Below are 57095 nucleotides of genomic sequence, written 5' to 3'. Positions count from 1 at the left end.
GCATTCTGCGTCAGACCTATGAGGCCACATGGAAGCCCGAGCTGACGCCAGATGCCATCGCCCGATTCGAGCGCTCGGGCCATACCCGGCGCTATGTGGACGAGCGCCTCTGCGCCATGTACGTCGCCGAATCAGGCGAGGAAGTCGCGGGCCTGATCGACTGGGACAAGGATTTCATCGATGCCCTGCATGTCTCTCCGGACCATCAGCGGCACGGCATCGGCAGCAAGCTGCTGCTGCAGGCCGAGGCCGCCATCGCAGCGGCCGGCCATGCGCAGGTGCGGCTGGAGACGGACACCTTCAACCATGCGGCACGCAGCTTCTATCTGCGCCACGGGTATGCCGAAACAGGCTTTTATCCCGACGAGGAATGGCATAGCGGCTTCACCACCGTGCAGATGACCAAGAAGCTCTGATCCGAGCATTGCCCGACCTGCAGGCAAGCTTCCTGAATGCGGCGGGCCGCCCTTCGGCTATTCGAGATATTCGGCAACGCCCGCCGCCACATGCACGCCCGAAGACAGGCAGGCCGTGAGCAGGTAGCCGCCTGTGGGCGCCTCCCAGTCCAGCATTTCGCCCGCGCAGAATACGCCGGGCAGGGCCTTGCACATGCCGCGCGCATCCAGCGCCTCCAGGCGCACACCGCCGGCCGTGCTGATGGCCTCGTCCATGGGCCGAGGCGCCACCACGGTCACCGGCAGGGCCTTGATGCCGGCAGCCAGTCGCTCGGCGTCATCCATTCCCTGCCTGCCCAGCACTTCATAGAGCAGGCCGGCCTTGATGCCGTCGATGCCCAGGCGCCCCTTGAGATGGCTGCTGAGGCTGCGCGAGCCCCTGGGGCGCAGCACCTCTGCGCACACACGCTCGGCGCTCCATTGGGGCAGCAGATCCAGCTCGACGCGGGCCTGTCCCTGGCGCGCGATGCAGTCGCGCAGCAAGGATGAGACCGCGTAGATGAGGCTGCCTTCCACACCGGTTTGCGTTGCCACGAACTCGCCCTGGCGGAAGAACTCCTGCCCCCTATCGTCCACAAACCGCAGGGCTACCGACTTGAAGGGCTGGCCGGCAAAGCGCTGCACAAACACGGGGCTCCAGCCGCCGCGCACATCGAAGCCGCAGTTGGCCGCCTGCAAGGGTGCGACATCCACCCCCCTGCCCTGCAGCAAGCCCACCCAGGCGCCATCGGAGCCCAGCCGGGCCCAGCTGCCGCCTCCGGTCGCCAGCACTAGGGCCCGGCACCGGACCCGCACCTCGCCGGTCTCGCTGCGCAGCAAGGGCAGGCCGTCGGCCGACCAGCCCAGCCAGCGATGGCGCATATGGAAATGCACGCCCAGCGCCTTCAGGCGTAGCAGCCAGGCACGCAGCAGCGGCGCGGCTTTCATGTCCGACGGGAAGACCCGGCCGGACGTGCCCACAAAGGTATCGAAACCCAGGCCCCGCACCCAGTCGCACAGTTGCTGCGCCCCCCAGCGCTCCAGCCAGGGCTGCAGGTCGGCGCTGCGCTGGCCGTACCGGCCGACGAAGGCCTCGAAGGCTTCGGAGTGCGTGAGGTTCAGCCCTCCCTTGCCGGCCATCAGGAACTTGCGCGCCGCCGACGGCTTGGCCTCGAACACGCGCACCGACAGCCCGGTTTGCGCCAGGCGCTCGGCCGCCATCAATCCCGCAGGCCCGGCACCGACGACCGCGACATCACACGCCAACAACGACCCAGCCGCAGCCCCATCCAACTCCATAACCCACCTGTATTGCATGCATTGCGCTGTTCAGGGCAGGCCGAGCCCCCCTCTTCAGCAAGGCTGCGCAGAATACCACCGCCCACCGGGCTGCACCGCCATGCGGACTTGGGGAATGCAAGTGCTCATGGCGCCGAAGGCGGCGGCGTCCGCATGGCATTCGCTATGGGCGCCATAGCAGCAAACAACCGGCCACACTCAAGGCCTGGAGATGAGTTTCTGTCACAATGAAGTCATCCGGCGAGCTTCTCGCCGCTTTCTTTCGACCGAGAAAACCAGGACTCAAAATGGCCAGCGAATTGATCAAGCACATCACCGATGCAAGCTTTGAATCCGACGTACTGCAACCCGGCACCACGGTTCTCGTGGACTACTGGGCCGAGTGGTGCGGCCCCTGCAAGATGATTGCCCCCATCCTGGACGAAGCCGCAGGCACCTACAAGGACAAGCTGCAGATCGCCAAGATGAACGTGGACGAGAACCGCGAGATCCCCGCCAAGTTCGGCATCCGCGGCATTCCCACGCTGATGCTGTTCAAGGACGGCCAGCTGGCTGCCACCAAGGTGGGCGCGCTGAACAAAACCCAGCTGTCGGCCTTCCTGGACCAGCATCTGGCCTGAGTTGCTCCCATCGGCCAGGCGCGCGTCCTGGCCGATTCCATTTCCTCTTTCTCCAGGCCTACAAGGCCGCATCCAGGTCTGCGCAACCCTTGCGGGAGCACAAAATCTCGCAAAAATGCTTGCATTCCGCGCATTGTTTCCTGTCATAATGTGCCAATCACCGGTCGCCGCATGGGACCGCGCTGAGAATCTTCAGGCAAGCCAGCCCACTACCACAGTGTCTCGTTAGGCCTCTACCGCCTCCCCCCTGGTTATCTTTACTCCACGCTTGGAGTCATTTCATGCACCTTAATGAACTCAAGGCACTGCACGTGTCTGAAGTCTTGAAGCAGGCCGAAGCGCTTGAGATCGAAAACGTCGGTCGCATGCGCAAGCAAGAGCTGATGTTCGCCATCATCAAAAAGCGCGCCAAGGCTGGCGAGCAAGTGTTTGCCGACGGTGTGCTCGAAATCCTGCCCGACGGTTTCGGCTTTCTGCGCAGCCCCGATACCAGCTACACCGCCAGCACGGACGATATCTACATCTCCCCCAGCCAGGTGCGCCGCTTCAATCTGCATACTGGCGACATGATCGAAGGCGAAGTGCGCATCCCCAAGGATGGGGAACGCTACTTTGCGCTGACCAAGCTCGACAAGGTCAACGGCAACCCGCCTGAGCAGAACAAGCACAAGGTGCTGTTCGAGAACCTCACACCGCTGTTCCCCACCCAGCAACTGCGCCTGGAACGCGACATCAAGGGCGAGGAGAACATCACCGGCCGCATCATCGACATCATCGCGCCCATCGGCCGCGGCCAGCGCTCGCTGATCGTCGCCCCGCCCAAGAGCGGCAAGACGATGATGATGCAGAGCATCGCCCACGCCATCACGGCCAACCATCCCGACGTGCACCTGATGGTGCTGCTGGTGGACGAGCGCCCCGAGGAAGTGACGGAAATGCAGCGCTCGGTCAAGGGCGAGATCATTGCCTCGACCTTCGACGAGCCAGCCACGCGCCACGTGCATGTGGCCGAGATGGTCATCGAGCGCGCCAAGCGACTGGTGGAGCTGGGCAAGGACGTGGTCATCCTGCTGGACTCCATCACCCGCCTGGCCCGCGCCTACAACAATGTCGTGCCCTCCTCGGGCAAGGTGCTGTCGGGCGGCGTGGACTCCAATGCGCTGCAGCGCCCCAAGCGCTTCTTCGGCGCGGCGCGCAACGTGGAGGAAGGCGGCTCGCTGACCATCATCGCCACGGCCCTGGTGGACACCGGCAGCCGCATGGACGAAGTGATCTTCGAAGAGTTCAAGGGCACGGGCAACAGCGAGCTGCACCTGAACCGCCGCCTCTATGAAAAGCGCGTGTTCCCGGCCATCGAGCTCAACAAGAGCGGCACCCGTCGCGAGGAATTGCTGCTGGCGCCCGAGATCCTGCAGAAGACCCGCATTCTGCGCCAGTTCATGTACAACATGGACGAGATCGAATCCATGGAACTCATGATCAAGAACATGAAGGCCACGAAGAACAACGTGGAATTCTTTGACATGATGCGCCGCGGCGGCTGAAACCGCCGGCTTTCACACGCCAAGCCCTCCATTGCTATAATGGGGGGCTTTTGCGCGACACGTTTGTCGCTTTGCTGTGACGGTTGAGCCTCTGAAAACCGTACAACCAGACCTCCCAAGGGGTCTGGTACGAGGCACATTCTTCCCATCAGGCTGTACCCCACTGGGGGCAGTCCAGTCTCTGGCTCCGAACTTCGGCAGCCTCATCCGCTTGGCTATTCCTGCAATAGTCCGGCGTAGCCGTGGTCACGTGCAATGCACGCCCCGGCCGTATCACACTGACCGCCACAAGCGGACATTTCAAACAGAAATCCTTCATTGGAGGACTTCTTGCGTGCATACGATTTGACTGACGGAAGAACCGCAGAGTGCAACTCTGACCTGCCTTGTCATGCTTTCCAGCAATGGGATGCCATGACCTTGTGTGCGACCACAAGTAGCCTACGGTGACGTGCAAGACCAGTAATGGCCTTGTGCGAAGCTCACCCGACAACGCGACCCCACTTAGGTGGTGGATTTCAACCGCAAGGTGAACTCCAGACTCTGCCAGCAGAAAGGTGGATGAGGCGCCAGGCTAGTTCCGCATGGGCAACAGAAGGTGAATCATCGTTTGAACCTGGGTAACCATTGAATGGCCAAATCTGCTGATAAGCCATAACCAAAAGGTACGTTGTAGGCATCATTTGTAGAAGCTAAATGATCGTCGCCATCCATACAACTCCAGGAAAGATGAGTCCTAACCGGATAGACATGCAGCGATGCGAATCGCCCATGTCGGCAAGTCAGGGAACGTGGTAAGCCCCACTGTCCGCCAGCACGCGCAAGCGTGCTGGCAGGGAAGCCGCAAGGCGACCTGTTGGATGAGGGGGTATGGGATGGTGGAAAAAGCGAATGGCTGCCTGTAATGGGTGGCATAGGGCACTTGTCCTGACGCGAAAGCGTGCCCACTTCCACTTGGTGCAACCGTCGCTCGCGACTGCATTTGTTTAAACCTAGCCCGAAGGGATTGTGCGTATCCCTTCGGGGAGACGTGCGTCCTTCTGAGGGGTCAACTCGGTAGGAGGAAAGCATGAGAAAACTCACCGGCGACGGCGAATCTGCGTCCTCACGCGAACCGCAAGACTGGCATGCCATCGATTGGCATCGTGTCGAGCAGTTTGTGAGAACGACGCAGCAACGCATAGCGAAGGCAACGCTGGACAAGGATTGGCGCAGGGTGAAAGCTTTGCAACGGTCTTTAAACCACTCGTTTTCCGCCAGGGCTCTGGCGGTAAGACGTGTAACTGAAAACCAAGGCAAGCGAACGGCGGGAGTCGATCGCCAGCTTTGGGATTCTCCTGCCCTGAAACGGGCGGCGATTGATCGGTTGAAGCAGCAACGGGGATACAGGCCCAAGCCCTTGCGGCGGGTCTATATCCCCAAATCCAACGGAAAGGAGCGCCCTCTGGGTATTCCTACGATGCTGGATCGGGCCATGCAGGCGCTACACCTGCTTGGACTGGAGCCGGTGGCGGAAACCACGAGCGATCCAAATAGCTACGGCTTCAGGAGAAATCGCTCTACGGCAGATGCCATGGGCCAGATATTTGTTTGCACATCCCAGAAAGCTTCGGCTCCATGGGTGTTGGAGGCAGATATTCGAGGCTGTTTCGACCATATCAACCATGAGTGGCTGGTGCGTCACGTTCCTATGAACAAGACAATCCTGCGCAAATGGCTAAAAGCCGGGGTGGTCCACCAGGGCCGCCTCTCGCCAACCGAGGAAGGGACGCCGCAAGGCGGCATCATCTCGCCAACCTTGGCGAATATGTGTTTGAACGGGCTGGAGTCCAACCTGACGGCGCACTTAGTTGCGCAACACGGGAAGACGAAGGCAGCGAAGCTAAAAGTCAATGTGATCCGGTACGCCGACGACTTCGTGATCACCGGCAACTCGCAAGAGTTGCTGGAAACCGAAATCAGGCCGTGGACAGAAGCCTTCCTCGCACAACGAGGACTGCAACTGTCGCCGGAAAAGACCAAGGTCGTACACGTGGACGAAGGCTTTGATTTCCTGGGATGGAACTTCCGCAAATACAAAGGGAAGCTCTTGATCAAACCGAGCAAGAAGAACGTGAAAGCGTTCTATCGCAAGGTCAGTGAAATCGTGAAAACGCATCTATCGGTGAAGCAGGAGATTCTCATTGCCAAACTGAATCCAGTTCTTCGGGGCTGGGCGCAGTACCACCAGCCGGTGGTGGCCAAAGAGACTTTCAGTCGGATGGACAGCCTGATCTACTGGCGCCTCGTGCGCTGGACGAGACGGCGGCATCCGAATAAGTCCCGGCCCTGGTGCAAAAGCCGTTACTGGCAGCGCATCAAGGACAGGGACGAGTTTGCTGCAACCGTGAAAACGGCAGACGGCCCGCTCACGACCAGACTGTTGAAGCTTGTGGATACAGAGATCGTGAGGCACGAAAAGATCAAGGGGGACTACAACCCCTTTGACCCGGCCTGGGAGGTGTATGGCGAGACGTTGCGGACGAAACGCATGTTGAAAAACATGGCGTACCAGTACGAAACGTCGATGTTGTACATCAGCCAGAACGGGCGTTGCGCACTTTGTGCAGAGCCATTGGAAGAAGGCGAGCGCTGGCACGACCACCACATTGTTTACAAAGTGGCGGGCGGGTCGGACAGCCTCTCGAATCGGGTGCTGCTGCATCCGGTCTGTCACAGACGACTGCACGCCTTGAGTTTGCAGGTAGCGAAACCGGCCTCTCAAAGGCTTCGAGTACAGCAAAAAAAGACGCTATAAGGTAGAATGCGCGTTTGCTGGAAATGTTGTGCTTGAGCCGGATGCGGTGAAAGTCGCAAGTCCGGTTCTTAGGGGGGGATGGTTCAGCAATGAACTGTCTCTACCCGCCTCTATTGCGGAAAGTACGCCTGATTCATGACTGCTACAAGGGTTGTAGCAGGTTGGGCACGGCTACCGCACTTGACCAAAGGAAGATCATGAAAGAAGGCATTCACCCCAACTACCGCGAAGTTCTGTTCGTGGACCTGTCCAACGGCTTCAAGTTCGTGACACGCTCGTGCGTGAACACCAAGGAAACCGAGACCTTCGAAGGCAAGGAATACCCTCTGTTCAAGCTGGATACCTCCTCTGAATCGCACCCCTTCTACACCGGCACGCAAAAGTCGGTGGACAACATGGGCGGCCGCGTGGAAAGGTTCCGCAACCGTTTCGGCAAGAAGTAATCCCCGCTTTCTTGCAAGGTCAGGGCAGCCCGGGCAACCGTGCTGCCCTTTCTTTTGCCTCGCCAGCGACGGCCTCACGGCCTTTGGAATGCATTTAGATGAGCAGGCCGCGCTTGCCCGCAGGGCTTTCCAGGCCGGTTTGCTGGTAAAAAGCAGCACTGCCCCCAACGCCCATTGAACAGGAATTTTTCGTGAACCAGCCTACGCCAGCCATCGTTGCCCAAAGCGCCGTACGGCGTCTGCCGCGCTGGTCGCTGCTGCTGCTGTGCCTGGCCTATGTGGTGCCCGGCTTCGTGATGCGCGGCCCCTGGCGCTCGGCCGACATGGAAGCCTTCGGCTACATGCGCGAGCTGGCGCAGCACCACACCTCCTGGTTCAAGCCCGCCATCTCCGGCCTGCTGCCGACATCCGATGGCCTGCTCCCCTACTGGCTGGGTGCGGTCGCGCTGCAGTGGCTCGAATCGCTGCTGGGGCCCGAGCTGGCGGCACGCCTGCCTTTCATGGGGCTGCTGGTCGTCACGCTGGCCGCCACCTGGTGGGGCGCCTACTATCTGGCGCGCACGCCCGGCGCGCAGCCCGTGGCATTCGCCTTCGGCGGGGAGGCGCAGCTGACGGACTATGCGCGCGCCATGGCCGATGCGGCACTGCTGGCGCTGGTGGCCTGCCTGGGGCTGGCCCAGCTTTCGCATGAAACCACCAGCTATGTGACCCAGCTGGGCTGCACCGCGCTGCTGTTCTTTGCCGCGGCAGCCATGCCCTATCACCGCTTCAAATCGGGCCTGGCCATGGTGCTGGGCATGCTGGGCCTGGCGCTGAGCGGCGCGCCCACGCTGGCCATGCTGTTCGGCCTGGGCGGCGCGGGCATGGCGCTGAGCCAGCAAAGCTGGGGGGACTCCAGCGGGCGCAACATGCGCCAGGCCCGCCTGTGGAGCCTGGCATGGCTGGTCATGACGGCCATCTGCGCCCTTCTGATCACCCGGTGGAATCTCTGGGCCTCGCATCTGGCCAACAATGTCAAGGACTGGGACAGCCTGCTGCAGTTGCTGCTGTGGTTCTGCTGGCCCGCCTGGCCCCTGGCGCTGTGGACCCTGTGGGTCTGGCGCAGGCAGATTGCCCGGCCGCAATACAACCCCCACCTGGCGGTGTCATTGTGGTTTGCAGGCGTGCCACTGGCCGCCTGCCTGATCAGCCAGCCTGCGGATCGTGCGCTGCTGCTGGGACTGCCGGCCATTGCCACCCTGGCGGCCTTTGCGCTGCCCACCCTGCGCCGCAGCATCAGTGCACTGATCGACTGGTTCACGCTGCTGTTCTTCAGCATTTCGGCCATCGCCATCTGGGTGGTCTGGCTGGCCGTGCAGACAGGCACGCCGGCCAAGATCGCGGCCAACATCACCCGTCTGGCGCCGCAGTTCAGCGCCAGCATTTCCTGGCCGACCGTCCTGGTGGCACTGGCCGCCTCGGCCGGCTGGGTGGTGCTGGTGATCTGGCGCACCTCTCGCAACCGCGCCGCCATCTGGAAAAGCCTGGTGCTGCCCGCAGGTGGCGCCACGCTGGGCTGGCTGCTGATATCCACCCTGTGGATGCCGTTGCTGGACCATGCACGCAGCTATGCGCCGCAGATGGAACAGATCGCCACCCGTCTCGGTTCGGCCTCCGAAAGAGCCGACTGCGCACTGACATACGGCCTGGGCCGTGCGCAGATCGCGGCGCTGCGCTACTACACCCGGCTGGACACCCAGCTGCTGCGCCAGTCCCGCCCCGGCCAGTGCCAGTGGCTGGTGGTGGATGCCGACCGCTGGGCCGATCCGCACAGCCAGCCGCTGCGCACGCAATGGACCGAAGTGGCTCGCGTGGCCCGACCGACCGAGCGCAAGGAAGCCCTGGTCCTGCTGCGCCGCGCCAGCGCCCCCGCGGCGCAATGAGCCGCCCCACGACGCGCCACGAGCTGGGCCATATCGGCCGCCATGCCCTGACCGTGCTGGCCGGCCAGTTGGCCGTGATGGCTTTCGGCACCACGGACACCATTGTGGCCGGCCGCTATTCCGACGATGCCGTGGCGGCCCTGTCCGTGGGCGCCGCCATTTTCGTGAGCGTCTATGCCTCGCTCATGGGCATCTTCCAGGCCCTGCTGCCGCTGTGGGCCGAGCAGCGTGGCGCCGGCCAGCCCCTGGCCATAGGCCGGTCGCTGCGCCAGTCCATGTACCTGTGCCTGGCCGCCTGCATCCTGGGCATGGCTGTCCTGCTGCAGCCCGATCCCCTGCTGCGCTGGACCCATGTGCCGCCCACTCTGCAGCAGGAGGTCAAGCGCTATCTGGCGATACTGGCCCTGGGCCTGCCGCCGGCCCTGCTGTTTCGCATCTACGGCGCCCTCAACCAGGCGCTGGGCCGGCCGCAGTTGGTCACGGCACTGCAGCTGGCTTCGCTGCTGCTGAAGATTCCGCTGTCCATCTGGCTCACCTTCGGCGGCCTGGGCATGCCGGCCATGGGCGCCGCAGGCTGCGCCTGGGCCACGCTGGCGGTGAACTACACCATGTTCGGCATCGCGCTGCGGCTGACGCGCCGGCAGGCTTTCTATGCGCCGCTGGCGCTCTGGCAGCGCATGGAACGGCCCGACTGGCCGCTGCTGGCCCGCTTTACACGCCTGGGCATTCCTGCGGGGCTGGCCATTCTGGTGGAGGTGACGTCGTTCACGCTCATGGCCTTGTTCGTTTCGCGCCAGGGCACGCTGGCTTCGGCCAGCCACCAGATCGCGGCCAATCTGGCAGCCATCTGCTACATGGTGCCGCTGTCCCTGGCCATTGCCGCCAGCGCGCGCGTGAGCTTCTGGCGCGGCGCTGCCAACGAAGTGCTGGCGCGCAAGCTGATTGCACAGTGCTTCTGGCTTGCAGCACTTATGGGTATTGCGTTATCAGCTACGCTCTTCATAGCACGCGAACTGATTGCCGGCCTTTATACCAGCTCTCCCCAGGTGATTGCCCTCACGGCCAGCCTGCTGGGCTGGGTGGCCATCTACCATGTGGCCGATGCCGTGCAGACCTTCTCCATCTTCGTGCTGCGCTGCTATCGCATCACCGTGCTGCCGCTGGTCATCTATTGCGTGCTTCTCTGGGGCGGCGGGCTGGCCGGCGGCTACTGGCTGGCCTATGCGGCGCAGGCCAGCCTGCACTGGAGCCTGGCGCAGGGCACGCCCATGCCGTTCTGGGCGGCCAGCGCGGGTGCGCTGATCGTGACGGCCATGGCCTTCAGCAGCATTCTGTACCGCGTGGTCAGAGCCGAGCCCTGACCACGCGGGCATGCTTCACTGCAGCTGCGGCGGGCGCAGGCGGGCGGCGGGAAACGTCACCGCAAACTCGGACCCCTGGCCCAGCGTGCTGCTGATGCTGAGCTTGGCGCCATGGCGCTGCAGCACATGCTTGACGATGGCCAGGCCCAGGCCGGTGCCGCCGGTATCGCGGGAGCGGCTGCGGTCCACGCGGTAGAAGCGCTCGGTGAGCCGGGACAGGTGCTTGGGATCGATGCCTGCGCCGGTGTCCTTGACGGCAAAGCGGGCCGAGCCGTCCTCCAGCCTTTCCCAGCGCACCTCGATCTGCCCGCCTGCGGGCGTGTAGCGCATGGCATTGGCCACCAGGTTGGAAAAGGCGCTGTGCAGCTCGGCACTGGCGCCGGCGATCTCGCCGGCTTCCTGCAGCGCCTGCGCATCGGGAAAGTTCAGCACATGGGGCTTGGCCTGCTTGCGCGTCAAGGCCGCAGACAGGCCGCGCGCTTCGTTCTCGCAGCGCTGCAGCAGCTGCGAGACAGGTATCCAGTCGCCCGTGCCCGGCAGCGGGCTCCCCTCGAGACGCGACAGCGTCAGCAGATCTTCCACCAGATGCTGCATGCGCTCGGCCTGCTGGGCCATCATGCCCAGGTAGCGGTTGCGCTCGTCTTCGGCCAGCGGCAGGTTCTGCAGCGTCTCGACAAAGCCCGCAAGCACGGTCAGCGGCGTGCGGATCTCGTGCGAGACGTTGGCAACGAAGTCGCGGCGCATGGCCTCGGCCTGTTCCAGCGCCGTCACATCGCGCGACAGCAGCAGCTTGCGGCCCTCGCCATAGCCATAGAGCTGCACCGACAGCTTGACCGGGCGCGAAGGCGTGTTCTCGCGCCCCTGCATGACCAGGTCCTGCGAAAAATCCTGCGCCGCGTAATAGGCGCTGAACTGCGGATCGCGCACCAGATTGCCGATGCTCTGCATCAGGTCGCGCTGGGCATCGATGCCGAACTGGCGCTCTGCGATCTGGTTGCACCATTCGATGCGCCCCTGGTCGTCCAGCAGCACCACGCCATTGGGGCTGGCCTGCAGGGCCGACAGAATGTCGTTGAGCCGCTGGTCGCCCTGCTGTACCTGCTGCACGCTCTGGCGTATCCAGCGCCGCATGCGCGTGCCGGCCTCGCCCCAGATACCCGAGAGATTGGGTACGGCACCCAGCTCGGACTGGCGCAGCCAGTGCAGCAGACGGGCAGCGTTCCAGCTGTCGACCAGCCACCAGATCCAGCCGCCGGCAAGCGCCCCGGCCAGTGCGGCCGCGCATTGGGAGGCCACCGTGGCGGGAGCACCCGAACCGGGTGCCATCAGCCGGGTCCAGGCAAACCATCCCAGCACCGCCGCTGCGATCTGGGATGCCAATAAGCGAAATCCGCGCCAGCCCATAGTTGCTTTCTCGATTTTTTTGGCTTGCCGGCGCGCCCGGCCCGGGCGTGTGCCGCCGGGCGGGATGCGCCGCTGCGATTCACACCAGAGCCTGGCCGCTGAAGCGGTAGCCGGCGCCGCGCACGGTCTCGATCAGCGAGCCGGCCACACCCAGGGATTCGCGCAGGCGCTTGACATGCACGTCCACCGTGCGCTCCTCGATGAACACATGGTCGCCCCAGACCTTGTCCAGCAGCTGCGCGCGGCTGTGCACGCGCTCGGGATGCTTCATCAGGTAGTTGAGCAGCTTGAATTCGGTGGGGCCGATCTTCAGCAGCTCGCCCTGCCAGCTCACGCGGTGGGCCGCGGCGTCCAGTACCAGATCGCCGATGCTGACCTTGTCCTGCACCTGCTCGGGGGCGCGGCGGCGCAGCACGGCACGGATGCGCGCCAGCAGTTCCTGGGTGGAAAACGGCTTGGTGATGTAGTCGTCGGCGCCCGCGTCCAGCCCGGCCACCTTGTCGGGCTCGTCGCCGCGCGCGGTCAGCATCAGAATGGGCACGGCCTTGGTGCGGGCATCGGCGCGCCACTTGCGCGCCAGCGCAAGGCCGCTGGCGCCGGGCAGCATCCAGTCGAGCAGGATGACATCCGGCAGCACGGCATCGAGTTCGCGCTGCGCCGAAACACCGTCCTCCGCCCAGACGGGCTGGAAGCCGTTATGCCTCAAATTGACCGCGATCAGTTCCGCAATCGCGGGCTCGTCCTCGACGATGAGGACCATGGGCATCTTCTTCATCCCTGGGTTGCCTCCTGTTTACAGCACTGCGGATTCGATATCCGCCATGGTCTGGTGCCGCACGTCCTTGCCTTCGACCAGATAGATGATGAGTTCGGCCACATTCTTGGAATGGTCGCCGATGCGCTCGATGGCCTTGGCCAGGAACAGCAGGTCCAGGCTCGCCGAGATCGTGCGGGGGTCTTCCATCATGTAGGTGATGAGCTTGCGCACGAAGCCGTCGAACTCCTCGTCGATCAGGTCGTCCTCCTTGAGGATGGCCACGGCCGCCTTGGTGTCCAGGCGCGCGAACGCATCCAGCGTCTTGCGCAACAGCTCCGAGGCCATTTCGGCCGCGACGCGCAGATCGCTGGTGGGCAGCGAGCGGGCCGCCCCGCTTTCGATGATGGACTTGACCATGCGCGCCATCTTGCAGGCCTCGTCGCCCATGCGCTCGAGATTCGCCGTGGCCTTGGAGAACGCGATCAGCAGGCGCAGGTCGCGTGCCGTGGGCTGGCGCCGCGCAATGATGGACGACAGGTCGTGGTCGATCTCCACTTCCATCGCGTTCACGCGCTTTTCGGTGGCAATCACCTGGTCCACGGCATCGGTGCTGAAGCTGGTCAGCGCATAGACCGCCTGGCGGATCTGGGACTCCACCAGACCGCCCAGTTCCATGACGCGGGCGGAGACGCGGTTGAGTTCGCTGTCGAACTGACTGGAGAGATGTTTTTCTGTCATTGCGGTATGTCTTTCTCAATGATCCAAAGCACGGTACGCGGTGCATGAACCGGCCTGGCCCTGTCCAGAGACAGCGGCAAGGTTCGCCCCGCTGCGAGGCTGTCGCCCCCTTCAGGAGGCAGCCGCACAGCGGCTCGGGGAGTCATCCGAATCTGCCTGTGATGTAGTCCTCGGTTTCCTTGCGCTGGGGCTTGAAGAACATCTGCTCGGTATCGCCGAACTCCACCAGATCGCCCAGGTACATATAGGCCGTGTAATCGCTGCAGCGCGCTGCCTGCTGCATGTTGTGGGTCACTATGACCACGGTGTAGTCGTTCTTGAGCTCGGCGATCAGCTCTTCGATCTTGGCCGTGGAGATGGGGTCCAGCGCCGAGCAGGGTTCGTCCAGCAGCAGCACTTCGGGCTTGATGGCAATGCCGCGCGCAATGCACAGGCGCTGCTGCTGCCCGCCCGACAGGCCGGAGCCGCTTTGCTGCAGCTTGTCCTTGACCTCGTTCCACAGCGCCGCCTTGCGCAGAGCCCATTCCACGCGATCGTCCATGTCCGAGGCGTTGAGGTTCTCGAACAGCTTCACGCCGAAGGCGATGTTGTCGTAGATGGACATGGGAAACGGCGTCGGCTTCTGGAACACCATGCCCACCTTGGCGCGGATCAGCGCCACGTCCTGCTTGGAGGTCAGCAGGTTCTCGCCGTCCAGCAGGATCTGGCCTTCGGCGCGCTGCTCGGGATACAGCTCGAACATGCGGTTGAAGGTGCGCAGCAGCGTGGACTTGCCGCAGCCCGAGGGGCCGATGAAGGCCGTGACCTTTTTCTCGGGAATGTCGAGATTAATGTTCTTGAGCGCGTGGAACTTGCCGTAGTAGAAGTTCAGGTCGCGCACCGCCAGCTTGGAGGTGCTGGGAACGTTTTGGATGGTTGCAGTCATGGCTCTCTCGGATTACTTTTGGCGGGTGATGAAACGCGCCAGGATGTTCAGGCCCAGCACAGCCACCGTGATCAGGAACACGCCGGCCCAGGCCAGCTGTTGCCAGTTCTCATAGGGGCTCATGGCAAATTTGAAGATCGTTACCGGCAGGCTGGCCATGGGCTTGGACAGATCGCCATTCCAGAACTGGTTGTTCAGCGCGGTGAACAGCAGCGGCGCCGTTTCGCCGGCGATGCGCGCCACGGCCAGCAGCACGCCGGTGATCACGCCGGCGCGAGCTGCGCGCAATGTCACCATGGTGATGACCTTCCACTTGGGCGTGCCCAGCGCATAGGCTGCCTCGCGCAGGCTGGCCGGCACCAGGGCCAGCATGTTCTCGGTGGTGCGGATCACCACGGGAACGACGATCAGCGCCAGCGCCACGATGCCCGCATAGGCCGAGAAGCTGCGGAACTGGGCCACGACCATGGTGTAGACGAACAGGCCGATCACGATGGAGGGCGCCGACAGCAGGATGTCGTTGACGAAGCGCGTCGTGCCGGCCAGCCAGCTCTTCTTGTCGTATTCGGCCAGGTACACGCCGGCCATGATGCCGACGGGCGTGCCCACGAAAGTGGCCAGCGCCACCATGACCAGCGAGCCGAAGATGGCATTGGCAATGCCGCCGGCCTCGTTGGGCGGCGGCGTCATCTCGGTGAACAGGGACAGGCTCATGCCGCCCAGCCCCAGGCGGACGGTTTCCCACAGGATCCAGATCAGCCAGAACACGCCGAAGACCATGGCTATCATGGACAGGGTCAGCGCCACCTGGTTCAGGCGCTTGCGCCTGGCGTACTTGGCCGCGCGCACGCCGGCCAGCTCGGCCGCGTTGATCATTTTTGCGGAGGTCGTGTTCACGAGCGGGCTCCTTCATTCTTCTGCAGGCGGTTGAGCAGCACCTTGGACAGCGCCAGCACCACGAAGGTGATGAAAAACAGCACCAGGCCCAGGTAGATCAGCGATGCCTGGTGCAGGCCTTCGCCGGCCTCGGCGAATTCGTTGGCCAGGGCCGAGGTGATGCTGTTGGCGGCCTCGAACACCGACAGCGAGTTGAGCTGGTTCATGTTGCCGATCACGAAGGTCACGGCCATGGTCTCGCCCAAAGCGCGGCCCAGGCCCAGCATGACGCCGCCGAGCACGCCGGTCTTGGTATAGGGCAGCACGACCTTCCAGACCACTTCCCAGGTCGTCGAGCCCAGGCCGTAGGCGGATTCCTTGAGCAGTGCCGGCGTGACCTCAAACACGTCGCGCATTACCGAGGAGATGAAGGGAATGATCATGATGGCCAGGATGATGCCGGCCGACAGGATGCCGATGCCCACGGGAGGACCCGACACGAAGGCGCCCAGGTAAGGCACGCCGTTGAAAAGCGATTGCAGCGGCTGCTGCACATAGGTGGCGAGCACGGGGCCGAACACCATCAGGCCCCACATGCCGTAGACGATGGACGGCACGGCGGCCAGCAGCTCCACGGCTGTGCCCAGCGGGCGCTTGAGCCAGGCCGGCGACAGCTCGGTCAGGAACAGCGCGATGCCGAAGCTCACGGGCACTGCGATCACCAGCGCGATCAGCGACGTGGCCAGCGTGCCGTAGATCATCACCAGGCCGCCGTATTCGTTTTGGACGGGGTCCCAGACGCTGCGCCCCAGGAATGCCAGCCCGTATTCATGGATCGCCGGCCATGCGCCGAAGACCAGGGAGATCATGATGGCCAGCAGCAGGCCCAGTGTCAGCAGCGCCGCGCCGCGCGCCAGCGCGCCAAACAAACGATCCGCCATGCGGCCCGATAACAGGGGCCGGCGTGGCGGAGAAGGTATGCGCTGTGCGGTGGGTGGGGCGGACATGGCAGCCAGCGAGTGATCGGTAGGGCGAGGGGGCGACGTAGTGGACACGTTCAGCGCCTTTTTCACAACAGTTGAAGGCTTGGCAAGCTTTTTAACAGGTGCGCCGGCTGGCGGCGCACCTGTTTCAAAGATTACTGCAGGGCGATGGTCTTGCCCGAGCTGTCCTTGATTTCGTTCCAGGACTTGTAGATCACGTTCTTGACGGCTTCAGGCATGGGCACGTAGTCCAGGTCTGCAGCGGTCTTGTCGCCGGACTTGTAGGCCCATTCAAAGAACTTCAGCGAAGCCGCGGCCTGGGCGGGCTTTTCCTGATTCTTGTGCATCAGGATGAAGGTGGCGCTGGTGATGGGCCAGGAAGCCTTGCCGGGCTGGTTGGTCAGGATCTGGTAGAAGCTCTTGTTCCAGTCGGCGCCGGCGGCGGCGGCCTTGAAGGCATCGTCGTCGGGAGAAACGAAGTTGCCGTCCTTGTTCTGCAACTGGGTGTAGGTCAGCTTGTTCTGCTTCACATAGGCGTATTCCACATAGCCGATGGAGTTAGGCAGGCGGCCCACGAAGGCGGCCACGCCCTCGTTGCCCTTGCCGCCCGCGCCGGTGGGCCAGTTCACGGCCGTGCCTTCGCCGACCTTGTCCTTCCATTCGGCATTGACCTTGGACAGGTAGTTGGTGAAGCCGAAGGTGGTGCCCGAGCCGTCGGCGCGGCGCACGGGAGCAATGGGGGCGTCAGGCAGGTTCACGCCGGGGTTGAGCGCGGTGATGGCGGGATCGTTCCACTTGGTGATCTTGCCCAGGTAGATGTCGCCCAGCACATGGCCGCTGAGCTTGAGCTGGCCGGGAGCGATGCCCTTGATGTTGACCACGGGCACGATGCCGCCGATCACGGTGGGGAACTGCACCAGACCCTTCTTCTGCAGTTCGTCATCCTTCAGCGGCGCATCGGAAGCACCGAAGTCCACGGTCTTGGCATCGATCTGCTTGATGCCGGCGCTGGAACCCACGGACTGGTAATTGATCTTGACGCCGGTGGCCTTGTGATAATCGGCAGCCCACTTGGAGTACAGCGGAGCCGGGAAGCTCGCGCCGGCGCCCGTGGCCTCCTGCTGGGCCCATGCCTGGCTCAGGCCTCCAGCAGACAATGCACCAGCCACCAGAACATGAATCAAGGACAACTTCATGATGAACAGACCTCTTAGGGTTGAAAGATTCGATGGCTGGACTGTAAAAATGATTTATGACAGCGTTGTGACATGAAAATGGCAGCTGTCATTTTTTGCTGTTTGCGCTGGCCGTGCGGTTCCACGGCCGTGCCGGACGCCGCTTGCATGCGTCGCCAGGCCTATACAAGCCGCCTTTTTGACATCGACAGGACGCGCCGTCACACGGCTGTCACATCCGCTTCTCAGACTGGCTTGCCTCGTGGGCGCGCCCGGGTGGTACGCTGGCCGGGTACCCAAATGCCCTGGGCGGCCAGGGTTGTTTCAGAAGGCCCGCACATGCCACAGCCCCCATGCCGCATATTTGCCAGCCCATGCAAGCCGCCACCGCAGCAGCCGTCTGCCCGGATCACCCTGGATGGCCTGACGAACGGCTTGCACATACACAACAATAGAAAACCTGCTTTGATTGGCTTGGACCATGGTTCCTGAATCCCTGCTCGCCGCCGTAGATCTGGGCTCCAACAGCTTTCGCCTGGAAATCGGCCGCATCGGCTCCCACCAGCGCATCGAGCGCGTGGAATATCTCAAAGAAACCGTCCGCCAGGGCAACGGCCTCAATGCCAGGCAGGAGCTGACCCGCGAGGCCATGGAGCGCGGCTGGGCCTGCCTGGCGCGCTTCGGCGAGCGCCTGACGGGCTTCGCCGGCAGCCAGGTGCGCGCCGTGGCCACGCAGACGCTGCGCGAAGCCCGCAACCGCGCGGAGTTCGTGGAGCGCGGCAGCAAGCTGCTGGGCTTTCCCATCGAAGTCATCTCCGGCGAGGAGGAAGCGCGCCTGATCTACCGCGGGGTGTCCAGCTCCCTCACGCCCAGCCAGCAGCGCCGCCTGGTCGTGGACATCGGCGGCCGCTCCACCGAAGTCATCATCGGCCAACAGTCGCAGGCGCTGCAGGTAGCCTCGTTCCCCCTGGGCAGCGTCTCGTGGAGCGCCCAGTTCTTCGGCGACGGCGTGCTCGGCAAATCGGGCTTCGCGGCAGCCATCAGCGCCGCCAAGCAGCGGCTGGCCCCGGCCCGTGAAGCCTATCCCGGCACGGCCTGGGATTGCGCCTATGCCTCCTCGGGCACGGCCAATGCCGTGGCCGACGCACTGACGGCACAGGGCCTGGACGGCCGCATCATCACCCCGGCCAAGCTGCGCCGGCTGTACGAGCAGCTGCTGGACGCCGGCCATGTCGACAGGCTGCGCCTGCCCGGCCTCAAGGAGGACCGCCGCCCCGTGGTGGCCGGCGGCATCAGCGTGATGCTGGCGGTGATGGAGCTGCTGGAAATCGCGGAGCTGGAAGTGGCCCAGGGCGCGCTGCGCCAGGGCGCTTTGTACGATCTGCTCGACCATGAGCCGCCCGCCGACAAGGAAGCCGCCGAAGTGCTGGCCCTGCAGCAGGACTTCGGCGTGGACCGCGCCCAGGCCGAGCGCGTGAGCCGCATTGCCGGCGAACTGTGGCGCGGCATCCGCCCCGCCGAGGTGGGCGACGACGCCGCCCGCGCACTGCATACGGCCGCGCTGCTGCACGAGGTAGGCATGCGCATCGCGCTGGGCGACTACCACCGCCATGGCGCCTATATCACCGAGCATTGCAGCCTCGCCACCTGGGAGCCCACGCTGCGCCAGCGCATCAGCCAGCTGGTGCTGGGCCATCAGGGCAAGCTGCGCAAGCTGGAGGCTTTCATCGAGGAGCCGGGGCTGGCCCTGCCGCTGATGGCCCTGCGCCTGGCCGTGCAGCTGTGCCATGCGCGGCGCGATCCGCAGCTGCAAGGCATTGCGCTGGAGCGCAGCGGCGCCGAATGCCGCCTGAGCACGCCGGAAGGCTGGTCCCGCGCCTACCCGCAGTCGGCGCGCCTGCTGGAACTGGAAGCCGCCGCCTGGAGCAAGACACCCTGGAGCCTCAGGCTGCAGCTGCGCTGAGAATGGGCAGACGAAGAAAAAGGGGCACAAGCCCCTTTTTCCCATCGAAAGAGCTATCAAAAATGATAGCTGTGTGCGCCACTCAGACAATGTTTTACCAATGAATTCTTTGTAAATTCTCCATACGACAAGCGCCAGCCGCCTCTTTTTCAATAGCACCAGCGCCAGTTTCAGGCTGCGGCACCGTAGCGCTCCATCAGGGCCATCTGTGCGCCCTGCCCTTCGGTCGGGCGCGCGGGCTTCTGGTAGGTGCCGGCGGCGGTCAGCGTCCAGGCATCGCGGTCGTCATGCAGATAGGCCACCAGGCATTCATCGATGACACGCTGGCGCAGCACCTTGTCCTGCACCGGCCAGGCCAGCTCCACGCGGCGCAGCATGTTGCGGTTCATCCAGTCCGCGCTGGACAGGAACAGCTCCTCGTGCTCGCCCCAGGAGAAATAGAACACGCGCGAATGCTCGAGAAAGCGCCCGATGATGGAGCGCACGCGGATGTTGTCCGTCCAGCCCGGGCGCTGCGCCGGCAGCATGCAGGCGCCGCGCACGATGAGGTCGATGCGCACGCCCTTGCGCCCGGCCTCCATCAGCGCCGTGATCAGCAATTCGTCGGTCAGCGCGTTCATCTTGAGCACGATGCGCGCATGCTCGCCACGTGCCGCGGCCTCGGCGACCTTGGCAATCAGCTGCAGCATGCGGCTTTGCAGATGGAACGGCGCCATGACCAGGCGCTGCAGTTCGGGCATCTTGTTGTGGCTGGAGAGATGGCGGAACACCGCATCCATGTCCGCCGTGATCTGCGCATCGCAGGTCAGCTGGCTGATGTCCGTGTACAGCCGCGCGCTGCGCAGGTTGTAATTGCCCGTGGACAGGTGCGCATAGCGCTTGAGGTGGCCGGTGCGCTTTTCGCGCCGCGTGATCAGCAGCATCTTGGCATGGGTCTTCAAGCCCACCACGCCGTACACCACCTGCACACCCAGAGATTCCAGCTGCTCGGCCCAGTTGATGTTGGCTTCCTCGTCGAAGCGCGCCTTGAGTTCCAGCACGGCCAGCACTTCCTTGCCGCGGCTCACGGCCTCGGCCAGCAGGCGCATGATCTCGGAGTCCGAGCCGGTGCGGTAAATGGTCTGCTTGATGGCCAGCACCTCGGGATCGTTGACCGCCTCGCGCAGCAGCTCCAGCACGCTGTCGAAGCTCTCGAAGGGCTGGTGGATCAGGATGTCGTTCTTGCGCATCTGCGCCATGATCGAGCGCCCCGGATACAGCTGCTTGGGCCAGGCGGGCTTCCACTTGGGAAACAGCAGGGCCGGATCGTCGACCAGATCCACCAGCTGCATCTGGCGCACCAGATTGACCGGCCCCTTGACGCGGAACAGCGCCTGCTCGGGCAGCCCGTACTGCTCCAGCAGCAGGCTGGAGAGCATGGGCGAGCAGGACGAGGACACCTCGAGCCGCACCGCCTGGCCATAGTGGCGGTGGTGCAGCCCCTGGCGCAGAGCCATGCGCAGATCGCTGACATCCTCCTCGTCCACGGCCAGGTCGGAATGGCGCGTCACGCGGAACTGCGAGAACTCGGCCACTTCGCGGCCCGGAAACAGTTCGGCCAGATGTGCCCGCACCACGCTGGAGATGCTGACGAACAGGCGCTGCCTGCCCGAAATCTTTTCCGGCAGCCGGATCAGCCGTGGCAATGCGCGCGGCACCTTGACGATGGCCACCTCGTTGGAGCGTCCGAAGGCATCGACGCCATTGAGGCGCACGATGAAGTTGAGCGCCTTGTTGGCCACCTGCGGAAACGGGTGGGAAGGATCCAGGCCCACCGGCACCAGCAACGGCTGGACTTCGCGCAGAAAGTAATCGCGCACCCATTTGCGCTGCACCGCACTGCGTTCGCCATGCGAGACCAGCCGGATGGAATGGCCGGCAAACGCCGGGATGATGGACTGGTTGTAGAGCTGGTACTGGCGCGCCACCAGCTCATGCGCCCTGGCCATCAGCCGCTCGAAGCTGGTGCGCGTATACGGCCCGGTTTCGTCGCCTGCCTTGGCGGCGGATACATGGGCCGCGCAACGCACCTCGAACCACTCGTCCAGGTTCGAAGAGACGATGCACAGATAGCGCAGGCGCTCCAGCAAGGGCACGTCTTCCCGCTCCGCCCAGTTCAGCACACGCTCGTTGAAGGCCAGGATGCTCTGGTCCCGGTCCAGGAACTGCGGCAGCGCCTGGAGCGCCGCCACCGGCTCCGCGGCCACGGTTTGGACAGAAGGTTTGGGCAAGAAGGCTTCCCTCGGTGCAGACTCTTGCATTTCCACGGCCGTCGCCGGCAGCGGGCCCTGCAGCAGGCCATCCTGCTGCAGGGCAGAGATTACCGGGATTTCAGCGCTCGGACCGAGCCCGGATGCGGAAAAGGGAACAGACAGGACAAGAGAATTCTGGTTATTCGGCAGCGACGCGGTCACTGCTTCCTCCGGCAGGGATTGAGGCATGTCAGCAAAGGGCCTGCAGAGCCCGAAGAGCACTCCATGGAGCTTTATGACAGTCTGCCCGCGATTTGTGACATTTATATGACTTTCATATGACGAAAAGCAAATGCAGGACGACATCCCACAAGAAGACTCCAAGGCATGCCAGCCGTTCTGGCAGCTTTTCTGACATAAACAAAAAGGGGCGCGAAAGCCAAGCTTTCACGCCCCTTGCAACCGGAGTTCCGTCAAGCCGCCTTGGCCGCCTGCACCAGCCGCTGCACGCATTCGCTGGCCAGGCGCTCGTCGCGCGCTTCGACCATGACGCGCAGCAAGGGCTCCGTGCCGCTGGGCCGGATCAGCAGGCGACCCGCACTGCCCAATTGCTTCTGCACGGTTTCCTGCTCGGCCGCCAGCAGGCGGTTGCTCTTCCAGTCCTGCCCCGGCTGCAGGCGCACGTTGACCATGACCTGCGGAAACAGCGTGACCTCCGACAGCCACTGGGCCACTGTCTTGCCCGAGCGCACGCAGGCCTGCAGCACCTGCAGGGCGCTGACCAGGCCGTCGCCCGTGGTGTGCTTGTCCAGGGCCAGCAAATGGCCCGAGCTTTCGCCGCCGAGCTGCCATCCGTTGCGCTGCAGCTCTTCCAGCACATAGCGGTCGCCCACCTTGGCGCGCACAAAGCCCACGCCCTGGGCTTTCAGTGCCTGTTCCACGGCCATGTTGGTCATCAGCGTGCCGGCCACGCCCGGTACCGCCTCGCCACGCGCCAGGCGGTCTGCAGCCATCAGGTACAGCAGCTCGTCGCCGTTGAACAGGCGCCCCTGCTCGTCGACCAGCTGCAGCCGGTCGGCATCGCCGTCGAGCGCGACGCCGAAATGGGCCTTGTTGGCACGCACTGCCATGACCAGGGCCTCGGGATGGGTGGCCCCCACGCCCTCGTTGATGTTGAGACCGTCGGGCGAGCAACCGATCGCGATCACCTCGGCGCCCAGCTCATGGAATACCTTGGGCGCAATCTGATAGGCAGCGCCGTGCGCAGCGTCCACCACAATGCGCAGGCCGCGCAGCGACAGCGAATGGTCGAACGTGCTCTTGCAGAATTCGATATAGCGGCCTGCTGCATCGGTGAGCCGGCGCGCCTTGCCCAGCGCCGCGGAATCCACCCACTCGGGAGCCTCCAGCAGAACCTGCTCGACCTCTTCCTCCCAGGCATCGGGCAGCTTGCTGCCGTTGGCGCTGAAGAACTTGATGCCGTTGTCATAAAACGGGTTGTGGCTGGCGCTGATCACCACGCCCAGGCTCGCCCTTTGCGCACGTGTCAGGTAGGCCACGCCGGGCGTGGGCAGCGGCCCCAGCAGCATGACATCCACGCCTGCGGAGTTGAAGCCCGACTCCAGCGCGCTCTCCAGCATGTAGCCCGAGATGCGGGTGTCCTTGCCGATCAGCACCAGAGGACGTTCCCCTTGCTGTCCCTGGCGCCGCAGCACCCTGCCCACGGCATGCGCCAGGCGCAAGGCGAAATCCGGCGTGATGGGCGACTTGCCCACAGTGCCTCGAATACCGTCGGTTCCGAAATATTGACGCGCCATGTTGTTATCCCTGCTTCTGTTTATGGTTGGACGCTGCCCGGCCAGTTCAGACAGCGCGATGGCCCGAGCTTTCCTGCATGGCCTTCCACACGGAAAGCGCTGCAACAGTTTGCGCCACATCGTGCACGCGCACCACTCTGGCCCCTCTTTCCACGGCCAGCAAGGCCGCTGCCACGCTGGGTACCATGCGCTCATCCACCGGAAGGCCGCTGACCTGGCCCAGGGATCCCTTGCGGGACCAGCCGGCCAGCAGCGGAAAGTCTAGTGCCAACAACTCTTGCTGGCCGGCAAGCAACGCAAAATTTTGTGCCAGGCTTTTGCCGAAACCGATGCCGTAATCCCAGACGATGCGCCGGCGATCCACCCCGGCGGCCAGCAGCTTGTGGCTTTCGGCCTGCAGAAAATCCCGGACTTCGGACAGCACATCTCCTTGCATGTGTTCCAGATGCATGTCCTGGGGCGTACGGTGCATGTGCATGAGGCAGATGCCGCAGCGGCCGTGGGCCTGCACCACCTCGCGCGCACCGGGCTGGCGCAGCGCCCAGATGTCGTTGATGATGTCGGCGCCCAGGTCCAGAACGGCCCGCATGACCTCGGGCTTGTAGGTGTCGATGGAAACCGGCACATCGAGCTTGACCGCCTCCCGGACCACCGGCAGCACGCGCTGCAGCTCCTCCTCCAGCGGTACGGCCGGCGAGCCGGGCCGGGTCGACTCGCCGCCGATGTCGAGGATATCGGCACCCTCGCCGAGCAGCCGTTCGGCATGCGCCATGGCGCCCGAGACCCCGGCATGCCTGCCGCCGTCCGAAAAAGAGTCGGGCGTCACGTTGACGATGCCCATGACCAGAGGCTGGTCCAGATTCAATACAAAGCGTGATGTTTGCCACTGTGGCGACATAGGAAACTCCTTGGGACTTGCCGGCCAGGGGAGAAGAACCGCTGCGCAGGTCTGCTCCAGCAAGCCATGCCCATGCTTTCATGGGCCAAAAACAAAAGGTCCCGCAGGACCTTTTGTGACTCTGGATGGAGGCGTCAGGCAGTGCGGGGCGCAGGCTCCGCGCCGGCTGCGGGCGTGCCACCCGAAGAATTGCCGCCTCCCGACGAAGGAGGATTGCGAGGCACCCAGTCCTTGGGCGGACGAGGCTCCTTGCCGGCCATGATGTCGTCGAGCTGCTCGGCGTCGATGGTTTCCCATTCGAGCATGGCCTTGGCCATGGCGTGCATCTTGTCCGAGTTGTCCTCGATCAGCTTGCGTGCCAGATGGTATTGCTCGTCGATGATGCGGCGTACCTCCGCATCGACCTTCTGCATGGTCTCTTCGCTGATGTTGCTGGACTTGCTCATGGAACGGCCCAGGAACGGCTCCCCCTCCTGCTCCGCATAGACCATGGGGCCCAGCGCATCGGTCATGCCGTAGCGCGTCACCATGTCGCGCGCGATCTGCGTTGCGCGTTCGAAGTCGTTGCTCGCCCCAGTGGTCATCTGGTTCATGAACACTTCCTCGGCGATGCGGCCGCCAAAGAGCATGGCGATCTGGTTGAGCATGTATTCCTTGTCGTAGGAATAGCGGTCCTTCTCGGGCAGGCTCATGGTCACGCCCAGCGCGCGGCCGCGCGGGATGATGGTGACCTTGTGCACCGGATCGCACTTGGGCAGCAGCTTGCCGATCAGCGCATGGCCGGCCTCGTGGTAGGCCGTGTTGCGGCGCTCCTCCTCGGGCATGACCATGGTCTTGCGCTCGGGGCCCATGATGATCTTGTCCTTGGCCTTCTCGAAGTCCTGCATCTCGACGGTGCGGGCATTGCGGCGTGCAGCCATCAGCGCGGCCTCGTTGCAGAGATTGGCCAGATCGGCACCCGACATGCCGGGTGTGCCGCGTGCAATCACGGCAGGGTTCACGTCCTGGCCTACGGGAATCTTGCGCATGTGCACGTTCAGGATCTGCTCGCGGCCGCGGATGTCGGGCAGCGTCACATAGACCTGGCGGTCGAAGCGGCCCGGGCGCAGCAAAGCCGCGTCCAGGATGTCGGGGCGGTTGGTCGCGGCCACCACGATCACGCCGAGGTTGGTCTCGAAGCCGTCCATCTCGACCAGCATCTGGTTCAAGGTCTGCTCGCGCTCGTCGTTGCCGCCGCCCAGGCCCGCGCCGCGCTGGCGGCCCACGGCGTCGATTTCATCGATGAAGATGATGCAGGGCGCGTTCTTCTTGGCGTTCTCGAACATGTCGCGCACGCGGGCCGCGCCCACGCCGACGAACATTTCCACGAAATCGGAACCCGAGATCGAGAAGAACGGCACCTTGGCCTCGCCCGCGATGGACTTGGCCAGCAGCGTCTTGCCGGTGCCCGGAGGGCCGACCAGCAGCAGGCCGCGCGGAATGCGGCCGCCGAGCTTCTGGAACTTGTTGGGGTCCTTCAGGAAGTCCACGACTTCCTTGACCTCTTCCTTGGCCTCGTCGCAGCCGGCCACGTCGGCGAACGTGACGGTGTTGTTGTTCTCGTCGAGCATGCGCGCCTTGGACTTGCCGAAGCTGAAGGCGCCGCCCTTGCCGCCACCTTGCATCTGTCGCATGAAATAGATCCACACGCCGATCAGCAGCAGCATGGGACCCCAGCTCACGAGCAACGTCATGAGCAGGGAACCTTCCTCGCGAGGCTTGACGTCGAACTTGACGTTGTAGCTGATCAGGTCGCCCACCAGGCCCCGGTCCAGATAGGTGGCCGTGGTGCGCACCTTGCGGTCGTCACTGGTCGTGGCAACGATTTCCGTGCCGCCAGGACTTTCCTGGATCGTGGCGCTCTTGATACGGTTGTTGCGCACCTGTTCCAGGAATTCTGAGTAGCCGACATGGGACGCGCCAGCCGTGCCGCGGGTGTCAAACTGTTTGAACACCGTAAACAGCACCATGGCGATGACCAGCCAGACGGCGATTTTTGAAAACCACTGATTGTTCAAGCGGGGCTCCAATGGAATGCAGATGAAAAGGCCCGAAGAGGGCTTCGAGACTTATTTACGGCCCATTTTAGGTGTTTCAAGCCAGTTGGCGGCTTATTTCCCCCTATAGCGGCCATAGACGGAATGCGGTCTTGCCGCGTTTTTGCCGGCCAGCCCGCGCCCGGCATGGATTTCATGCTCCGGACAGGCCATCGGCCGGCGCAGCCAAGGCCCGGTGTCCTGCTCGCCTTTTGCAGGCAGGCTGAGGGCATTCATGCCGCCGACTTCAGCCCCATTCCCACCAGAAAGGTTTCTGCGGACTTGTCGCGCGACGCCTTGGGCTTGATCGGCTTGACCACCTTGAAGGTCTGCTTGAACAGGTCGACCAGTTCGTTGTAGCCGCTGCCATGGAACAGCTTGACCACGAGCGCCCCATCGGGCTTCATGTTGTGCTGCGCGAAGTCCACGGCCATCTCGATCAGCAGGGCCACGCGCGCGGCGTCGGTGGAGGCATTGCCCGACAGGTTGGGCGCCATGTCGGAGATCACCACATCGGCCTTTCCTCCGTTCATGGCCTGCTCGAGCTGGGTCAGCACGGACTCCTCCCGGAAGTCGCCCTGGATATAGTGCACGCCTTCGATGGGCTCCATGGGCAGCAGATCCAGCGAAATGATGCGGCCGTTGAGCTGGCCCACCGCCGCGCCGCCGGGCGAGAGGCGCCGGCGCACATACTGGCTCCAGGCGCCGGGCGCGCAGCCCAGGTCCACCACCGTGTGGCCGGGCTGGATGAGCCTGAGCTGCTCGTCGATCTCCTTGAGCTTGTAGGCCGCTCGCGCGCGATAGCCGTCCTTCTGGGCCGCCTTGACGTACGGATCATTGATGTGATCGTGCAGCCAATTCTTATTGACCTTCTTACTTTTGGTTTTCGTTTTCATGCTGGATTCTCTCAGCCTCGATAATACGGGCATGCCCCAAATTCAATTAACTCCCGCAGAGCGCCGGGAACACCGCGCCGAAGCCCACCATCTGGACCCCGTCGTCCTGATCGGCGGTGATGGCCTGACGGCCGCTGTCCAGAAGGAAGTGGACGCTGCCCTGAACGCGCACGGCCTGATCAAGGTGCGCGTCTTCAACGACGATCGCGCCGCCCGCGACCAGATGTACCAGCAGCTGTGCGACGCGCTCAACGCGGCGCCCATCCAGCATATCGGCAAGCTGCTCGTGCTGTGGCGCCCCATTCCCGAGAAGGAAAAGGTCCACGACGAGGACCGCAAGCCCGGTCCGCGCGACGTCAAGGTGCTCAAGTTCGGCCGTGCCGGGCAAAAGCCCGAGGTCAAGCAGCTGCGCGTGCTTGGCAACCAGCGCCTGACCGCCGGCGGCCAGATCAAGCGCGCCAAGCCCAAGCAGAAGTCCGTCAAAAAAGGCCGCCTGGGCTGATGCCAGGCTACTACCTGCCGCTCCGCAGTCGTCCGCGCCCTTCCACTTTCCGCTGAAACCGCCCGTCCATGGTCCAGACCACACCGCTGCCCAACCAGCAACGCCACATTCTTTGCATGAAATGGGGCACCAAATACGGCCCGGAGTATGTCAACCGGCTCTACGCCATGGTGCGCCGCCATCTCAGCGGAGATTTTCGCTTTGTCTGCCTGACCGACAACACTGAAGGGATTCGCGAGGAAGTCGAGTGCTTTCCCATTCCGGATCTGAACATCCACCTGGCGCCCGGCCAGCGCGACGGCGCCTGGAAGAAGCTGACCACCTTCGAGGCCGACCTGTACGGCCTCAAGGGCGTGGCGCTGTTCCTGGATCTGGACGTGGTCATCGTCGGCGGCCTGGACGAGTTCTTCACCCAGAACGGCGAATTCCTCATCATCCACGACTACCCGCGCTTCTGGCGTTTTGGCGAGCGCATCGTCGGCAACTCCTCGGTCTACCGCTTCCAGCTGGGGGCGCATGCGGATGTGCTGGAGCACTTTCGCGCGAATACCGACGCCCTGCGCGCCCGGTACCGCAACGAGCAGGAATACCTGTCGCACTTTCTGCACAAGCAGGGCAAGCTGTCCTACTGGCCTGCGGCCTGGTGCCCTAGCTTCAAGTACTACTGCATTCCCGCCTGGCCGACCAATTACTGGAAGGAGCCCCTGCCGCCCCGGGATGCACGCATCGTGATCTTCCATGGCGAGGTCAATCCGCCCGACGCCCTGGCCGGCCGGCGCAACAGGCGCTTTCGCCACATCGAGCCGGCCCGCTGGATTGCCAGGGCCTGGGGTTGATCCCTCTCTTCGCAAACAAAAGGCGTTGACCGCAAGGTTCAACGCCTTTTGTTTTCCGGACCGGATTTCAGACCAGGGGATGGCCCTTGAGGCGCGTGAGTATGGCCAGCGGGCTGGCCGCCGTGTCGTACTCGCTACCGGGGGGCAGGAACAGGGTCTGCTCCAGCATGTACTGGCCGGCCATCACCGCATGCACGGCCTGGTCGGAAAAGCATACCCAGGTGGAGCCCGCGGCAAACGGCACGGTCTCCTGCGGCGCATTCTTCTGGTAGTCCGGATCGCCCTTCATGCCGTCGTGCAGCTGCAGCATGAGGTGATCGTATTCGCTGCGCAAGGACTTGGTCACATGCAGCATCTGCAGCGCCTTGGCCTGCCAGCGCACATAGGGCTTGGCACGCGGCAGGAATTTCCTGGCCACATCCTCGAAGGGCTCGCCCACGCGCCACACGCGCGGCTGGCCGTCGGGGTTCACATTGGTGAACACGCGCAGGATGCGCTCGCCGTAATTGGGCCGCGAAGGGAAGGCATCCACATGCATGCGCTTGTCGTCGGCGCGCCAGGACTGGGCCCGGGTTTCCACCTGCGAGGGCCGGTAGCTGGTCGGCGCCATGCGCACCACCGGCATGTACTGCGGAAACAGGCCCGCGATCAGCGCCGTGGCCTGCTCGCGAAAGCGTCCCACCATGGCGGCCACCTGCTGGCGCGTGGCCTCGTCGCCCGCCACGCCCTTGATGCTGCCGTCGACATTCAGGCTGATGTTGCGCGTCTTGGGGTCGCGTATGTCGGGGCGCAGCAGGCTTTTTTCCTGCTCGGAGAGCTGGAACGCAAGCTGCGGGAAATACAGGACCTTGCCCGCTTCCACGGCGGCCGTCCACTCGGGGCGGCCCGAAGTCTGGCGCCAGTCGGTGGCGTCGATTTTTACGATTTGAGATTCCATGGCTTCGGCAGTTTACTCTCCGCCTTGACGCCGGGCTTGGCCTGGATCAAGCCGGTTTGCGGCTTGCGGCAAGGCGCCACAGCACGAGCGCAGCGCAGATCCATTGCAGCGCATACATGGCCGTGCCCACGCCGTGCCACAGCCTGAGGTTCTCGCGCGCCACGATCCTGGGCGAGACGCCATACTGCACCAGCAGCGCCAGCAGCAGGCCGGCGATCACAAAACCGATAGCAGCTTGCGCCCATTCCCGCATCTTTTCAGCCTTCTTCTGCTTGGAAAACACCAGTAGAAGCGCGCAGCACGCTATGGAAATCCAGGTCTGCGCCGCAAACAGCCGGGCTGCCATATAGCCGGCCATGGCCGGCGTGGGCAGATGGACGAACAGCAAGGGAACGGCCACAAAGCCTATGGCCGACAGGCTGCCCCACCACAGTGCGGCAAAAAAGAAAGGCAGGCGATCGAACATGCTGATCCATCCGCAAACCCCGCCAGGGCCGCGGCGCGGCACCTGGCGGCTGGCCAAAACCGTCGCCGCTTACGCAAAGCAGGCGACCCGGGGACGCTCAGATGTAGCGCACGCCCACCACTTCATAGCGGCGCTCGCCGCCCGGGGCCTGAACCACGGCCGTGTCGCCCTCTTCCTTGCCGATCAGCGCGCGGGCAATCGGGCTGGAGATGTTGATCAGGCCCTGCTTGAGGTCGGCTTCGTCCTCGCCCACGATCTGGTAGGTCACGGCGGCGCCGCTGTCCTCGTCTTCCAGGTCCACGGTGGCGCCGAACACCACGCGGCCGCCGGCATCCAGATCCGAGGGATCGATGATCTGCGCGGCCGACAGCTTGCCTTCGATCTCGGCGATGCGGCCTTCCACAAAGCCCTGGTGTTCCTTGGCGGATTCGTACTCGGCGTTTTCGCTCAGATCGCCCTGCGCACGGGCTTCGGCGATGGCCTGGATCACGGCCGGGCGCTCCACGGTCTTGAGGCGCTGCAGTTCAACCTTGAGCTTCTCTGCTCCACGCTTGGTGATTGGGATGGTGGCCATAGTCAAGTCTCCATATTCAGCAAACGCCGCGCCATGCGCGGCACCCGGCGCAGGCTCCCGGACAAAGCCGAGAAGGGGCCTGCGCCCCAAAAGCAAACCGCCGCACGTTGCCGCGCGGCGGTTGAAGTTCATTTGCGTTCATTATGCCGCGTTTGCCGCGGCACAAATCCGGTAAAACCCGGTCGCCGCCCGGGGCTGTCCCCGGGCAGACAGGCTGCGTGTGTTAGAGCTGCGCGTGCAGCTCCTGCACCGAGTACACGTCCAGGTTGTCGCGCATGGCCTTCATGCCGTCCACGGCGGCTTCCGCGCCGAAGATGGTGGTGAAGGTGGTCACGCGCGCCAGCAGGGCGCTGGTGCGGATGGCGCGGGAGTCGGCGATCGCGTTGCGGCGCTCTTCCACCGTGTTGATGACCATGGCAATTTCATTGTTCTTGATCATGTCCACGATGTGAGGGCGGCCTTCGGTGACCTTGTTCACCGTCTGCACCTCGATGCCGGCTTCGGCGATCGCCGCGGCCGTGCCGCGCGTGGCGCACAGGGTGAAGCCCATGCCCACCAGCTCCTTGGCAATGGCCACGGCGCGGGGCTTGTCGGCATTCTTCACGGTCAGGAAGATCTTGCCTTCGGTCGGCAGCTTGACGCCGGCGCCCAGCTGGCTCTTCACGAAGGCTTCGCCGAAGGTCTTGCCCACGCCCATGACTTCGCCGGTGGACTTCATCTCGGGGCCGAGAATGGTGTCCACGCCGGGGAACTTCACGAACGGGAACACGGCTTCCTTGACGCTGAAGTAAGGCGGGGTCACTTCCTTGGTGATGCCCTGGCCGGCCAGGGTTTCGCCCACCATGCAGCGCGCGGCCACCTTGGCCAGCTGGATGCCCGTGGCCTTGGAGACGAACGGCACCGTGCGCGAGGCGCGAGGGTTCACTTCCAGCACGTAGATCACGTCCTTGCCGTCCACTTCCTTGATCGCGAACTGCACGTTCATCAGGCCCACCACGTTCAGGCCTTCGGCCATGGCTGCGGTCTGACGCTTGATCTCGGCCACGGTCTCGGGCTTGAGGTAGTAAGGGGGCAGCGAGCAGGCCGAGTCGCCGGAGTGGACGCCGGCCTGCTCGATGTGCTCCATCACGCCGCCGATGAACACGGCGCCGGTGCGGTCACGCACGCAGTCCACGTCGCACTCGATGGCGTTGGACAGGAAGTGGTCCAGCAGCACGGGCGAGTCGTTGGAGACCTTGACGGCCTCGCGCATGTAGCGCTCCAGGTCGCGCTGCTCGTGCACGATTTCCATGGCGCGGCCGCCCAGCACGTAGCTGGGGCGCACGACCAGCGGGTAGCCCAGGGACGCGGCCTTTTCCAGCGCTTCCTCGTCGGTGCGCGCCGTGGCGTTGGGCGGCTGGCGCAGGCTTAAGGTCTGCAGCAGCTTCTGGAAGCGCTCGCGGTCCTCGGCGGCGTCGATCATGTCGGGCGAAGTGCCGATGATGGGCACGCCTTCCTTTTCCAGGCCCAGGGCCAGCTTCAGAGGCGTCTGGCCGCCGTACTGCACGATCACGCCGGCGGGCTTCTCGACAGCCACGATCTCCAGCACGTCTTCCAGCGTCAGCGGCTCGAAGTACAGCCGGTCCGAGGTGTCGTAGTCGGTGGACACGGTCTCGGGGTTGCAGTTGACCATGATGGTCTCGTAGCCGTCCTCGCGCATGGCCATGGCGGCATGCACGCAGCAGTAGTCGAACTCGATGCCCTGGCCGATGCGGTTGGGGCCGCCGCCGAGCACCATGATCTTCTTCTTGTCCGAAGGCTGGGCCTCGCACTCCTCGTCATACGTGGAGTACATGTAGGCCGTGTTGGACGCGAACTCGGCCGCGCAGGTGTCCACGCGCTTGTACACGGGGCGCACGTTCAGGGCCTTGCGCGCCTCGCGCACGGCCTTGTCCGTGGTCTTGAGCAGCTTGGCCAGGCGGCGGTCGGAAAAGCCCTTTTGCTTGAGCACGCGCAGCGTGGCGGCATCCAGGGATGCCAGCGCCTGCTCGCCCTTTTCTTCCACCAGCTTGTCCAGGTCGAGTTCGATCTTCACGATCTCCTCGATCTGCACCAGGAACCACTTGTCGATCTTGGTGATGTTGTGGACTTCGTCCAGCGTCCAGCCGGCGGCGAAGGCATCGCCCACGTACCAGATGCGGTCGGGACCGGGCTCGCCCAGCTCCTTTTCCAGGATTTCGCGGTCCTGGGTCTTCTCGTTCATGCCGTCCACGCCCACTTCCAGGCCGCGCAGGGCCTTCTGGAAGGACTCCTGGAAGGTACGGCCGATGGCCATGACTTCGCCCACGGACTTCATCTGCGTGGTCAGGCGGTTGTCGGCAGCGGGGAATTTCTCGAACGCGAAACGCGGGATCTTGGTGACCACGTAGTCGATGGTGGGCTCGAACGAGGCCGGGGTCTTGCCGCCGGTGATGTCGTTCTTGAGCTCGTCCAGCGTGAAGCCCACGGCCAGCTTGGCCGCGATCTTGGCGATCGGGAACCCCGTGGCCTTGGACGCCAGGGCCGAGGAACGCGACACGCGGGGATTCATCTCGATGACGATCATGCGACCGTCCTTGGGATTCACCGAGAACTGCACGTTGGAGCCGCCGGTGTCCACGCCGATCTCGCGCAGCACTGCCAGCGAGGCATTGCGCATGATCTGGTATTCCTTGTCGGTCAGCGTCTGCGCCGGGGCCACGGTGATGGAGTCGCCGGTGTGCACGCCCATGGGGTCCAGGTTCTCGATGGAGCAGACGATGATGCAGTTGTCCGCCTTGTCGCGCACCACTTCCATCTCGTACTCCTTCCAGCCGAGCAGCGACTCCTCGATCAGCAGCTCGTTGGTGGGAGAGGCTTCCAGGCCGCGCTTGCAGATGGTCTCGAACTCTTCCGAGTTGTAGGCAATGCCGCCGCCCGTGCCGCCCAGCGTGAAGCTGGGGCGGATCACGGTGGGGAAGCCCACGTGCTTTTGCACTTCCCAGGCTTCTTCCATGGAGTGGGCAATGCCCGAGCGCGCCGAGCCCAGACCGATCTTGGTCATGGCGTCCTTGAACTTCAGGCGGTCCTCGGCCTTGTCGATGGCCTCGGGCTTGGCGCCGATCAGCTCGACGGAGTACTTGTCCAGCACACCGTGCTTCCACAGGTCCAGCGCGCAGTTCAGCGCGGTCTGGCCGCCCATGGTCGGCAGGATGGCGTCGGGACGCTCCTTGGCAATGATCTTCTCGACCGTCTGCCAGGTGATGGGCTCGATGTAGGTGACGTCGGCCGTGGCCGGGTCGGTCATGATCGTCGCGGGGTTGCTGTTGATCAGGATGACCTTGTAACCCTCTTCGCGCAGCGCCTTGCAGGCCTGCACGCCGGAGTAGTCGAACTCGCAGGCCTGGCCGATGACGATGGGGCCGGCGCCAATGATCAGAATGCTTTTGAGGTCGGTGCGCTTAGGCATTTTTGTGTTTCTCCATCAGCGCTGTGAAGCGGTCGAACAGATAGCCGATATCGTGCGGGCCGGGCGATGCCTCGGGGTGGCCCTGGAAGCAGAACGCAGGCGCATCGGTGCGCTCCATGCCCTGCAGCGTGCCGTCGAACAGGCTGATGTGCGTGGCACGGGCATTGGCGGGCAGCGTCTCTAGGTCCACGGCAAAGCCGTGGTTCTGGCTGGTGATGCTCACGCGGCCGTTGTCCAGGTCCTTGACCGGGTGGTTGGCGCCGTGGTGGCTGTTTTGCATCTTGAAGGTCTTGGCGCCCGAGGCCAGGGCCATGATCTGGTGGCCCAGGCAGATGCCGAACAGGGGCTTGCCGGAGGCCATGAAGGCCTGGGCCGCCTCGATGGCGTAGTCGCAGGGCTCCGGATCGCCAGGGCCGTTGGACAGGAAGACGCCATCGGGATTCATGGCCAGCACGTCCTTGGCAGGCGTCTGGGCCGGCACCACGGTCACGTGGCAGCCGCGCTCGGCCAGCATGCGCAGGATGTTCTTCTTCACGCCGAAGTCATAGGCCACGACCTTGAATCGGGGCGCCTGGAGCTTGCCATAGCCTTCGCCCAGCTTCCACTCGGACTCGGTCCACTCGTAGGGCGTGGCCGTGGTCACGACCTTGGCCAGGTCCATGCCCTTCATGTCGGGAGCAGCCTTGGCTGCGGCAACGGCCTGGGCAATGCGTGCCTCGGTGACTTCCTCGCCGGCCGCCAGGCCCAGGATGGCGCCGTTCTGGGCACCCTTGTCGCGCAGCAGGCGGGTGAGCTTGCGGGTGTCGATATTGGCGATGGCGACCGTGTTGCCCTGCGTCAGGTATTCGGACAGCGTAGCGGTGCTGCGGAAGTTGCTGGCCAGCAAGGGCAGGTTCTTGATGATGAGACCTGCGGCATGGATCTTGTCAGCCTCGACGTCCTCGGGATTGACGCCATAGTTGCCGATGTGCGGATACGTGAGCGTCACGATCTGCTGGCAATAGCTGGGGTCGGTGAGGATTTCCTGGTAGCCGGTCAGCGAAGTGTTGAAAACGACTTCACCGACGGTGGTGCCTTGCGCACCAATCGAGTTGCCAATAAAGACCGTGCCGTCTGCGAGCGCCAGGATGGCGGATGGGAAACTTCCCTTGAGAGACAAAAGCACTGGGTTCTCCGGTTTTTTAATTACGGTTACGCCCAACGCAGCCCCCGGCACGTGCGCGGGGACAAAAAGTTGTCTGCAGGGGATGGCGAGGAGGCTTCGCTAGGCGTATGAAGGAATGCTTGAAAGCCGCCCATTATAAGCTCGGACAGCCTCAGCCCCATGACTTGCTGCGGGATTACCCTTGACGCACCAAGGCACTCACGCTGCTCGCATGCAGGCAGATGGCGGCGGCGGCCGCGACGTTGAGCGACTCCTCGCCGCCGGGTTGTGCGATGCGGATGTGGTGGCTGGCCATTTCCATGAGCGCGGGGCTCACCCCCTGCCCTTCATGGCCCATGGCCCAGGCGCAGGGCCAAGGCAGGCGGGCTTCATGGATCAAATCGCCCTGGTGGGAACTGGTCACGATCAGCGGCACCTGGAGAAGCTGCACGTCGTCCACCGCAGCGGCTTCCACCAGATGCAGGCCGAAATGGGCTCCCATGCCGGCGCGCAGCACTTTCTGGCTCCACAGGGCCGCCGTGCCCTTGAGCGCCACGACCTGGGTAAAGCCGAATGCCGCGGCGCTGCGCAATATGGAGCCCACGTTGCCGGCATCCTGCACGCGGTCCAGCACCACGGTGGGCAGGCCCGAAGATACCTGCCGGCCGGCATCCCAGTCCATCAGGTAGCCCATGCGGGCCGGCGACTCCAGGCCGCTGATATCGGCAAACAAAGCATCGGCCAGCACTACGACTTTGCTAGCTGCCTGCGCCCACTGCACGGGCGCCTGAGGCCAGAAAGACTCTGAAAATACGGCCACGGCAGGCTTGAGGCCACGCGCCAGGGCGGCACGGCACAGATGGTCGCCCTCCAGCCAGATGCGGCCCTGCTTGCGGTAGGCCGTGCTGTCCTGCGACAGGCGGCGCAGCTCCTTGACAAAGCTGTTGTCGCGTGACTGGATGACGGTGAGCTGAGGGGCAGAACCCATGACGACCTCTTTGGCAATATGGTGCAAGCGGCCCGGGGCGGGCGCCGGCGCATTCAGGAATACAGCGAAGCCTGCGCCATCACCAGCGCAGGCGAGGCACCGCTTTCGCAGGCCAGCGGCAAAGGCGCTTCACCCGCGCAGATGGAGCCGGCCTCCAGCGCCCTGGCCACAGGCGCAAACGAGCGGCGATGCTCGCAGCAGGGGCCATGCACACGCAGGGCGTCCAGGTGCGCGGCCGTGCCGTACCCTTTGTGCGCGGCAAAGCCGTATTGCGGATACTGGGCATCGAGCTTCTCGCACCAGCGGTCGCGCGTGACCTTGGCCAGGATCGACGCGGCGGAAATGGCCGGCACCAGCGAATCGCCCTTGACGATGGCCTCGGCCTGCACATCCAGCACCGGCAGTTGGTTGCCGTCCACCTTCACCAGCACGGGTTTCAGGCGCAGCCCCATGACGGCGCGGCGCATGGCCAGCAAGGTGGCCTTGAGGATGTTGAGCTCGTCGATCTCCTGCACCGAAGCCTGGGCAATGCAAAAGCACAGGGCCTTGGCCCGGATCTCGTCGTAGAGCACCTCGCGGCGGTTGGCCGTGAGCTTCTTGGAGTCATTCAGGCCCTCGACGGGGTGGAGGTCGTCCAGAATCACGGCCGCCGCCACTACCGGCCCGGCCAGCGGCCCGCGCCCTGCCTCGTCCACCCCGGCCATCAGCCCGGGCGGATGCCAGGGCAGGCAATTCTGCTCAAGCAGCGGGGGAGGCAATAATTTTTTCGATCGCATGGGCAGCCAATTCGGCAGTATCTCGTCGCAGTTCGTGGTGCAGCGCGGTGAAGCGCTCAACCAGCGCCTCGATGGTGGCAGGAGAATCCTGGCTGGCTCGCAGCCAGTGCAGCGCAGCGGCAGCCAGGGCCTGCGGCGTGGCAGCGTCCTGCAACAGCTCGGGCACGACGAAATCGCCGCACAGGATGTTGGGCAGGCCCACCCAGGGCTGGAGCTGCTTGCGCTTCATCAGGCGCCAGCTCCAGGGATGCATGCTGTAGCTGATCACCATGGGGCGCTTGTACAGCGCGGCCTCCAGCGTGGCGGTACCGCTGGCAATCAGCGTGCAGTCGCAGGCAGCCAGCACATCGTGCGACTGGCCCTTGACGATCAAGGCCTGGTCCTGCATCCCGGCCTCGGCCGCGATGCGGCAGACCTCGTCGTACAGGGAAGGCACGGCAGGAACTACTATTTTAATAGCTGGAAGCGCTTTCCGGACGAGCGCGGCCGCTTTGAAAAAGCCCGAAGCGATATAGCGCACTTCCGAACGCCGGCTGCCGGGCAGCAGGGCCAGCACCAGCCCATCTTCATCCAGACCCAGGCGGCGGCGAGCCGCCGCACGGTCCGGATGCAGCGGAATCACCTGCGCCAGCGGATGGCCCACGTAGGTCGCATCGATGCCATGCCGGGCCAGCAGCTCGGGCTCGAACGGGAAGATGCACAGCACATGATCGGCCGAACGCCGGATCTTCTCCACCCGGTTGGCACGCCAGGCCCAGATGGAGGGACAGACGAAGTGCACGGTCTTGATGCCGGCTGCGCGCAGCCTCTCCTCCAGCCCCAGGTTGAAGTCGGGCGCATCCACGCCCACGAAGACCGAAGGCGGATGGGCAATCAGCCGCTCGCGCAGCTGCTTGCGGATGCCCAGCAGCTCGGCCACGCGCTGCAGCACTTCCAGGCTGTAGCCGTGCACGGCCAGCCGCTCGGACTGCCACCAGGCCTGGAAGCCCCGCTGCTGCATCTGCGCACCGCCGATGCCCATGGAGCGGGCCTGCGGCCAGCGCGCATGCAGGCCGTCCAGCAGCAGGGAGGCCAGCAGGTCGCCCGAGGTCTCGCCCGCCACCATGGCGATCGCGGGTGGCTGCGTGGAAGTCAAAGGCTTTGCGGGTTGCGTCACGGCCGGAAATGGTCCTATGGTCCTGTCGGGAGACGAGCGCAGGATGCTCTTCAGCGAGCGATACCGCGCGTGGAGGCCGCGAGGAACGCCTGCATGCGCTCGATATCCTGCAGCGCTTCGGGCATGTCGGACTTCAGGCCCGCAATCGCGGCGGTGGCCGCATCCAGTGTCAGCCCCTGGCGGTACAGCAGCTTGTGCATCTGCTTGACGGCCGCGACGCGCACAGCCGAAAAACCGCGGCGGCGCAGGCCTTCGGCATTGAAACCGCGCACTGCCAGCGGATTGCCGTCCACCATCATGAAGGGCGGCACATCCTGCGAGATATGGCTGGCAAAGCCGGCCATGGCATGGGCACCGATATGGGTGAACTGATGCACGCCCGTCAGGCCGCCGAGGATGACCCAGTCATCCACGTGCACATGCCCCGCCAGGGTCGCGTTGTTGGCCAGGATGGTGTTGTTGCCCACGATGCAATCGTGCGCAATGTGCACATAGGCCATGATCCAGTTGTCCGAACCGATGGTCGTCTCGCCCCGGTCCTGCACCGTGCCGGTGTTGAAGGTGCAGAACTCGCGGATGGTATTGCGGTCGCCGATCACCAGGCGCGTCGGCTCGCCCGCATACTTCTTGTCCTGGGGCTGGGCGCCCAGCGAGGCGAACTGGAAGACCTGGTTGTCGCGGCCCAGCGTGGTGTCGCCCTCGATCACGCAATGGGCTCCCACCGAGGTATTCGCGCCGATGCGAACCTTGGGTCCGATGACGGCATACGGCCCCACCGACACCGAGGAGTCGAGCTGTGCCGCAGGGTCGATCACCGCGGTCGGATGAATCAGACTGGAAGCCCCCATCAGTGCTTATCCCACCTGACGCATCGTGCACATGAGTTCGGCTTCGGCTGCCACCTCGCCATCCACGCTGGCCACGGCCTTGAACTTCCAGATGCCGCCGCGCACGCGGTCGATCGTGATCTCCAGCGCAAGCTGGTCTCCCGGCACCACCGGACGCTTGAAGCGCGCGGAGTCGATGCCCACGAAGTAGTAGATGTTGTTCTCGTCGGGCACCTGGCCCATGGCATCGAAAGCCAGCAGGCCTGCAGCCTGGGCCAGTGCCTCGAGAATCAGCACGCCGGGCATGACCGGACGGCCAGGGAAGTGCCCGGTGAAGAACGGCTCGTTGAACGTGACGTTCTTGATTGCCTTGATGCGCGTGTTGCGCTCCAGCTCCAGCACCCGGTCCACCAGCAGGAAGGGGTAGCGGTGAGGCAATTGCTTGAGAATTCCTTGAATGTCCATCATCTGTTTCCGTTGTTGCCGCGCGGCTCGTCGGCCAGCGCCTGTTCAAGCTTCTTGACGCGCTCGCGCAGCGCATACAGTTGCTTGAAGGTTGCAGCGTTCTTCTCCCATTGCTCGTTCTCTTGCAACGGAAAGATGCCTGTATAAAAACCTGCCTTGGGTATGGAGCGGGTGACCATGGAGGTCGGTGAAATCACCGTCCCGTCGGCAATGCTCAAGTGCCCGAGGATATTGGCCGCACCGCCAATCGAGCAATGCGCGCCGATGCGTGCGCTGCCCGCAATTCCGGTATTGCCCGCAATCACCGTATGTGCGCCGATATGCACATTGTGGGCAATCTGCACGAGATTATCGATCTTGACGCCGTCCTCGATCACCGTGTCGTCCAGTGCCCCGCGATCCACGCAGGTGTTGGCGCCGATCTCCACATCGTTGCCGATGCGCACGCGGCCCAGCTGCTCGATCTTGACCCATTGCCCGCCGGACGGCGCAAAGCCGAAGCCGTCGGCCCCGATGACCACGCCCGGATGCACGATGCAGCGCTCGCCGATTTCGCAGGCCTCGCCCAGCGTCACGCGGGACTTGAGCACCGACCCTGCTCCCACCCTGGCCCCGGCATCCACGACGCACAAGGGACCCACATAGGCCGACACATGGATTTCGGCACTGGGATGCACCACGGCACTGGGATGGATACCGCAGGGCGCATTTCCAGCGTGGCGGGCCTTCCACCATTGCGTGGCCCGTGCGAAATAGGCGTAGGGATCGGCCGCGACGATGCAGGCACCGCGCTGCGACGCTTCCTCGCGCATCGCAGGCGCCACAATGACACAGGCCGCCTGAGAGGCGGCCAGCTGCTGGCGGTAGCGAGGGTTGCTTAAAAAGCTCAGATCGCCGGCACCGGCGGAGTCCAGCGGCGCGATGCGTGAAATCGGTGTCCCACGCTCGCCGCCCACCAGCTCCCCGCCAAGCGCATCAACGATTTCTCCCAGTGAAACGCTCACCAAAATTGGCTCCGAGGGGCTTTACTTGGCGCCGTTCAGAGCCTTGATCACCTTGTCCGTGATATCGAACTTGGGATTGATATACACGGCTTCCTGCAGGATCACGTCGTACTTTTCGGATTCGGCCACTTGCTTGACGACCTTGTTGGCACGATCGAGCACCTGGGCCAGCTCCTCGTTCTTGCGCGAGTTCAGGTCTTCCTGGAATTCGCGGCGCTTGCGCTGGAATTCACGGTCCTGGTCCACCAGCTGGCGCTGGCGGGAAATGCGCTGGCTCTCCGACATGGTGGGCGCTTCGCGCTCGAACTTGTCGGAAGCGCTCTTCAGCGCATTGCCCTGGTCGACCAGATCTTTTTCACGCTTAGAAAACTCCTGCTCCAGCTTGGCCTGGGCAGCCTTGGCGGTGGATGCTTCACGGAAGATGCGATCCGTGTTCACAAAGCCTGCCTTGAATTCCTGTGCATGCGCAGAGACGGCCATGGCGCCAAGCAGCACAGCCAGAGAAAGATGGCTAGAAAGAGATTTCATTAGAAAGATGTTCCGATCTGGAATTGCAGTTTTTGGATTCTATCCCCGGTTTCCTTGCGGATCGGCTGAGCATAAGCCAAACGCAATGGGCCCAGAGGCGAAATCCAGCTAATACCGATACCCGTGGAGGCGCGCAGAGAGCTGAGCTCCATGCTCTCTCCCTCAGCCCATACGTTGCCCACGTCCAGGAAGGTGAACAGGCGCAGGGTCCGGTCGTTGCCGGCCCCCGGGAACGGCACCATGAACTCGGCATTCAAGGTCATCTTGCGGGTGCCGCCCAGCGCGAGGTTGGTGTTCACCGTGTCATGTTTGCCCAGCGAGCCCTGCTCGAAGCCGCGCACCGAACCCAGGCCGCCCGAATAGAAGTTCTTGAAGATGGGGAACGGACGGCCGTTCAGGCCCTTGCCCCAGCCCAGCTCGCCATTGAGCGCAATGGTGTACTTCTTGTTCAGCGGGATGTACTGCTGGATCTGGTAGTTGGCCTTGACATAGCGCATGTCGCTGAGCATCGAGACTTCGGTGTTCAGGCGCTGGTAGCGGCCCGAATTGGGCGCCAGCGCGCTATCGCGGTTGTCGCGCGACCAGCCGACGGTCAGCGGGATGCCGGTCTGCGAGCAACCCCATTTGTCGCAGTATTCCTGGTAGACCTGAGGCATGTAGGTGCCGGGCTTGATCTCGTTGCCTTCCACGCCACCGCCGAAGTAGACCGTATCCACTTCGCTGAACGGGATGCCGAAACGCACGGTCGCGCCCTTGGTGACGATCTTGTAGGCACCGTCATCGTAGTAGGGCCGCATGGTCCGGTAGTACAGGTCATAGGTGCGCGAGATACCGGTATCCGTGAAATACGGATTGGTCGTCGACAGCACCATGGTGCGGTTGTACTTGCTGGTGTTGACGTCCACGCCCAGGTAGTTGCCGGAGCCGAAGACGTTTTCCTGCTTGATGCCGAACGACAGCGAGACCTTTTCGGCGCTGGAAAAGCCCGCGCCCAGCTGCAGGGAGCCGGTGGGCTTTTCGGCCACGTTGATCAGCAGGTCCACCTGGTCGGGAGAGCCGGGAACCTCCTGCGTCTCCACGTTCACCTCGGTGAAGAAGCCCAGGCGGTCCACGCGGTCGCGCGAGAGCTTGATCTTGTCGCCGTCGTACCAGGACGCCTCGAACTGACGGAACTCGCGACGGATCACCTCGTCGCGCGTGCGGTTGTTGCCGCTCACGCTGATGCGGCGCACATAGGCCCGGCGCGACGGCTGGGCCTGCAGCACCAGCTCCACGCGGTTGTTGGCGCGGTCGATCTCGGGAACGGCCTCCACCTTGGCAAAGGCAAAGCCGAAGTTGCTGTAGTAGTCGGTGAAGGCCTTGATCGTCTGGGAGACCTGGTCGGCGTTGTAGGGCTCGCCGGGCTTGATCTTGATCAGCGACTTGAATTCGTCGTCGCGGTCCAGGTAGTTGCCTTCCAGCTTGACGCCGGAAACCACGAACTGGTCGCCTTCATGGATGTTGACGGTCAGCGAGATGTGCTGCTTGTCCGGAGAAATCGCCACCTGCGTGGAATCGATGCGGAACTCCAGATAGCCGCGCTGCAGGTAATAGGAGCGCAGCGTCTCCAGGTCGGCATTGAGCTTGTTGCGCGCATAGCGGTCCGACTTGGTGTACCAGCTCATCCAGTTGCCGGTATCCTGGTCGAACAGATCCTTGAGCGTGGACTCCTTGAAGGCCTTGTTGCCCACGATGTGGATCTCGTTGATCTTGGCCGGCGCGCCTTCGGACACGGTGAATGTGAGATTCACGCGGTTGCGCTCGATCGGGGTCACCGTGGTCACCACTTCCGCACCGTACAGGCTGCGGTTGATGTACTGGCGCTTGAGTTCCTGCTCGGCGCGGTCGGCCAGCGCCTTGTCGAAAGGACGACCTTCGGCCAGGCCCACGTCGCGCATGGCCTTGAGCAGCGTGTCCTTGTCGAACTCCTTGGTACCCGCGAAATTCACTTCCGCAATCGTGGGGCGCTCCTCCACCACCACGATCAGCACATTGCCATTGGCCTCCAGACGCACATCCTTGAACAGGCCCAGGGCAAAGAGCGAACGGATCGCGGCAGCCCCTTTTTCATCGTCGTACTGGTCGCCCACGCGCAGCGGCATGGAGGCGAACACGGTGCCCGGTTCCACGCGCTGCAGGCCTTCGACACGGATGTCCTGAACTTTGAAAGGCTCTAGTGCCCATGCCGCATTCGCAGCCAAAACCATAGCTGCCAAGGCAGATGCGGTACGCACGCCAAAGCGATTGAAATGTTTTTTCATGAGTGGAATTTGCCGCAGTTGCAGCTACCGAAATCGGCGAAAAATTAGCCCCAAAGCCGGTTGATATCGTTGAAAAAGGCGACTGACATCATCAGCAAGATCACGGCCACGCCTGCCCGCTGCAGCCTTTCGGCCCAGATTTCGGAGACACTTCGGCCCGTGACACCCTCCCAAAGATAATACATCAGGTGCCCACCATCCAGAACCGGCAATGGTAGCAAGTTGAGAACCCCCAGGCTCACGCTGATCAGCGCCAGGAAGGAAAGGTACTGGATCAGCCCCATGCTCGCGGAGCGGCCCGCATAGTCGGCAATGGTCAAGGGGCCACTGATGTTCTTGAGCGAGGCCTCGCCGATCACCATGCGCCCCATCATGCGCAGCGTCATGGCGGACAGTTCCCAGGTGCGCTGCACCCCGGTTGAAAGTCCACCCCAGAAGTCCTGGCGCACCACGGCCATCTCGGGCTCTGCACCGATATAGGCATTGATGCGACCAATGCTCCTGTCCTCTGCCGTTTCGACCCTGGGCTGCACGGTCAGGGCCAGGCTTTGGCCGCCACGCCGCACCACCCATTGCTGGGCAGAGGCCCGGCCGGACGAACCGGCGTCGCGGATCAGCGCCAGCAACTGGGCGCCGTCGTGGATGATACGGCCGTCCACGCTGAGCACCACATCCCCCTTGCGCAAGCCGGCCAGATCCGCCGGTCCACCGGGCATGACCTGGTTCAGGGTCGGTTGCGTCCAGGCACCAAGCAAACCAATTTTTTCAAAAAAAGCCTCATCAGGCTCTTTTTGCTGCAGATTGCCCAGGGGAAGAGACAGCACGCGCGAAGCGGCATCGGCGCGCGAAGCCACCTCCAGGCTCACTGAATCGCCGGCCATGGCGGCCTTGGTGAGCGTCCAGCGCAGGTCGCTGAACGAGTGCACGGGCTGCCAGCCTTGTTGGTCGATCGAAATGCGCCGCACCCAATCGCCGCTCTGGACACCAGCCACCTGCAGGGCAGAGCCCGGGGGCGGAGCAGCCAGGCGTGCCGCCGGCTCGGTCACGCCCACCCAGTTGACCACAGCCAGGAGCGCCACCGCGAGCAGCAGATTGGCGATGGGGCCGGCCGCCACGATGGCAGCGCGCGACCGAAGGGGCTGGTTGTTGAAGGCCAGATGACGCTCCTGGGGAAGGACCTCCCCCTCGCGCTCGTCGAGCATGCGCACGTATCCACCCAGCGGCAGGGCCGCGATCACATATTCGGTCCCCGTCTTGCGGCTGGTCCAGCGCAGCAGCGGCTTGCCGAAACCGATGGAATAGCGCAGCACCTTGACGCCGCAAGCCACGGCAACGCGATAGTGCCCCCACTCATGCACCGCAATCAGAACACCCAGCGCAACAATGAAAGCAACAACGGTCAGCAACACCTGCATCCCCTTCCATACGACTGCTGCTTAGACGCGCCGGGCAGCCGCAAGTTCAACACGGCGCAGCCTACAGGCACCAGCGGCGGGCTGCATCCTGCGCCGCAGCCCGCGCCTGCGCGTCCAGGGACATCAGGTCGCCAAGACTATGGATATCCGAGGGCACCAGCGACTCCAGGGTCTGCAGATTCACGGCATGGATACGATCGAAGGACAGGCGCCGCTCGAGGAACGCCGCCACCGCCACTTCATTGGCGGCATTGAGCACCGTGGTCGTGCCCTCCGCGGCCTGCAGCGCCTGCCAGGACAAATGCAGCCCGGGAAAGCGCCGCGCATCCGCCTCTTCGAAGGTGAGCGCCGCCAGCTTGGCGAAGTCCAGCACGGGCGCACCGCTGGCTATGCGTTCGGGCCAGGCCAGGCCGCAGGCAATGGGCACGCGCATGTCGGGCGTACCCAGCTGGGCGAGCACGGAGGCGTCCGTGAACTGCACCATGGAGTGCACGATCTGCTGCGGATGGATCACCACCTTGATCTTCTCGGGCGGCATGTCGAACAGCCAGCGCGCCTCGATCACCTCCAGCGCCTTGTTCATCATGGTCGCGGAGTCCACGGAGATCTTGCGCCCCATGGAGAAGTTGGGGTGGGCGCAGGCCTGCTCCGGCGTGATTTCGGACAGCGTTGCCGGATCGCGCTGGCGGAAAGGCCCGCCCGAAGCGGTCAGCAGCAGGCTGTCCACCCGCCTGGCCCAGCTCGTGCGATCTTCGGGCAGGCACTGGAAGATGGCCGAATGCTCGCTGTCGATGGGCAGCAAGGTCGCGCCATTGCGCCTGACCGTATCCATGAACAGCGCGCCGCCCACGACCAGGGCTTCCTTGTTGGCCAGCAGCAGCCGCTTGCCGGCTTGCGCTGCCGCCAGGCAAGGCGCCAGACCTGCCGCTCCGACAATGGCAGCCATCACGGCATCCACCTCGGGATGAGAAGCTATTTTTTCCAGAGCATCCTGCGCTTGCAGCACCTGCGTTGCAAGCCCATTTTGCTTGATTTTCTCGGCCAGCAGCTGCGCATGCGGCCGGCTGGCCATCACGGCAAAGCGGGGACTGAATTCGGCACACTGCCTGAGCATCAGGTCCACCTGCGTGGCCGCACTCAGGGCAAAGATTTCGTATTGGTCGCGGTGGCGAGCCACCACGTCGAGGGTGTTCGTTCCAATGGAACCCGTGGAACCCAGAACGGTGATTTTCTGTTTCATGGATGCACAAAAGAGGAGAGCATCATTGCCAACGGCAGTGTGGGCAACAGCGCATCGACACGATCCAGAACACCACCGTGGCCGGGCAGCAAACCGCTGCTGTCCTTGACTCCGACACTGCGCTTGATGAGGGATTCGATCAGATCGCCCGCCACGCTCATCGCAGTCATAAACACCACTGCCAGCAGCAGGAACCAGGTTCCGCGCGTCTGCAGCACCGAATAGAAGCTGGGCACGCCAGCGCCATAGCGCCCGTCGGCCCAGCACCAGAGCAGGGCCAGCACGATCACGCCGATGGCACCGCCCCATACGCCTTCCCAGCTCTTGCCGGGGCTGATCGTGGGTGCCAGCTTGTTCTTGGTGAACTTGAGGCCGAAGGTACGCCCCGCGAAATAGGCAAAGCTGTCGGCCACCCAGACCAAGACCAGCACCGACAGCAGGAAGTTGATGCCGATCCGACGCGCCTGGACAATGGCAATCCACGCCAGCCACAGGGCAAGCACACCGCCGACCAGGCGGATGGCGGAAGGTATATGCGGCCAGCCGGCAACACCGGCCCGCAGCAGCAGCGCACCGCCCAGCACCCAGGCAGCGCCTGCGGCAATCCACAGCAGCGCCAGCGACTGCGACAGCCAGCCTGCCGCCCAGGCCCCCAGGCACAAGGCTGCACAAATGCCGCCAACACCCAAAGCCCCGGCCTGCCCGAAACCGTTGAGGCGCCCCCATTCCCAGGCGCCGGCCGTCATGAACATCAGCGTGACCACGGCAAACGGCACGATGCTGGACGGGTAGAACAGGGCCGGCAGCAAGATGGCCAGCAACACCAAGGCGGTAATCACGCGCTGCTTGAGCATGGCAGTCCTTCGCTTGTTTTTGCAGGCCAGCGCAGAGCTTGCACAGGCCGTGCTGGGTTTATGCCGCCACGATCCGGGCTGGCGGCGGCTGGATCTGTTCGGAGGTCTGGCCGAAGCGGCGCTCGCGTCCGCCAAAGGCCGCAATGGCTTGGTCCAGGTCCGATTCGTCGAAATCAGGCCACAGGCTGGGACTGAAGAAAAGCTCGGAATATGCAGCCTGCCACAGCAGGAAATTGCTGATGCGCATCTCCCCGCCCGTGCGGATCAGCAGGTCGGGATCGCAGACATGGGACATGGCCATGGCCTTGTCCAGATTCTCGGCCGTGATCGCAATGCCCTGCCCGGCCAGCTTGCTGGCCGCCTGCGCGATATCCCAGCGACCGCCGTAATTGAAGCAGACATTGAGGACCAGGCGGCTGTTGTGTGCCGTCTGCCGCTCCGCCTGGCTCAGCCCCTCGCAAACCTTGTCGCTCAGGCCTGTGCGGTCGCCCACGAAATGCAGGCGCACGCCGTCGTTGCTCAGCTGCTGCACCTCTTTGGCCAGGGCATTGGCCAGCAGACCCATGAGGCCCGAAACCTCTTCCTGGGGCCGGTTCCAGTTTTCCGACGAGAACGCGAACACGGTCAGCACCTCGACGCCGCGTTCGGCGCAGGCGCGCGCGCAGCGGCGCAGGGCCTCCACGCCCTGCTTGTGACCGGCAAGGCGGGGAAGCAGGCGGCGCTTGGCCCACCGCCCGTTGCCATCCATGATGATGGCGATATGGCGCGGTACCGCGCCGGTTTTCTTGGAATTCAAGAGTGCAGGTCTCCTTAGACCGCCATGATGTCCTGCTCTTTGGCAGCCACCAGCACGTCGATCTCGGCAATGTGCTTGTCCGTGATCTTCTGGATGTCGGCTTCGGAACGCTTCTGATCGTCCTCGGAAGCCTCCTTGTCCTTGACCAGCTTCTTCACGCTTTCGTTGGCATCGCGGCGCAGATTGCGGATGGCCACCTTGGAGTTCTCGCCCTCGTGGCGGGCCAGCTTGGTCATCTCCTTGCGGCGCTCCTCGCTCATGGGGGGCATGGGCACCCGGATCAGGTCACCCATGGCCGCAGGATTCAGGCCCAGCTCGCTTTCGCGGATGGCTTTTTCCACCTTGGCGGCCATGTTCTTTTCCCAGGGCTGCACGCTGATAGTGCGCGCATCGATCAGGGACACGTTGGCCACCTGGGACAGCGGCACCATGGAGCCGTAGTACTCCACATGGATGGCATCCAGCAGGGCGGGATTGGCGCGGCCGGTGCGGATGCGCGAGAGGTTGTTCTTCAGCGCCTCGATGGATTGGCCCATCTTGGCTTCGGTGTTCTTCTTGATTTCGGCAATCGACATGTTCTTGTTCCTTGGGGCTCAGCGGCCAAGACATGATTCACGCAAGCCGGACCTGGCATCATGCACGGATGCCTCTTGCGCAGTTTTGCGCCTTCCTTTGCGTAAATCCTAAAGAGTTTGCACCAATCTCTGGTGAACCCTCAAGCGTACACCAGAGTGCCTTCGTCTTCACCCATCACCACACGCTTGAGTGCGCCGGGCTTGACGATGGAAAACACGCGGATCGGCAGCTTCTGGTCGCGGCACAGCGCGAAGGCCGTGGCATCCATGATGCCCAGGTTGCGCGAGATGGCTTCGTCGAATGCCAGCTTCTCGTAGCGCGTTGCCGAAGGATCCTTCACGGGATCGGCCGTGTACACGCCATCCACCTTGGTGGCCTTGAGCACGACCTCGGCGCCGATTTCGGCGCCGCGCAGCGCGGCAGCGGTATCGGTGGTGAAGAAGGGATTGCCGGTACCGGCGGCAAACACCACGACCTTGCCCTCCTCCAGGTATTGCAGCGCCTTGGGGCGCACGTAGGGCTCGACCACCTGCTCGATGCCGATGGCGGACATGACGCGGGCCGTCAGGCCCTGCTTGTCCATGGCGTCGGCCAGGGCCAGCGCGTTCATCACCGTCGCCAGCATGCCCATGTAGTCGGCCGTGGCACGGTCCATGCCCACGGAGCCGCCAGCCACGCCGCGGAAGATATTGCCCCCGCCAATCACCACGGCTACCTGCACACCAACCTTGGTCACTTCCACGATCTCGGCAACCATGCGCTCGATGGTTGCACGGTTGATGCCGAACTGGTCATCCCCCATTAACGCCTCACCCGACAGCTTGAGCAGAATGCGCTTGTGGGCTGGAATGGCGTTGGACATGGTGTTTCTCCGATGGAAGTTAAAGCGATGATGAAAACGGGAGGGGGAATAAATCAATCGCGGCTCTGGGCCGCGATTGATGCTGAGGCTAGGACTTAGGCGCCGGCCTTGGCTGCAGCCACCTGGGCTGCCACTTCGGCGGCAAAGTCGTCCACCTTCTTCTCGATGCCTTCGCCCACCACGTACATGGTGAATGCCTTCACGTTGGTGTTGGCGGCCTTGAGCATCTGGGCCACGGTCTGCTTGCCGTCGGCGGCCTTCACGAAGACCTGGTCAGCCAGCGAGACTTCCTTCAGGTACTTCTGCACCGAGCCTTCGACCATCTTGGCGGCGATGTCGGCGGGCTTGCCGGACTCGGCAGCCTTGCCTTCGGCCACGGCGCGCTCCTTGGCGATCAGATCGGCGGGCACGTCGGCGCTGGTCAGGGCCACGGGCTTCATGGCAGCCACGTGCATGGCGACATCCTTGGCAGCCACGGCATCGCCGTCAAACTCGACGACCACGCCGATGCGCGAGCCGTGCAGGTAGGAAGCCAGGTTGGAGCCGCTGAAGTGCTTGAAGCGGCGGAACGACATGTTCTCGCCGATCTTGCCGATCAGGCCCTTGCGCACGTCTTCCAGGGTGGGGCCGTAGCCGTCCTGCTCATAGGCCAGGGCGCCCAGGGCTTCCACGTCGGCGGGATTGTGCTCAGCCACCAGCTTGGCAGCGGCGTTGGCCATGGCCAGGAAGCTGTCGTTCTTGGACACGAAGTCGGTTTCGCTGTTGACTTCGATCATGCCGCCCTTGCCGCCTTCGATGTAGACAGCCACGACGCCTTCAGCCGTCACGCGCGAAGCAGCCTTGCCAGCCTTGGTGCCCAGCTTGACGCGCAGCAGCTCTTCGGCCTTGGCCATGTCGCCGTCGGCTTCGGTCAGGGCCTTCTTGCACTCCATCATGGGAGCGTCGGTCTTGGCGCGCAGTTCGGCGACCATGCTTGCAGTAATTGCCATCGTATTTCTCCAGTATCAGTTCGATTCGTTACAGGATTCCGGCTAAAAAAAGGGGGCTACCCAGAGCCCCGCTTTTTTCTCGCGATGCGGTCGCGCAGCCGGACTTCGCTTAGGCGGCGGATTCTTCCACTTCCACGAACTCGTCGCCGTCTTCACCGGCGGCAGCCTTGACCACGTCGTTCAGACGGGCTTCGCGGCCTTCCAGGATGGCGTCGGCAATGCCTTGGGCGTACAGCTGCACGGCCTTGGCGGAGTCGTCGTTGCCGGGGATCACGTAGTCGATGCCCTCGGGGTTGTGGTTGGAGTCCACCACACCGATCAGGGGGATGCCCAGCTTCTTGGCTTCAGCCACGGCGATCTTGTGGAAGCCCACGTCGATCACGAAGATGGCGTCGGGCAGGCCGTTCATGTCCTGGATGCCGCCGATGTCCTTTTCCAGCTTTTCCAGTTCGCGAACGAACATCAGCTGTTCCTTCTTGGACATGGATTCCAGACCGGCTTCCTGCTGAGCCTTCATGTCCTTCAGACGCTTGATGGAGGTCTTGACGGTCTTGAAGTTGGTCAGCATGCCGCCCAGCCAGCGCTGGTCGACATAAGGCACGCCTGCACGCTGGGCTTCGGCAGCCACCAGCTCGCGGGCCTGGCGCTTGGTGCCCACCATCAGCACGGTGCCGCCGTTGGCGGTCAGCTGCTTGGCGAACTTCTGGGCTTCCTGGAACATCGGCAGCGACTTTTCCAGGTTGATGATGTGGATCTTGTTACGCGAACCGAAGATGAACGGAGCCATCTTGGGGTTCCAGAAGCGGGTTTGGTGACCGAAGTGGACGCCTGCTTCCAGCATCTCACGCATAGTGACGGACATGTTAATTACCTCAAAGGTTAGGTCTAAAATCCAACCCAATCATCACGGCAGCCCTGTTGTCCAGAGACTGCAGCGACACCTTGAAGGGGCTGGTTTGCTATTTGCTTTACCGAAATGCCGTGGCTGGATCGCTCCCGCACACCTGCGTGCACATTCCCGTTCTCCAGGCCTGCCGGGCAAGCCTTAAGGGCATACCCTCGGTAAAGCCGCAAGATTCTAGCACACCGCCATGCAAAACGACCTCAGCACTGCCGTACAGGCCATCCGTCAAGGTCTCACCAACGCGCCAGAGCAGCTGGAACTGAGCCTGGCAGCAGCCCAAGGCCCTGCCTGCAACCACGTCTTTTCCCAGCTGCTGCCGGACAGCGCGCGCACCGAAGCGGCCTGGGCTGCCGTTGCAGCACCGCTGGCTGGCCTGGCCGTGTCGGTCAAGGACCTGTTCGATATCGCCGGTACGCGCAGCACGGCAAGCTCGCGCGTATTGCAGGACGCGCCCCTGGCCCTCGCCGATGCGCCGGCGGTGGCGCGGCTGCGAGCCGCAGGCGCCGCCATCATCGGCCGTACCCACATGGTGGAATTCGCCTTTTCCGGCGTCGGCACCAATCCCCATTTCGGCACGCCCAGGGCCATGGACGCCCTGCACCCGGGCAATCCGCGGCTGTCCGCGGCACAGCCGGCGCGCGTTCCCGGTGGTTCGTCGTCGGGCGCTGCCGTTTCCGTGGCCAGCGGCGCGGCGTGGGCGGCACTGGGCTCGGACACGGGAGGCTCGATCCGCATACCGGCTGCGCTCAACGGCCTCGTGGGCTTCAAGAGCACGGCACGGCTCGTGCCTACCTGCGGCGCGGTGCCGCTGTCGCCCACCCTGGATACGGCCTGCGCCATCACCCGCAGCGTGCGCGATGCCATCGTGCTCCACGAGATCCTGAGCGCTCGCAAGCTGGCCCCGGCAGGCAGGCCTCTTTCCCAGTGGCGGCTGGCGGTTCCCCAAACGCTGTTCTTCGAACAGGCAGAGCCGGCCGTAGTCGCCGCCTTCGAGCGCAGCATCGCGCAGCTGCAAGCCGCCGGCGCGCGGATCGAGCGCATCGCATTGCGCGAGCTCGAAGCGCTGGAGCGCATCCATGCCATCGGCGGCTTCTCGCCCACGGAGAGCTATGCCTGGCACAGGCAGTATCTGCAGCAGCCCGAGAAAGCCCGACTCTACGATCCGCGCGTGAAGTCGCGCATCGAGCGCGGCGCCCACATGAGCGCAGCCGATTACCTGGACCTGATCCAGGCCCGCAACCAATGGATTGCCGGGATGCAGACGGCTCTCGCGCCCTTCGATGCCCTGCTCTCCCCCACCACGCCCGTGGCCGCACCCACGCTGGCATCGGTCGCTCCGGCCGACGGCATGGATGCGCAAGCCGATGCCGCACGCGATGGCGAATTTTTCCGCGTCAACGGCCTGCTGCTGCGCAACACCAGTGTGGTCAACATGCTGGACGGCTGCGCCCTGTCGCTGCCCTGCCACGAGGCCGGGGAACTGCCCATGGGACTGATGATCTGGCACGGCGCGCTGCGCGACGACGATGTGCTGCATATCGCCCTGGCACTGGAGCAGGTGCTGCGCGCCGCCACCCCATAGGCAAACTATTTTGATAGCTGCAAGCGCTTTCCGGCAAAGCGCTGCAGGCCAATTCGACGGGTACCGCACATTGCCCGGCCACTGCATCGCCAGACAAGGCTATGCTGCCGGCATGCAATGCATCCTCCCTTTCCCCACGGCCGGCAGCCATGGCAACGGCACCGGGTGGCCGCTGTTCAGCACGGCCGACACGCGGCGCCTGGAGCATGAACTGGCGGCCGCGCTGCCGCCCCACACCCTGATGCAGCGCGCCGGCCTGGCCGTTGCCAGGCTGGCCATGGCGCTGGCTCCGCATGCACGCACCGTCTGGATCGCCTGCGGCCCCGGCAATAACGGGGGCGACGGCCTGGAAGCGGCAGCCCGGCTTGCCCGGCTTTTGCCGTTTGCCCGCATCATGGTGAGCTGCACGGCCGCACGCGATGCAATGCCTGCCGACGCCCAGGCATCCTGGGACAGGGCAAGGCAAGCGCGGGTCCAGTGGGTCGACGGCCGGCCGGAAGGCATGGACGGGCAAGACCTGTGCATCGATGCGCTGCTGGGCATAGGCCTGAGAGCCGGCGGGCACGGCAAAGGCGCAAGTACCGCCCCCTGCGCCCGGCTGATGGCGCTGCTGCGCCAGACCCAGGCCGGAAGCAGCCCGGTTTTATGCATAGATGTTGCCTCGGGCCTGGATGCCGAGACCGGGCAGTATGCGGCAGGCATGGTTCCCGAGCTGTCTGCAGGCGCCTTGTGCATGCCCCGCCACACCTTGAGCCTGCTGACCCTGCAGCCCGGCCTGTTCACCGGCCAGGGACGCGATGCCTGCGGGCAGATCTGGTGGGACGACCTGGGCGCCGGGCTTTGCAATGATGACGGGGAAAAAATCCCGGCGCTGCCCGAACCTCCGCAGCCCATGGCCTGGCTCGGCAGCGCGCCCAACCCTCAGGCCATGGCAGGGCGGCATGCCAGCCACAAGGGCAGTTTTGGCGATGTGGCCGTCGTCGGCGGCGAAGGCCTGGCGCAGCGCGGCCTGTCCATGACCGGCGCCGCCTGGCTGGCCGCACTGGCGGCACTGCATGGCGGCGCGGGCCGCGTCATGCTCGCCCTGCTGGATACATCGCCGCCTCAAGGCACCGCACCCTGGCCGGAAATCATGCTGCGCCAGCCGCAGTCCCAGGACTGGAAGCAGGCCACGGTGGTCTGCGGCTGTGGCGGTGGCCTTGCCGTCCGCAAGTGGCTGCCGGCCATTCTGGAGCAGGCGCCGCGCCTGGTGCTGGACGCGGACGGACTCAATGCCGTTGCAGCCGACGCCTCGCTGCAGCAATTGCTCGCCCGCCGCGCCAGCCGCCGCCTGGGCACCGTGCTGACCCCGCACCCGCTAGAAGCGGCGCGCCTGCTGCAAACCGGCACCCCCCAGGTGCAGGCCAGCCGGATCCAGGCCGCCGCACGGCTGGCCGAACAGTTGCAATGCACGGTGGTGCTCAAGGGCTCGGGCAGCGTGATCGCCTGCCCTGCCAGCTTCGCGCTCGATGCCAGGGCCTGCTGGGTCAATCCCACAGGCAATGCACGGCTGGCCACCGGAGGCACCGGCGACGTGCTGGCCGGCCTGCTGGGAGCCACCTGGGCACGGATGGCCGCGCAGGGCGCAGCCTCGCCGGCGCAGCCTTCACTCCGCCTGGGAACGCAGGCCGCCCTGGAAGCCGTCTACCGCCACGGGCAGGCAGCAGACCTCTGGCCCCCCTCGCTGCCGTTCAGCGCCGGCGCACTGGCCCGGCATTTCGGAGCCTGCCGCGCTGCATGAACCCACGCCCTGCCCGATTGCACGGCCAGGGCCTTGTAAATGCTGCGCCCCCAGCGTCCGCAGCACTTGTGCTTGCCATCAAGCCTTGCGCTTGGCTGACCTGGCAGGCTTGGCCTTGGCCGCCTTGCCGGATGCGCCTTCTGCCGCTGAAGCATTTGCCGGCCTGGCTCGCTTGGCAACGGCAGGCTTGGCCGCGCTAGCGGACCTGGAATCGGGCTCGGCGGCGGGCGCAGAAGCGGGGCCGGGCAACAGCAGGGCCGGCACGGACCTGCTTCGCGCGGACTTCTTGCCTTTCGCAGCAGGCCCGCCCTGCACTTCCGGAACAGCGTCGTGCTGCACCGGCTTGGCAGGCGCGCGCTCCTGCGCATATTCCGCTTCGAGCGCCGCCAGATTGATGCCCTGCAGCATGGCCTTCTTGGCGGCCTTGCGGCCTTGTTTGCTGGATGCGGGCTTGGCTGGCGCAGCTGCCTGTGTCGCTGTCGCGGCATTGCGCTGCGCGCGGTCGGCCTTGGCATCGCGGCGGCTCCATTTATCCTGGCGCGAACCCTCCTCGCGGCCATCGCGGCGGCCGCGCGCATCGTCGCGCTGGCCCTTGCCCTGGCGGGCGGGCGCCAGCACGCCGTCCTCGCTGTCGCGCACCAGGCGGAAGTCGATGCGGCGCCCGTCCAGGTCCACACGGCTGACCTGCACACGCACGCGCGCACCGATGCCATAGCGTATGCCCGAACGCTCGCCGCGCAGTTCCTGGCGCGCCTCGTCGAAACGGAAGTAGTCGCCGCCCAGCTCGGTGATGTGCACCAGGCCTTCGACATACATGGCGTCCAGCGTCACGAAGATGCCGAAGGTCGTGACCGAGGACACGGTGCCGGCAAACTCCTCGCCCAGGTGCTCGCGCATGTACTTGCACTTGAGCCAGGCCTCGACATCGCGGCTGGCCTCGTCAGCCCGGCGCTCGTTGGCGCTGCAATGCAGACCGGCGGCCTCCCAGGCCTGCATTTCCTTGGCCGGTGCACGCTTGCGCGGCTTCTGCCGGGGCTCCACCACGCGCGTGGACAGGCGCTTGACCAGCTTGGCCTCGGCCTCGCCCGGCGTGGGCAGCGCAGGCAGCTTGTAATGGGTTCCCTGCAGCTCGGCCTTGATGACGCGGTGCACCAGCAGGTCCGGATAGCGGCGGATGGGGCTGGTGAAGTGGGTATAGGCCTCGAATGCCAACCCGAAATGGCCCGAGTTATCGGGCGTGTAAAAGGCCTGCATCATGGAGCGCAGCAGCATGGTGTGGATCTGCTGCGCATCCGGCCGGTCCTTGGTCGCATTGGCGATGGCCTGGAATTCGCGGGTCGACGGGTTTTCGCTGATCGTCATGGCCACGCCCATGGCCTTCAGGTAATTGCGCAGGATCTCCTGCTTTTCCAGCGAAGGCTTGTCGTGCACGCGGAACAGGCCCAGCTGCCCGCCCTGCTCGATGAAATCGGCGCTGCAGACGTTGGCGGCCAGCATGGCCTCCTCGATCAGCTTGTGCGCTTCGGTGCGCGTGCGCGGCACGATTTTCTCGATGCGGCCGTTGTCGTCGCAGACGATCTGCGTCTCGGTGGTCTCGAAGTCCACGGCGCCGCGCTCCTCGCGCGACTTGAGCAGGGCCTGGTAGACGCCATACAGGTTCAGCAGGTCCTGCACGCGCTCGCTGCGCCTGGCGGCTTCGGGCCCGCGCGTGTTGGCCAGGATGGCCGCCACCTCTGTATAGGTGAAGCGCGCATGGCTGTGCATGACCGCCGGATAGAACTGGTAGGCATGGATTTCGCCCTTGGCCGTGATCAGCATGTCGCAGACCATGCACAGGCGGTCCACGTCGGGGTTGAGCGAGCACAGGCCGTTGCTGAGCTTTTCCGGCAGCATGGGAATCACGCGGCGCGGGAAATAGACGCTGGTGGCGCGGTCGTAGGCATCGACATCGATGGCGCTGCCCGTGGTCACGTAGTGGCTCACGTCGGCAATGGCCACCAGCAGGCGCCAGCCCTTGCTGCGCCCCACCTTGGCAGGTTCGCAGTACACGGCATCGTCGAAGTCGCGCGCATCCTCGCCGTCGATGGTGACCAGCGGGATGTCCGTCAGGTCGATGCGGTGGCGGCGGTCGGCAGCGCGCACCTTTTCCGGCAAGGCCTTGGCCTGGGCCAGGCACTCGTCGGAAAAGATGTGGGGCACGCCATACTTGCGCACGGCGATCTCGATCTCCATGCCGGGATCATCGACCTCGCCGAGGACTTCGGTGATGCGCCCCACGGGCTGGCCGAACAGGGCCGGAGCCTCCGTCAGTTCCACCACCACGACCTGGCCGACCTTGGCCGATCCCGTGGCGTTGGACGGGATCAGAATGTCCTGGCCATAGCGTTTGTCTTCGGGTGCCACAAGCCACACACCGCTTTCCTGCAGGAAACGGCCGATGATGGGCTGGTCGGGGCGCTCCACAATCTCGACCACGCGACCCTCGGGGCGTCCGCGATGGTCATAGCGGGCCACCCGCACCTGAACCTTGTCCTTGTGCAGCACGGCGCGCATTTCATTGGGAGGGAGATAGATGTCGCGCTCACCATCATCGCGGATCACAAAACCGTGTCCGTCGCGGTGGCCCTGCACAGTGCCCAAAATTTCTTCATTCATGTCGGCAACTTTTGCGCGAGGGTTCATTTTTTTGATATACAATCTGAGTCTTTCCTGAGATGCCCAGGTGGCGGAATTGGTAGACGCACTAGTTTCAGGTACTAGCGGGTAACTCCGTGGAGGTTCGAGTCCTCTCCTGGGCACCAAGTTTAACGACAACCCTGCCAGGGTTTAGGAAAACTTGAAAAAACATTCGATTCTGAAGAATGTTTTGAAAAGTCCGGATTGAAAAGCTCGGACATGCATCTCAAGAAAATTTAGAAGATTGGATTCAAGCTGCAAAAATATGCACTACAATCCAAAGCTTCCCTGAAA

The 57095-nt window shown here is 64.0% G+C and carries 48 protein-coding genes and 1 tRNA gene (1 of these 49 running past the window's edge); 13 read left to right on the top strand and 36 right to left on the bottom strand.

All coding sequences use genetic code 11. The features are described from left to right. Positions 1-416, top strand: partial view of a GNAT family N-acetyltransferase gene (locus tag Cte04_RS15965; RefSeq protein WP_066480403.1) — the 3' portion only. The gene continues 55 nt to the left of window position 1, outside the view; 416 of the gene's 471 nt are visible here — the last part of the coding sequence; its start codon lies beyond the left edge, outside the window; its stop codon occupies positions 414-416. Between the two features lie 57 nt (positions 417-473). On the opposite strand, the gene Cte04_RS15960 is transcribed toward Cte04_RS15965, so the two are convergent. Beyond that, positions 474-1733, bottom strand: coding sequence for a TIGR03862 family flavoprotein (locus Cte04_RS15960; RefSeq protein WP_066480401.1), 1260 nt, complete (start codon positions 1731-1733; stop codon positions 474-476). Positions 1734-2020: 287 nt separating this feature from the next. Between Cte04_RS15960 and trxA the strand changes: the two genes are divergently transcribed. The 6 genes from trxA to Cte04_RS15930 all read left to right on the top strand — a co-directional run bounded on the left by trxA (position 2021) and on the right by Cte04_RS15930 (position 10420). Then, a complete protein-coding gene (gene trxA, locus Cte04_RS15955) occupies positions 2021-2353 on the top strand; it encodes a thioredoxin TrxA (RefSeq protein ID WP_066480396.1) in 333 nt (110 codons plus the stop codon). Positions 2354-2634: 281 nt separating this feature from the next. Then, a complete protein-coding gene (gene rho, locus Cte04_RS15950) occupies positions 2635-3897 on the top strand; it encodes a transcription termination factor Rho (protein ID WP_066480393.1) in 1263 nt (420 codons plus the stop codon). A 1069-nt stretch (positions 3898-4966) separates the two neighbouring features. Next, positions 4967-6694, top strand: coding sequence for a group II intron reverse transcriptase/maturase (gene ltrA / locus Cte04_RS15945; protein ID WP_066480388.1), 1728 nt, complete (start codon positions 4967-4969; stop codon positions 6692-6694). 197 nt (positions 6695-6891) lie between these two features. Then, positions 6892-7137: a type B 50S ribosomal protein L31 gene (locus Cte04_RS15940; protein ID WP_054257309.1), complete on the top strand. Its 246-nt coding sequence runs from the start codon at positions 6892-6894 to the stop codon at positions 7135-7137. A 191-nt stretch (positions 7138-7328) separates the two neighbouring features. Beyond that, positions 7329-9059, top strand: a complete 1731-nt coding sequence (locus Cte04_RS15935) for a hypothetical protein (RefSeq protein WP_066480386.1) — start codon at positions 7329-7331, stop codon at positions 9057-9059. Continuing rightward, positions 9056-10420 (top strand): MATE family efflux transporter, encoded by a 1365-nt coding sequence (locus Cte04_RS15930; protein ID WP_066480385.1) that lies wholly within the window; start codon positions 9056-9058, stop codon positions 10418-10420. The genes Cte04_RS15935 and Cte04_RS15930 overlap by 4 nt, the downstream gene beginning before the upstream one ends. Before the next feature lie 15 nt (positions 10421-10435). Here the strand turns inward: Cte04_RS15930 and phoR are convergent, their stop codons facing one another. The 7 genes from phoR to pstS all read right to left on the bottom strand — a co-directional run bounded on the left by phoR (position 10436) and on the right by pstS (position 17299). Beyond that, entirely contained in the window at positions 10436-11824 is a 1389-nt protein-coding gene (gene phoR / locus Cte04_RS15925; RefSeq protein ID WP_066480380.1) for a phosphate regulon sensor histidine kinase PhoR, read from the bottom strand. 79 nt (positions 11825-11903) lie between these two features. Continuing rightward, a complete protein-coding gene (phoB, locus tag Cte04_RS15920) occupies positions 11904-12599 on the bottom strand; it encodes a phosphate regulon transcriptional regulator PhoB (RefSeq protein ID WP_066480378.1) in 696 nt (231 codons plus the stop codon). 18 nt (positions 12600-12617) lie between these two features. Beyond that, complete coding sequence (gene phoU / locus Cte04_RS15915) at positions 12618-13319, bottom strand: phosphate signaling complex protein PhoU (RefSeq protein ID WP_066480374.1); 702 nt, start codon at positions 13317-13319, stop codon at positions 12618-12620. Between the two features lie 142 nt (positions 13320-13461). Beyond that, entirely contained in the window at positions 13462-14244 is a 783-nt protein-coding gene (gene pstB / locus Cte04_RS15910; protein ID WP_066480372.1) for a phosphate ABC transporter ATP-binding protein PstB, read from the bottom strand. A gap of 12 nt (positions 14245-14256) precedes the next feature. Continuing rightward, positions 14257-15120, bottom strand: coding sequence for a phosphate ABC transporter permease PstA (gene pstA / locus Cte04_RS15905; protein WP_083526702.1), 864 nt, complete (start codon positions 15118-15120; stop codon positions 14257-14259). Between the two features lie 17 nt (positions 15121-15137). Next, entirely contained in the window at positions 15138-16127 is a 990-nt protein-coding gene (gene pstC, locus Cte04_RS15900; protein WP_066480363.1) for a phosphate ABC transporter permease subunit PstC, read from the bottom strand. 131 nt (positions 16128-16258) lie between these two features. Continuing rightward, positions 16259-17299: a phosphate ABC transporter substrate-binding protein PstS gene (gene pstS, locus Cte04_RS15895; RefSeq protein ID WP_066480359.1), complete on the bottom strand. Its 1041-nt coding sequence runs from the start codon at positions 17297-17299 to the stop codon at positions 16259-16261. Between the two features lie 460 nt (positions 17300-17759). Between pstS and Cte04_RS15890 the strand changes: the two genes are divergently transcribed. Further along, positions 17760-19241: a Ppx/GppA phosphatase family protein gene (locus tag Cte04_RS15890; RefSeq protein WP_066480357.1), complete on the top strand. Its 1482-nt coding sequence runs from the start codon at positions 17760-17762 to the stop codon at positions 19239-19241. 170 nt (positions 19242-19411) lie between these two features. Here Cte04_RS15890 and ppk1 read toward each other — a convergent pair whose 3' ends face one another. The 6 genes from ppk1 to Cte04_RS15860 all read right to left on the bottom strand — a co-directional run bounded on the left by ppk1 (position 19412) and on the right by Cte04_RS15860 (position 27158). Continuing rightward, entirely contained in the window at positions 19412-21541 is a 2130-nt protein-coding gene (gene ppk1, locus Cte04_RS15885) for a polyphosphate kinase 1 (RefSeq protein WP_083526701.1), read from the bottom strand. 404 nt (positions 21542-21945) lie between these two features. Next, a complete protein-coding gene (gene glmM / locus Cte04_RS15880) occupies positions 21946-23289 on the bottom strand; it encodes a phosphoglucosamine mutase (protein WP_066480353.1) in 1344 nt (447 codons plus the stop codon). Positions 23290-23335: 46 nt separating this feature from the next. Then, the gene (gene folP, locus Cte04_RS15875) at positions 23336-24187 is read right to left on the bottom strand and encodes a dihydropteroate synthase (protein ID WP_066480351.1); all 852 of its coding nucleotides are present in this window, start codon (positions 24185-24187) and stop codon (positions 23336-23338) included. A 134-nt stretch (positions 24188-24321) separates the two neighbouring features. Further along, entirely contained in the window at positions 24322-26244 is a 1923-nt protein-coding gene (gene ftsH, locus Cte04_RS15870) for an ATP-dependent zinc metalloprotease FtsH (RefSeq protein ID WP_066480348.1), read from the bottom strand. 93 nt (positions 26245-26337) lie between these two features. Continuing rightward, positions 26338-26499: a hypothetical protein gene (locus Cte04_RS15865; protein WP_157082061.1), complete on the bottom strand. Its 162-nt coding sequence runs from the start codon at positions 26497-26499 to the stop codon at positions 26338-26340. Next, positions 26496-27158: an RlmE family RNA methyltransferase gene (locus Cte04_RS15860; RefSeq protein WP_066480347.1), complete on the bottom strand. Its 663-nt coding sequence runs from the start codon at positions 27156-27158 to the stop codon at positions 26496-26498. The genes Cte04_RS15865 and Cte04_RS15860 overlap by 4 nt, the downstream gene beginning before the upstream one ends. Positions 27159-27189: 31 nt before the next feature. Here Cte04_RS15860 and Cte04_RS15855 point away from each other — a divergent pair, with 31 nt between their 5' ends. Both Cte04_RS15855 and Cte04_RS15850 read left to right on the top strand, forming a co-directional pair. Continuing rightward, the gene (locus Cte04_RS15855; protein WP_066480556.1) at positions 27190-27660 is read left to right on the top strand and encodes a YhbY family RNA-binding protein; all 471 of its coding nucleotides are present in this window, start codon (positions 27190-27192) and stop codon (positions 27658-27660) included. Positions 27661-27728: 68 nt separating this feature from the next. After that, positions 27729-28496 carry a glycosyltransferase gene (locus tag Cte04_RS15850; protein ID WP_174522939.1) on the top strand — a complete coding sequence of 256 codons (768 nt, stop codon included), beginning with the start codon at positions 27729-27731 and terminating at the stop codon, positions 28494-28496. A gap of 67 nt (positions 28497-28563) precedes the next feature. Here the strand turns inward: Cte04_RS15850 and kdoO are convergent, their stop codons facing one another. The 21 genes from kdoO to rpsB all read right to left on the bottom strand — a co-directional run bounded on the left by kdoO (position 28564) and on the right by rpsB (position 50721). Beyond that, a complete protein-coding gene (gene kdoO, locus Cte04_RS15845) occupies positions 28564-29433 on the bottom strand; it encodes a Kdo hydroxylase KdoO (RefSeq protein ID WP_066480345.1) in 870 nt (289 codons plus the stop codon). A gap of 46 nt (positions 29434-29479) precedes the next feature. After that, a complete protein-coding gene (locus tag Cte04_RS15840) occupies positions 29480-29899 on the bottom strand; it encodes a DUF4149 domain-containing protein (RefSeq protein WP_066480340.1) in 420 nt (139 codons plus the stop codon). 97 nt (positions 29900-29996) lie between these two features. Continuing rightward, entirely contained in the window at positions 29997-30473 is a 477-nt protein-coding gene (gene greA, locus Cte04_RS15835) for a transcription elongation factor GreA (RefSeq protein WP_066480338.1), read from the bottom strand. A gap of 223 nt (positions 30474-30696) precedes the next feature. After that, on the bottom strand, positions 30697-33939 hold the full coding sequence (gene carB, locus Cte04_RS15830) for a carbamoyl-phosphate synthase large subunit (protein ID WP_066480334.1): 3243 nt from the start codon (positions 33937-33939) through the stop codon (positions 30697-30699). Continuing rightward, positions 33932-35104, bottom strand: coding sequence for a glutamine-hydrolyzing carbamoyl-phosphate synthase small subunit (gene carA, locus Cte04_RS15825; protein WP_066480330.1), 1173 nt, complete (start codon positions 35102-35104; stop codon positions 33932-33934). The genes carB and carA overlap by 8 nt, the downstream gene beginning before the upstream one ends. Before the next feature lie 175 nt (positions 35105-35279). After that, positions 35280-36071 (bottom strand): TrmH family RNA methyltransferase, encoded by a 792-nt coding sequence (locus tag Cte04_RS15820; protein WP_066480553.1) that lies wholly within the window; start codon positions 36069-36071, stop codon positions 35280-35282. A gap of 53 nt (positions 36072-36124) precedes the next feature. Then, on the bottom strand, positions 36125-36847 hold the full coding sequence (rnhB, locus tag Cte04_RS15815; RefSeq protein ID WP_066480326.1) for a ribonuclease HII: 723 nt from the start codon (positions 36845-36847) through the stop codon (positions 36125-36127). Continuing rightward, positions 36810-37952 (bottom strand): lipid-A-disaccharide synthase, encoded by a 1143-nt coding sequence (lpxB, locus tag Cte04_RS15810; RefSeq protein WP_066480324.1) that lies wholly within the window; start codon positions 37950-37952, stop codon positions 36810-36812. Before lpxB ends, rnhB begins: the two co-directional genes overlap by 38 nt. Before the next feature lie 101 nt (positions 37953-38053). Beyond that, on the bottom strand, positions 38054-38851 hold the full coding sequence (gene lpxA, locus Cte04_RS15805) for an acyl-ACP--UDP-N-acetylglucosamine O-acyltransferase (protein WP_066480322.1): 798 nt from the start codon (positions 38849-38851) through the stop codon (positions 38054-38056). A gap of 6 nt (positions 38852-38857) precedes the next feature. Further along, positions 38858-39298 carry a 3-hydroxyacyl-ACP dehydratase FabZ gene (fabZ, locus tag Cte04_RS15800; protein WP_066480321.1) on the bottom strand — a complete coding sequence of 147 codons (441 nt, stop codon included), beginning with the start codon at positions 39296-39298 and terminating at the stop codon, positions 38858-38860. Continuing rightward, positions 39295-40299 (bottom strand): UDP-3-O-(3-hydroxymyristoyl)glucosamine N-acyltransferase, encoded by a 1005-nt coding sequence (lpxD, locus tag Cte04_RS15795; RefSeq protein ID WP_066480318.1) that lies wholly within the window; start codon positions 40297-40299, stop codon positions 39295-39297. The genes fabZ and lpxD overlap by 4 nt, the downstream gene beginning before the upstream one ends. Before the next feature lie 21 nt (positions 40300-40320). Next, positions 40321-40827 (bottom strand): OmpH/Skp family outer membrane protein, encoded by a 507-nt coding sequence (locus Cte04_RS15790; protein WP_066480316.1) that lies wholly within the window; start codon positions 40825-40827, stop codon positions 40321-40323. After that, positions 40827-43127 (bottom strand): outer membrane protein assembly factor BamA, encoded by a 2301-nt coding sequence (bamA, locus tag Cte04_RS15785; protein ID WP_066480314.1) that lies wholly within the window; start codon positions 43125-43127, stop codon positions 40827-40829. Before bamA ends, Cte04_RS15790 begins: the two co-directional genes overlap by 1 nt. Before the next feature lie 44 nt (positions 43128-43171). Further along, a complete protein-coding gene (gene rseP, locus Cte04_RS15780; RefSeq protein ID WP_066480541.1) occupies positions 43172-44536 on the bottom strand; it encodes an RIP metalloprotease RseP in 1365 nt (454 codons plus the stop codon). Between the two features lie 67 nt (positions 44537-44603). Beyond that, complete coding sequence (ispC, locus tag Cte04_RS15775) at positions 44604-45782, bottom strand: 1-deoxy-D-xylulose-5-phosphate reductoisomerase (protein ID WP_066480305.1); 1179 nt, start codon at positions 45780-45782, stop codon at positions 44604-44606. Then, entirely contained in the window at positions 45779-46636 is an 858-nt protein-coding gene (locus Cte04_RS15770) for a phosphatidate cytidylyltransferase (protein WP_066480303.1), read from the bottom strand. Before Cte04_RS15770 ends, ispC begins: the two co-directional genes overlap by 4 nt. Before the next feature lie 58 nt (positions 46637-46694). After that, the gene (gene uppS / locus Cte04_RS15765; protein ID WP_083526698.1) at positions 46695-47432 is read right to left on the bottom strand and encodes a polyprenyl diphosphate synthase; all 738 of its coding nucleotides are present in this window, start codon (positions 47430-47432) and stop codon (positions 46695-46697) included. Positions 47433-47446: 14 nt separating this feature from the next. Next, a complete protein-coding gene (frr, locus tag Cte04_RS15760) occupies positions 47447-48007 on the bottom strand; it encodes a ribosome recycling factor (protein WP_066480302.1) in 561 nt (186 codons plus the stop codon). A 140-nt stretch (positions 48008-48147) separates the two neighbouring features. Then, the gene (gene pyrH / locus Cte04_RS15755; protein ID WP_066480299.1) at positions 48148-48870 is read right to left on the bottom strand and encodes a UMP kinase; all 723 of its coding nucleotides are present in this window, start codon (positions 48868-48870) and stop codon (positions 48148-48150) included. A gap of 95 nt (positions 48871-48965) precedes the next feature. Next, the gene (gene tsf / locus Cte04_RS15750) at positions 48966-49859 is read right to left on the bottom strand and encodes a translation elongation factor Ts (RefSeq protein ID WP_066480297.1); all 894 of its coding nucleotides are present in this window, start codon (positions 49857-49859) and stop codon (positions 48966-48968) included. Positions 49860-49968: 109 nt separating this feature from the next. After that, entirely contained in the window at positions 49969-50721 is a 753-nt protein-coding gene (rpsB, locus tag Cte04_RS15745) for a 30S ribosomal protein S2 (RefSeq protein ID WP_066480295.1), read from the bottom strand. Positions 50722-50950: 229 nt separating this feature from the next. On the opposite strand from rpsB, the gene Cte04_RS15740 reads away from it, so the two are divergent. Both Cte04_RS15740 and Cte04_RS15735 read left to right on the top strand, forming a co-directional pair. Then, on the top strand, positions 50951-52345 hold the full coding sequence (locus Cte04_RS15740) for an amidase (RefSeq protein ID WP_066480293.1): 1395 nt from the start codon (positions 50951-50953) through the stop codon (positions 52343-52345). A 112-nt stretch (positions 52346-52457) separates the two neighbouring features. After that, entirely contained in the window at positions 52458-54125 is a 1668-nt protein-coding gene (locus tag Cte04_RS15735) for an NAD(P)H-hydrate dehydratase (RefSeq protein WP_066480539.1), read from the top strand. A gap of 78 nt (positions 54126-54203) precedes the next feature. On the opposite strand, the gene rnr is transcribed toward Cte04_RS15735, so the two are convergent. Continuing rightward, positions 54204-56807 carry a ribonuclease R gene (gene rnr, locus Cte04_RS15730; protein WP_066480287.1) on the bottom strand — a complete coding sequence of 868 codons (2604 nt, stop codon included), beginning with the start codon at positions 56805-56807 and terminating at the stop codon, positions 54204-54206. Positions 56808-56841: 34 nt separating this feature from the next. Between rnr and Cte04_RS15725 the strand changes: the two genes are divergently transcribed. Next, positions 56842-56926 (top strand) — tRNA-Leu (locus Cte04_RS15725). Positions 56927-57095 lie beyond the last annotated feature (169 nt).

The organism is Comamonas terrae (assembly GCF_001544075.1).
Taxonomy (GTDB): domain Bacteria; phylum Pseudomonadota; class Gammaproteobacteria; order Burkholderiales; family Burkholderiaceae_C; genus Comamonas; species Comamonas terrae.
Note: the sequence above shows the minus strand (reverse complement) of the source record. Positions and strands in the feature narration are given on the sequence as shown.

What these genes read in the sequence shown, in the direction of transcription:
- Cte04_RS15790 (WP_066480316.1), bottom strand. Translation starts at nt 40,827, where the DNA reads ATGAAATCTCTTTCTAGCCATCTTTCTCTGGCTGTGCTGCTTGGCGCC.
- ltrA (WP_066480388.1), top strand. Translation starts at nt 4,967, where the DNA reads ATGAGAAAACTCACCGGCGACGGCGAATCTGCGTCCTCACGCGAACCG.
- Cte04_RS15740 (WP_066480293.1), top strand. Translation starts at nt 50,951, where the DNA reads ATGCAAAACGACCTCAGCACTGCCGTACAGGCCATCCGTCAAGGTCTC.
- ppk1 (WP_083526701.1), bottom strand. Translation starts at nt 21,541, where the DNA reads ATGCAAGAGTCTGCACCGAGGGAAGCCTTCTTGCCCAAACCTTCTGTC.
- ispC (WP_066480305.1), bottom strand. Translation starts at nt 45,782, where the DNA reads ATGAAACAGAAAATCACCGTTCTGGGTTCCACGGGTTCCATTGGAACG.
- folP (WP_066480351.1), bottom strand. Translation starts at nt 24,187, where the DNA reads ATGTCGCCACAGTGGCAAACATCACGCTTTGTATTGAATCTGGACCAG.
- Cte04_RS15855 (WP_066480556.1), top strand. Translation starts at nt 27,190, where the DNA reads ATGCCCCAAATTCAATTAACTCCCGCAGAGCGCCGGGAACACCGCGCC.
- bamA (WP_066480314.1), bottom strand. Translation starts at nt 43,127, where the DNA reads ATGAAAAAACATTTCAATCGCTTTGGCGTGCGTACCGCATCTGCCTTG.
- fabZ (WP_066480321.1), bottom strand. Translation starts at nt 39,298, where the DNA reads ATGATGGACATTCAAGGAATTCTCAAGCAATTGCCTCACCGCTACCCC.
- rnhB (WP_066480326.1), bottom strand. Translation starts at nt 36,847, where the DNA reads ATGCGATCGAAAAAATTATTGCCTCCCCCGCTGCTTGAGCAGAATTGC.
- Cte04_RS15770 (WP_066480303.1), bottom strand. Translation starts at nt 46,636, where the DNA reads ATGCTCAAGCAGCGCGTGATTACCGCCTTGGTGTTGCTGGCCATCTTG.
- Cte04_RS15890 (WP_066480357.1), top strand. Translation starts at nt 17,760, where the DNA reads ATGGTTCCTGAATCCCTGCTCGCCGCCGTAGATCTGGGCTCCAACAGC.
- lpxA (WP_066480322.1), bottom strand. Translation starts at nt 38,851, where the DNA reads ATGGGGGCTTCCAGTCTGATTCATCCGACCGCGGTGATCGACCCTGCG.
- lpxB (WP_066480324.1), bottom strand. Translation starts at nt 37,952, where the DNA reads ATGGTGGCGGGCGAGACCTCGGGCGACCTGCTGGCCTCCCTGCTGCTG.
- tsf (WP_066480297.1), bottom strand. Translation starts at nt 49,859, where the DNA reads ATGGCAATTACTGCAAGCATGGTCGCCGAACTGCGCGCCAAGACCGAC.
- Cte04_RS15940 (WP_054257309.1), top strand. Translation starts at nt 6,892, where the DNA reads ATGAAAGAAGGCATTCACCCCAACTACCGCGAAGTTCTGTTCGTGGAC.
- trxA (WP_066480396.1), top strand. Translation starts at nt 2,021, where the DNA reads ATGGCCAGCGAATTGATCAAGCACATCACCGATGCAAGCTTTGAATCC.
- phoB (WP_066480378.1), bottom strand. Translation starts at nt 12,599, where the DNA reads ATGAAGAAGATGCCCATGGTCCTCATCGTCGAGGACGAGCCCGCGATT.
- pstC (WP_066480363.1), bottom strand. Translation starts at nt 16,127, where the DNA reads ATGTCCGCCCCACCCACCGCACAGCGCATACCTTCTCCGCCACGCCGG.
- pyrH (WP_066480299.1), bottom strand. Translation starts at nt 48,870, where the DNA reads ATGTCCAACGCCATTCCAGCCCACAAGCGCATTCTGCTCAAGCTGTCG.
- pstA (WP_083526702.1), bottom strand. Translation starts at nt 15,120, where the DNA reads ATGATCAACGCGGCCGAGCTGGCCGGCGTGCGCGCGGCCAAGTACGCC.
- rnr (WP_066480287.1), bottom strand. Translation starts at nt 56,807, where the DNA reads ATGAACCCTCGCGCAAAAGTTGCCGACATGAATGAAGAAATTTTGGGC.
- carB (WP_066480334.1), bottom strand. Translation starts at nt 33,939, where the DNA reads ATGCCTAAGCGCACCGACCTCAAAAGCATTCTGATCATTGGCGCCGGC.
- frr (WP_066480302.1), bottom strand. Translation starts at nt 48,007, where the DNA reads ATGTCGATTGCCGAAATCAAGAAGAACACCGAAGCCAAGATGGGCCAA.
- Cte04_RS15820 (WP_066480553.1), bottom strand. Translation starts at nt 36,071, where the DNA reads ATGGGTTCTGCCCCTCAGCTCACCGTCATCCAGTCACGCGACAACAGC.
- Cte04_RS15865 (WP_157082061.1), bottom strand. Translation starts at nt 26,499, where the DNA reads ATGAATGCCCTCAGCCTGCCTGCAAAAGGCGAGCAGGACACCGGGCCT.
- Cte04_RS15840 (WP_066480340.1), bottom strand. Translation starts at nt 29,899, where the DNA reads ATGTTCGATCGCCTGCCTTTCTTTTTTGCCGCACTGTGGTGGGGCAGC.
- Cte04_RS15930 (WP_066480385.1), top strand. Translation starts at nt 9,056, where the DNA reads ATGAGCCGCCCCACGACGCGCCACGAGCTGGGCCATATCGGCCGCCAT.
- greA (WP_066480338.1), bottom strand. Translation starts at nt 30,473, where the DNA reads ATGGCCACCATCCCAATCACCAAGCGTGGAGCAGAGAAGCTCAAGGTT.
- Cte04_RS15960 (WP_066480401.1), bottom strand. Translation starts at nt 1,733, where the DNA reads ATGGAGTTGGATGGGGCTGCGGCTGGGTCGTTGTTGGCGTGTGATGTC.
- rpsB (WP_066480295.1), bottom strand. Translation starts at nt 50,721, where the DNA reads ATGTCCGTCACTATGCGTGAGATGCTGGAAGCAGGCGTCCACTTCGGT.
- kdoO (WP_066480345.1), bottom strand. Translation starts at nt 29,433, where the DNA reads ATGGAATCTCAAATCGTAAAAATCGACGCCACCGACTGGCGCCAGACT.
- pstS (WP_066480359.1), bottom strand. Translation starts at nt 17,299, where the DNA reads ATGAAGTTGTCCTTGATTCATGTTCTGGTGGCTGGTGCATTGTCTGCT.
- glmM (WP_066480353.1), bottom strand. Translation starts at nt 23,289, where the DNA reads ATGGCGCGTCAATATTTCGGAACCGACGGTATTCGAGGCACTGTGGGC.
- phoR (WP_066480380.1), bottom strand. Translation starts at nt 11,824, where the DNA reads ATGGGCTGGCGCGGATTTCGCTTATTGGCATCCCAGATCGCAGCGGCG.
- Cte04_RS15860 (WP_066480347.1), bottom strand. Translation starts at nt 27,158, where the DNA reads ATGAAAACGAAAACCAAAAGTAAGAAGGTCAATAAGAATTGGCTGCAC.
- Cte04_RS15735 (WP_066480539.1), top strand. Translation starts at nt 52,458, where the DNA reads ATGCAATGCATCCTCCCTTTCCCCACGGCCGGCAGCCATGGCAACGGC.
- rho (WP_066480393.1), top strand. Translation starts at nt 2,635, where the DNA reads ATGCACCTTAATGAACTCAAGGCACTGCACGTGTCTGAAGTCTTGAAG.
- Cte04_RS15850 (WP_174522939.1), top strand. Translation starts at nt 27,729, where the DNA reads ATGGTCCAGACCACACCGCTGCCCAACCAGCAACGCCACATTCTTTGC.
- phoU (WP_066480374.1), bottom strand. Translation starts at nt 13,319, where the DNA reads ATGACAGAAAAACATCTCTCCAGTCAGTTCGACAGCGAACTCAACCGC.
- pstB (WP_066480372.1), bottom strand. Translation starts at nt 14,244, where the DNA reads ATGACTGCAACCATCCAAAACGTTCCCAGCACCTCCAAGCTGGCGGTG.